General features: G+C 69.2%; 47 protein-coding genes, 1 tRNA gene, 1 other RNA gene and 2 pseudogenes (2 of these 51 only partly in view). 20 read left to right on the top strand and 31 right to left on the bottom strand.

Annotated elements, in window-relative coordinates; genetic code table 11:
- The 3 genes from FF100_RS13000 to FF100_RS13010 all read right to left on the bottom strand — a co-directional run.
- Positions 1-982, bottom strand: the 5' portion of a protein-coding gene (locus tag FF100_RS13000; protein ID WP_139036090.1) for an alpha/beta fold hydrolase. Its footprint begins 92 nt before the window's first position; 982 of the gene's 1,074 nt are visible here — the first part of the coding sequence; the start codon lies at positions 980-982; its stop codon lies off the left edge, out of view.
- Positions 983-1,114: 132 nt separating this feature from the next.
- Positions 1,115-3,163 carry a response regulator gene (locus tag FF100_RS13005; RefSeq protein ID WP_139036204.1) on the bottom strand — a complete coding sequence of 683 codons (2,049 nt, stop codon included), beginning with the start codon at positions 3,161-3,163 and terminating at the stop codon, positions 1,115-1,117.
- Positions 3,164-3,189: 26 nt separating this feature from the next.
- The gene (locus FF100_RS13010; RefSeq protein ID WP_246102056.1) at positions 3,190-9,003 is read right to left on the bottom strand and encodes a HAMP domain-containing protein; all 5,814 of its coding nucleotides are present in this window, start codon (positions 9,001-9,003) and stop codon (positions 3,190-3,192) included.
- A gap of 546 nt (positions 9,004-9,549) precedes the next feature.
- On the opposite strand from FF100_RS13010, the gene FF100_RS13015 reads away from it, so the two are divergent.
- Positions 9,550-9,840, top strand: a complete 291-nt coding sequence (locus tag FF100_RS13015; protein WP_139036091.1) for a DUF6894 family protein — start codon at positions 9,550-9,552, stop codon at positions 9,838-9,840.
- On the opposite strand, the gene FF100_RS13020 is transcribed toward FF100_RS13015, so the two are convergent.
- The 5 genes from FF100_RS13020 to FF100_RS13040 form a co-directional block, all read right to left on the bottom strand.
- Entirely contained in the window at positions 9,795-10,739 is a 945-nt protein-coding gene (locus FF100_RS13020; RefSeq protein WP_139036092.1) for an AraC-like ligand-binding domain-containing protein, read from the bottom strand. The genes FF100_RS13015 and FF100_RS13020 overlap by 46 nt on opposite strands.
- A 342-nt stretch (positions 10,740-11,081) precedes the next feature.
- Entirely contained in the window at positions 11,082-11,294 is a 213-nt protein-coding gene (locus FF100_RS13025) for a hypothetical protein (RefSeq protein ID WP_139036093.1), read from the bottom strand.
- On the bottom strand, positions 11,281-11,574 hold the full coding sequence (locus tag FF100_RS13030) for a hypothetical protein (RefSeq protein ID WP_139036094.1): 294 nt from the start codon (positions 11,572-11,574) through the stop codon (positions 11,281-11,283). Before FF100_RS13030 ends, FF100_RS13025 begins: the two co-directional genes overlap by 14 nt.
- Before the next feature lie 666 nt (positions 11,575-12,240).
- On the bottom strand, positions 12,241-12,840 hold the full coding sequence (locus FF100_RS13035) for a hypothetical protein (protein WP_139036095.1): 600 nt from the start codon (positions 12,838-12,840) through the stop codon (positions 12,241-12,243).
- Positions 12,841-12,858: 18 nt separating this feature from the next.
- Positions 12,859-14,034: a zinc-dependent alcohol dehydrogenase gene (locus FF100_RS13040; protein ID WP_139036096.1), complete on the bottom strand. Its 1,176-nt coding sequence runs from the start codon at positions 14,032-14,034 to the stop codon at positions 12,859-12,861.
- Between the two features lie 315 nt (positions 14,035-14,349).
- On the opposite strand from FF100_RS13040, the gene FF100_RS13045 reads away from it, so the two are divergent.
- The 5 genes from FF100_RS13045 (at position 14,350) to FF100_RS13065 (ending at position 19,439) form a co-directional block, all read left to right on the top strand.
- Entirely contained in the window at positions 14,350-14,547 is a 198-nt protein-coding gene (locus tag FF100_RS13045; protein WP_139036097.1) for a hypothetical protein, read from the top strand.
- A gap of 186 nt (positions 14,548-14,733) precedes the next feature.
- Entirely contained in the window at positions 14,734-15,831 is a 1,098-nt protein-coding gene (locus FF100_RS13050; RefSeq protein WP_139036098.1) for a two pore domain potassium channel family protein, read from the top strand.
- Positions 15,832-15,914: 83 nt separating this feature from the next.
- The gene (locus FF100_RS13055) at positions 15,915-16,682 is read left to right on the top strand and encodes a Crp/Fnr family transcriptional regulator (protein WP_246102057.1); all 768 of its coding nucleotides are present in this window, start codon (positions 15,915-15,917) and stop codon (positions 16,680-16,682) included.
- Between the two features lie 847 nt (positions 16,683-17,529).
- Complete coding sequence (locus FF100_RS13060) at positions 17,530-18,699, top strand: peptidoglycan-binding domain-containing protein (RefSeq protein ID WP_139036100.1); 1,170 nt, start codon at positions 17,530-17,532, stop codon at positions 18,697-18,699.
- Between the two features lie 167 nt (positions 18,700-18,866).
- Positions 18,867-19,439: a type 1 glutamine amidotransferase domain-containing protein gene (locus FF100_RS13065; RefSeq protein WP_139036101.1), complete on the top strand. Its 573-nt coding sequence runs from the start codon at positions 18,867-18,869 to the stop codon at positions 19,437-19,439.
- A gap of 26 nt (positions 19,440-19,465) precedes the next feature.
- On the opposite strand, the gene FF100_RS13070 is transcribed toward FF100_RS13065, so the two are convergent.
- The 4 genes and pseudogenes from FF100_RS13070 to FF100_RS37805 all read right to left on the bottom strand — a co-directional run.
- Positions 19,466-21,316: a PAS domain S-box protein gene (locus tag FF100_RS13070; protein WP_246102058.1), complete on the bottom strand. Its 1,851-nt coding sequence runs from the start codon at positions 21,314-21,316 to the stop codon at positions 19,466-19,468.
- A 1,038-nt stretch (positions 21,317-22,354) separates the two neighbouring features.
- Positions 22,355-23,524 carry a zinc-dependent alcohol dehydrogenase gene (locus FF100_RS13075; RefSeq protein ID WP_139036102.1) on the bottom strand — a complete coding sequence of 390 codons (1,170 nt, stop codon included), beginning with the start codon at positions 23,522-23,524 and terminating at the stop codon, positions 22,355-22,357.
- 114 nt (positions 23,525-23,638) lie between these two features.
- Entirely contained in the window at positions 23,639-24,082 is a 444-nt protein-coding gene (locus tag FF100_RS13080) for an SRPBCC family protein (RefSeq protein WP_139036103.1), read from the bottom strand.
- An 800-nt stretch (positions 24,083-24,882) separates the two neighbouring features.
- Positions 24,883-25,008 (bottom strand): annotated as a pseudogene (locus FF100_RS37805) (IS701 family transposase); the annotation flags it as partial.
- A gap of 188 nt (positions 25,009-25,196) precedes the next feature.
- Between FF100_RS37805 and FF100_RS13085 the strand changes: the two are divergent.
- A pseudogene (locus tag FF100_RS13085) lies at positions 25,197-25,867 on the top strand (IS5 family transposase).
- Between the two features lie 405 nt (positions 25,868-26,272).
- On the opposite strand, the gene FF100_RS13090 reads toward FF100_RS13085, so the two are convergent.
- Positions 26,273-26,347: transfer RNA gene (locus tag FF100_RS13090), tRNA-Gly, on the bottom strand.
- A gap of 74 nt (positions 26,348-26,421) precedes the next feature.
- Positions 26,422-29,757: a YhdP family protein gene (locus FF100_RS13095; protein ID WP_139036104.1), complete on the bottom strand. Its 3,336-nt coding sequence runs from the start codon at positions 29,755-29,757 to the stop codon at positions 26,422-26,424.
- A 355-nt stretch (positions 29,758-30,112) separates the two neighbouring features.
- Between FF100_RS13095 and FF100_RS13100 the strand changes: the two genes are divergently transcribed.
- Together FF100_RS13100 and FF100_RS13105 are read left to right on the top strand one after the other, a co-directional pair.
- Positions 30,113-30,577, top strand: a complete 465-nt coding sequence (locus FF100_RS13100) for a peroxiredoxin (RefSeq protein WP_139036105.1) — start codon at positions 30,113-30,115, stop codon at positions 30,575-30,577.
- A 290-nt stretch (positions 30,578-30,867) separates the two neighbouring features.
- Complete coding sequence (locus tag FF100_RS13105; RefSeq protein ID WP_171070141.1) at positions 30,868-32,130, top strand: peptidoglycan DD-metalloendopeptidase family protein; 1,263 nt, start codon at positions 30,868-30,870, stop codon at positions 32,128-32,130.
- 7 nt (positions 32,131-32,137) lie between these two features.
- Here the strand turns inward: FF100_RS13105 and FF100_RS13110 are convergent, their stop codons facing one another.
- From FF100_RS13110 to FF100_RS13125, 4 genes are all read right to left on the bottom strand, one after another.
- On the bottom strand, positions 32,138-32,362 hold the full coding sequence (locus FF100_RS13110; RefSeq protein WP_139036106.1) for a DUF2934 domain-containing protein: 225 nt from the start codon (positions 32,360-32,362) through the stop codon (positions 32,138-32,140).
- Positions 32,363-32,516: 154 nt separating this feature from the next.
- A complete protein-coding gene (locus FF100_RS13115; protein WP_139036107.1) occupies positions 32,517-34,145 on the bottom strand; it encodes a CTP synthase in 1,629 nt (542 codons plus the stop codon).
- A gap of 141 nt (positions 34,146-34,286) precedes the next feature.
- A complete protein-coding gene (gene secG, locus FF100_RS13120; protein WP_139036108.1) occupies positions 34,287-34,697 on the bottom strand; it encodes a preprotein translocase subunit SecG in 411 nt (136 codons plus the stop codon).
- A 326-nt stretch (positions 34,698-35,023) separates the two neighbouring features.
- A complete protein-coding gene (locus FF100_RS13125; RefSeq protein WP_139036109.1) occupies positions 35,024-36,364 on the bottom strand; it encodes a dihydroorotase in 1,341 nt (446 codons plus the stop codon).
- Between the two features lie 108 nt (positions 36,365-36,472).
- Here FF100_RS13125 and ygfZ point away from each other — a divergent pair, with 108 nt between their 5' ends.
- Entirely contained in the window at positions 36,473-37,288 is an 816-nt protein-coding gene (gene ygfZ, locus FF100_RS13130) for a CAF17-like 4Fe-4S cluster assembly/insertion protein YgfZ (RefSeq protein WP_139036110.1), read from the top strand.
- A 162-nt stretch (positions 37,289-37,450) separates the two neighbouring features.
- On the opposite strand, the gene FF100_RS13135 is transcribed toward ygfZ, so the two are convergent.
- From FF100_RS13135 to fumC, 5 genes are all read right to left on the bottom strand, one after another.
- Entirely contained in the window at positions 37,451-38,062 is a 612-nt protein-coding gene (locus FF100_RS13135; RefSeq protein ID WP_171070142.1) for a DUF2272 domain-containing protein, read from the bottom strand.
- An 11-nt stretch (positions 38,063-38,073) separates the two neighbouring features.
- Positions 38,074-38,802 (bottom strand): hypothetical protein, encoded by a 729-nt coding sequence (locus tag FF100_RS13140; RefSeq protein ID WP_139036112.1) that lies wholly within the window; start codon positions 38,800-38,802, stop codon positions 38,074-38,076.
- 426 nt (positions 38,803-39,228) lie between these two features.
- Positions 39,229-39,489 carry a ribbon-helix-helix domain-containing protein gene (locus FF100_RS13145; protein ID WP_139036113.1) on the bottom strand — a complete coding sequence of 87 codons (261 nt, stop codon included), beginning with the start codon at positions 39,487-39,489 and terminating at the stop codon, positions 39,229-39,231.
- Positions 39,486-39,677 carry a DUF4169 family protein gene (locus FF100_RS13150; RefSeq protein ID WP_139036114.1) on the bottom strand — a complete coding sequence of 64 codons (192 nt, stop codon included), beginning with the start codon at positions 39,675-39,677 and terminating at the stop codon, positions 39,486-39,488. Before FF100_RS13150 ends, FF100_RS13145 begins: the two co-directional genes overlap by 4 nt.
- A gap of 81 nt (positions 39,678-39,758) precedes the next feature.
- Positions 39,759-41,168 carry a class II fumarate hydratase gene (fumC, locus tag FF100_RS13155; RefSeq protein WP_139036115.1) on the bottom strand — a complete coding sequence of 470 codons (1,410 nt, stop codon included), beginning with the start codon at positions 41,166-41,168 and terminating at the stop codon, positions 39,759-39,761.
- A gap of 118 nt (positions 41,169-41,286) precedes the next feature.
- On the opposite strand from fumC, the gene FF100_RS13160 reads away from it, so the two are divergent.
- On the top strand, positions 41,287-42,678 hold the full coding sequence (locus tag FF100_RS13160; protein WP_139036116.1) for a cytochrome P450: 1,392 nt from the start codon (positions 41,287-41,289) through the stop codon (positions 42,676-42,678).
- A 232-nt stretch (positions 42,679-42,910) separates the two neighbouring features.
- Here FF100_RS13160 and FF100_RS13165 read toward each other — a convergent pair whose 3' ends face one another.
- Both FF100_RS13165 and ssrA read right to left on the bottom strand, forming a co-directional pair.
- Positions 42,911-43,555, bottom strand: a complete 645-nt coding sequence (locus FF100_RS13165; protein WP_139036117.1) for an SspB family protein — start codon at positions 43,553-43,555, stop codon at positions 42,911-42,913.
- Positions 43,556-43,599: 44 nt separating this feature from the next.
- Positions 43,600-43,965: a transfer-messenger RNA gene (ssrA, locus tag FF100_RS13170) on the bottom strand.
- Between the two features lie 42 nt (positions 43,966-44,007).
- Between ssrA and FF100_RS13175 the strand changes: the two genes are divergently transcribed.
- The 9 genes from FF100_RS13175 (at position 44,008) to FF100_RS13215 (ending at position 52,186) form a co-directional block, all read left to right on the top strand.
- Positions 44,008-44,742 (top strand): CPBP family intramembrane glutamic endopeptidase, encoded by a 735-nt coding sequence (locus tag FF100_RS13175; protein ID WP_139036118.1) that lies wholly within the window; start codon positions 44,008-44,010, stop codon positions 44,740-44,742.
- 155 nt (positions 44,743-44,897) lie between these two features.
- The gene (locus FF100_RS13180; RefSeq protein WP_139036119.1) at positions 44,898-45,692 is read left to right on the top strand and encodes a thymidylate synthase; all 795 of its coding nucleotides are present in this window, start codon (positions 44,898-44,900) and stop codon (positions 45,690-45,692) included.
- Between the two features lie 2 nt (positions 45,693-45,694).
- On the top strand, positions 45,695-46,195 hold the full coding sequence (locus tag FF100_RS13185; RefSeq protein ID WP_139036120.1) for a dihydrofolate reductase: 501 nt from the start codon (positions 45,695-45,697) through the stop codon (positions 46,193-46,195).
- A gap of 255 nt (positions 46,196-46,450) precedes the next feature.
- Positions 46,451-47,662, top strand: a complete 1,212-nt coding sequence (hflK, locus tag FF100_RS13190; protein ID WP_139036121.1) for an FtsH protease activity modulator HflK — start codon at positions 46,451-46,453, stop codon at positions 47,660-47,662.
- A complete protein-coding gene (gene hflC / locus FF100_RS13195; protein WP_139036122.1) occupies positions 47,659-48,594 on the top strand; it encodes a protease modulator HflC in 936 nt (311 codons plus the stop codon). Before hflK ends, hflC begins: the two co-directional genes overlap by 4 nt.
- 182 nt (positions 48,595-48,776) lie before the next feature.
- The gene (locus FF100_RS13200; protein WP_139036123.1) at positions 48,777-48,971 is read left to right on the top strand and encodes a DUF2065 domain-containing protein; all 195 of its coding nucleotides are present in this window, start codon (positions 48,777-48,779) and stop codon (positions 48,969-48,971) included.
- A 137-nt stretch (positions 48,972-49,108) separates the two neighbouring features.
- Positions 49,109-50,623, top strand: coding sequence for a Do family serine endopeptidase (locus tag FF100_RS13205; RefSeq protein ID WP_139036124.1), 1,515 nt, complete (start codon positions 49,109-49,111; stop codon positions 50,621-50,623).
- Between the two features lie 508 nt (positions 50,624-51,131).
- Entirely contained in the window at positions 51,132-51,596 is a 465-nt protein-coding gene (locus tag FF100_RS13210; RefSeq protein WP_139036207.1) for a nuclear transport factor 2 family protein, read from the top strand.
- Between the two features lie 2 nt (positions 51,597-51,598).
- Entirely contained in the window at positions 51,599-52,186 is a 588-nt protein-coding gene (locus FF100_RS13215) for a TetR/AcrR family transcriptional regulator (RefSeq protein ID WP_139036125.1), read from the top strand.
- Between the two features lie 262 nt (positions 52,187-52,448).
- On the opposite strand, the gene tolB is transcribed toward FF100_RS13215, so the two are convergent.
- The 6 genes from tolB to FF100_RS13245 form a co-directional block, all read right to left on the bottom strand.
- Positions 52,449-53,792 (bottom strand): Tol-Pal system beta propeller repeat protein TolB, encoded by a 1,344-nt coding sequence (gene tolB / locus FF100_RS13220; protein ID WP_139036126.1) that lies wholly within the window; start codon positions 53,790-53,792, stop codon positions 52,449-52,451.
- A gap of 45 nt (positions 53,793-53,837) precedes the next feature.
- Positions 53,838-55,415 (bottom strand): cell envelope integrity protein TolA, encoded by a 1,578-nt coding sequence (tolA, locus tag FF100_RS13225; RefSeq protein WP_205824880.1) that lies wholly within the window; start codon positions 55,413-55,415, stop codon positions 53,838-53,840.
- A gap of 25 nt (positions 55,416-55,440) precedes the next feature.
- Positions 55,441-55,884: an ExbD/TolR family protein gene (locus FF100_RS13230; protein WP_139036127.1), complete on the bottom strand. Its 444-nt coding sequence runs from the start codon at positions 55,882-55,884 to the stop codon at positions 55,441-55,443.
- Between the two features lie 27 nt (positions 55,885-55,911).
- Positions 55,912-56,628: a protein TolQ gene (gene tolQ / locus FF100_RS13235; RefSeq protein WP_139036128.1), complete on the bottom strand. Its 717-nt coding sequence runs from the start codon at positions 56,626-56,628 to the stop codon at positions 55,912-55,914.
- 186 nt (positions 56,629-56,814) lie between these two features.
- Positions 56,815-57,231, bottom strand: a complete 417-nt coding sequence (ybgC, locus tag FF100_RS13240) for a tol-pal system-associated acyl-CoA thioesterase (protein WP_139036129.1) — start codon at positions 57,229-57,231, stop codon at positions 56,815-56,817.
- Positions 57,232-57,385: 154 nt separating this feature from the next.
- Positions 57,386-57,543 carry the 3' portion of a metallophosphoesterase gene (locus tag FF100_RS13245; protein WP_139036130.1) on the bottom strand. It continues 784 nt past the right edge of the window, so only the last 158 of its 942 coding nucleotides appear in the window; its start codon lies off the right edge, out of view; its stop codon occupies positions 57,386-57,388.

Consider the following 57,543-nt stretch of genomic DNA (forward strand, 5'->3'; position numbering starts at 1 on the left):
CGGCGCTGGCCGGGATCAGGTACAGGCGCCCGTTCTTGAGACGCTTCATCTCGCGCTCCATGATCCCGGTCTCGGGCGGGTTGCGCTCGTCGTCGGCCGCGTTGATCGCCAGCACGGGCGCGTCGATCCTCTCGAGGCCCGGCGAGGGATTGTAGCCGCGCGACGAATCCCACTGGTAGATGTAGTCGTTGGCATCCGCGTTGAACGGCGCCGCCAGGCGGGCATCCACCAGCGTGTCGGCCAGCGCCCCGGTCGGCGCCTGCTTCTGCAGGGCCAGGGTGCCGCCGCTGGTCGAGAGGGCGAAGAAGACGTTGGCGACCCGCAACGAGGCCGGCTGGGTCGTGTACTCGCCATCGGCATAGGTCGGATCGCGCCGGATGGTCTCGATCAGGAGCCTGCGCGTCATCCAGTTGCGGCTCCCCATCTCGCTCGGCTGCGCCGCCATCGGGACGAGGGCATCCATGAACTCGGGATGCGTCACGCCCAGGACCCAGGCATGCATGCCTCCCATCGAGTTGCCGATGATCAGTCGGACATGCTTGAGGCCGAGGTGCTCCTTGAGCAGCCGGTACTGCGCCGCGGCCATGTCGTCGTAATTGTAGCGCGGGAACTTCGCCTTCAACCCGTCGGACGGCTTGGACGACTTGCCGTGGCCGATCGCGTCCGGAAGGACGATGTAGTACTTGCTCGCGTCGAGCGGCTGGCCGGGGCCGAACAGCTCGCCGGCGAATCCGGGCGTCAGCATGCTGGCGGCCGACCCGGTGGTGCCGTGCAGGACGACCACCGGCTCGCCCTTCGGGTCTCCGACCGTGGTGTAGTGCAGACGCAGTTCCGGCAGCACCTCGCCGGTGTGGAACCTGAAGTCCTTGACCGTCCAGTCGCCCTCACGGGGCGCCGGGTAATCTGCGGCGACCGCCGCCAGGGCGATCAACGACAGGGCCGCGGCCGCGGTCGCGGTCCGCAACAGGCTCAAGACTCGCATCTGGCTTCCTTCCACCGCACGGTCTCTTGTCGAACCGGCCGGGCCAGTATCGCGGCGGCGGCCTCACGGGGCAACAGCCCGGCGGGCGCCGGGATTGTGAGCGTCCCCGGTCGTGCCGGCCTCCGGCCGGCGTCACGCCGCCTGGATGCCGTGCAGCGACGTCCTCAGAAGCTCGACCAGCTCGTCGGTGCGGTAAGGCTTGAACAGCAGGTCGAAGTCGCTCGCATCCTGATGCTCCTGGAGGTAGCCGGAGGTCAGCAGGATCGGCATCTGCGGCCATTGCCGGCGGATGACGTGCCCGAGATCGATGCCGGTCATCGTGCCCGGCATGTTCACGTCGCTGAAGACGAGGGCGATGTCGCGCTCGCGCTCCAGGATGCGGAGCGCCTCGCTGCCGTCCTGCGCGCTGAGCACCGTGAATGCGAGCGCCTCGAGCGTCGCGACGAGGGTCGAGCGGACATCGGCGTCGTCCTCGACGACGAGAACGACCTTGCCCGCGCCGTTCACGGCCTCCGCCGCAGCGTCGGGCGCGCGCTGGTCGATACTCGCCGGCGTGATGCCGCGTCGGTCGGGGGCGGGCAGCGTGACGACGAAGCGCGTGCCCTGGCCCGGGCTGCTGTCGACCGCGATGGTCCCGCCGCTCTGCTGCACGAAGCCGTACACCATGCTGAGGCCGAGGCCCGTCCCCTTGCCGGCCTCCTTGGTGGTGAAGAACGGCTCGAACACCCGGGCGAGGATCGCAGGCGGCATGCCGGTCCCGGTATCGGCGACGGTGATGTCGACCCAGCGCGGGCTCCCGGTCCCCTCGGGAGCAGGGACGTCGCGAGCCTGGACGCGGATGCGGAGCGTGCCGCCCTCCGGCATGGCATCGCGCGCGTTGACCGCGAGGTTGATCAGGGCCGCCTCGAACTGGGCGTGATCGACGCAGATCTCCGGAAGCTCGCCGTCGAGCTCGGCCGCGATGGTGATCCGCTCGCCGAGCGTGCGCGCGAGCAGCTTGGTCAGGCCGGGGATGAAGTCGGCGAAGTCCAGGGCCCGGGGCTGCAGGGGCGAGCGCCGCGAGAAGGCGAGGAGCCGGCTGGTCAGTTCGGCGCAGCGATGCGCGCCCTCGATGGCGTTCTCGACCCGGCGCAGTGCCTTCTCGTTGTCCTGCAGCGATCCCCGCGCGAGATCGAGGTTGCCGATCACGATGCTCAGCATGTTGTTGAAGTCGTGGGCGATGCCGCCCGTCAGGCGGCCGACCGCCTCGAGCTTCGAGGCGTGCTGCAGGCTGAGTTCGAGCTCCTTGCGCTCGGTCACGTCGAACCACATCCCGAACAGCTCGGCTGCCCGGCCGTCCTCGCCGCGCTTGACGACGACCTGGTCGAGGATGTGCCGCTCCGTGCCGTCGGCGTTGCGCCAGCGATATTCGAGGGCGGCGGCGCCGGTCTCGGGCAGGTCGCGCAGGTCCCGGAGGACGCGCTCGCTATCCTCGGGATCGAGGCGGGATTCCCACAGCCCGGAAGTCGCGAAGGCGTCGCGCGAGAAGCCGGTGATGCGCTCGATGCTGTCGTTGGTGAAGGTGAGCCGCCTTTCCTCGCCCCCGACCGGGGAGGTGTAGAGCGCGATCGGCAGCCCCCGCAGGACGGCGGCCTGATGCTCCTCGCGCCGGCGCAAGGCCTGCTCGGCCTCCAGCTTCTCGCCGCGCACGCGCAGGTTCTCGAGCAGCAGCCGCTTCTCGGCCGCCGCCTTGCGCTTGATCTCCTCGGTCTTGCAGTACAGGTCGACGAAGACGTCGACCTTCGATTTCAGCACGAGGGGCTGGATCGGCTTGAAGACGTAGTCCACCGCGCCCGCGGAGTAGCCGCGGAAGATGTGCATGTCTTCCTTGTTGTGCGCGGTGAGGAACAGGATCGGGACCCGCGAGGTGCGCGGACGGCTGCGGATCAGGGCGGCGACCTCGTAGCCGTCCATGCGCGGCATCTGCACGTCGAGCAGGATGAGGGCGAACTCCTCCCGCAGGGTCCGGCGCAGGGCCTCCTCGGGCGAATCCGCCAGCACGAGATCGAGCGCCGGATCGGCGAGGATTTCGGACGCGGCGAGCAGGTTGCGCCGGTCGTCGTCGACGATCAGGATCTTGGCCCGGATCGGGAGCGGGTCCGGCGACGCGGTCGGCTTGCCGTCCTCGGCATCGTCGCCCATGGCGAGCGGGTCCTCCCAACGGCTCGTCACAGCGGCGTCTGCGCCGATGCCCGCGCGCCCTCCCCGATCACGGCCGCACCGTTCGGTCCGGCGCCACGCCGCTCCAGCTGGACCCGGAGCGCGGCGAGGAGCTGGTCGACGTCGACCGGCTTCGAGACGTAATCCGAGGCGCCGGCCTCGATGCACTTCTCGCGGTCGCCCTTCATCGCCTTCGCGGTGACGGCGATCAGCGGCAGGCGGCGGAAGGCCGGCATCGCCCGGATCGCCCGGATCGTCTCGTAGCCGTCCATCCCCGGCATCATGATGTCGATCAGCATCGCGTCGACGGTCGGGTTGGCGGTGAGGAGGGTGATGCCGTCCTGCCCGGTCTCGGCGAACAGGACCTGGAGCCCGTGCTCCTCCAGCGCGCTCGTCAGCGAGAAGATGTTGCGCAGGTCGTCGTCGACCAGGATGACCTGGCATCCGTGCAGGGTCGCGGTATCGGCGCCCGCGACGAGGACCGGGTCCTCCGGCCTCGCGCTGCCGATGGCCCGGTGCAGGAACAGGGCGGTCTCGTCGAGAAGCCGCTCGGACGAGCGCGTGTCCTTGAGGATGATCGTCGAGGCAGTGTTCCGCAGCTGCTGCTCCTCGGCCGGCGTCAGCTCCCGGCCGGTATAGACGATGATCGGCAGCTCCTCGCCGTCCTGCGAGGCGCGGATCTGCTCGATCAGCTCGGCGCCGCCGAGATCGGGCAGGCCGAGGTCGATGATCGCGCAGTCGAAGCGCCCGCCGGTCACCGCCTCCAGGGCGGCGGCGGCGGTGCCGACGGCGTAGATCTTGACGTCCTCCTCGCCGAGCAGCGCCGTGATGCTGGCGCGCTGGTTCTCGTCATCCTCGACCAGCAGCAGGGTGCGCACCGGCCGGGTGATGAACTCCTTCGACCGTTCGAGGGCGCGCATCAGGCCCTCCCGGTCGACCGGCTTCTCCAGGAAGCCGAAGGCGCCGGCGCGCAGGCCGCGCTTCTTCTCGTCGTTGACCGAGATCACGTGGATCGGGATGTGCCGGGTGCGGGGATCGTTCTTCAGGAGGTCGAGGAGCGCCCAGCCGTCCATGTCGGGCAGGCCGATATCGAGGGTGATGGCGTGCGGGGTGAAGCGGTGGGCGAGGCTCAGCGCGCCGGCGCCGTCCTGGGCGATGAGGCCCTTGAACCCGCGCTCGCGGGCGAGCTCCAGCAGCACCGAGGCGAACATCGCGTCGTCCTCGACGATGAGCACGATGTGATCGCCCGCATGGATCGCGTGGCGGTCGTCGGCCGAGGCCGACAGCGCCATCGCGGCGCTGGGCGGGCGCCCGATCGGCGCCGCGGCGCCGTTCGCCTCGGACAGGTCCGGCGTGCGGCCCGCGACCGCCGGCACCGGCGGCTCCACCGGCAGGAACAGCGTGAAGGTGCTGCCGCTGCCGAGGCGGCTCTCCACCACGATCTCGCCGCCGAGCAGGCGGGCGATCTCGCGGCTGATCGCCAGCCCGAGGCCCGTGCCGCCGTACTTGCGGCTGGTGGTCCCATCGGCCTGCTGGAACGCCTCGAAGATGATGCGCTGCTTGTCCTCGGCGATGCCGATCCCGGTGTCCGTCACGGACAGGGCCATCCACCGGCTCCCGGCGCGGAGCGGCGAGCCTTCGGCCGAGCCGATCGCCAGGGCGACGCTCCCCGTCTCGGTGAACTTGAACGCGTTGGAGAGGAGGTTGCGCAGCACCTGCTGCAGCCGCTTCGCATCCGTGCGGACGGAGCGCGGCAGGCCAGGCTGGACCTCGATCGCGAAGGCGAGGTGACGCTCCTCGGCGACCTGGCGGAAGGTCCGGTCGAGGTTGTCGACGAGGTCCTGGAGCGCGACGTCGCCGATCTCCAGCGACACCGTGCCGGATTCGATCTTCGACAGGTCGAGGATGTCGTTGATGAGCGACAGGAGGTCGGTGCCCGCCGCGTTGATGGTCTTGGCGAATTCCCGTTGCTTGTCGGTCAGGTTGCCGTCGCGGTTCTCCGACAGGAGCTTGGAGAGGATCAAGAGGCTGTTGAGCGGCGTGCGCAGCTCGTGGCTCATGTTGGCGAGGAACTGCGACTTGTAGCGCGAGGTCAGGCTCAGCTGCTCGGCCTTCTCCTCGAGCGCCGTCTTGGCGACCGAGACCTCGCGGTTCTTGCCCTCGACCTCGCGCTTCTGGATCTCGAGCAGCCGCGCCTTCTCCTCCAGTTCCTCGTTGGTCAGCTGCAGGCGCTCGCGCTGGCTCTTCAGCAGGTCCTCGGATTGCTGCAGCGACGCGGCCTGGAGCTCCAGGCGGTCGTTGGTCTTCTTCAGTTCCTCCTGCCGGCTCTGCAGCTCGCCGGTCAGCAGCTGCGACTGCTTGAGGAGGCCTTCCGTGCGCATGTTCGCCGCGATCGTGTTCAGCACGATGCCGATCGACTCGGTGAGCTGGTCGAGGAACGACTGGTGCGTCTCGCTGAACCGGTTGAACGAGGCGAGCTCGATGACCGCACGCACCTCCTGCTCGAACAGGACCGGCAGCACGATGATGTTGAGCGGCGCCGCCTCGCCGAGCGCCGAGCCGATGGTGACGTAGTCGCCCGGCACGTTGGTGAGCAGGATGCGCTTCTTCTCGTAGGCGCATTGCCCGACGAGGCCCTGGCGCAGGCGGTAGCGGTTCGAGAGGTTCTTGCGCTCGGTGAAGGCGTAGCTCGCCACGAGGTCGAGGATCGGCTCGCCGGCCTCGTCCTCGACCATGTAGAACACCCCGCGCTGGGCGTTCACCAAGGGCGCGATCTCGGACAGGATCAGGTTCGAGACGGTGGCGAGGTCGCGCTCGCCCTGCAGCATCCGGGTGAACTTGGCGAGGTTGGTCTTGAGCCAGTCCTGCTCGGCGTTCTTCAACGTCGTGTCCCGCAGGTTGCGGATCATCTCGTTGATCGTGTCCTTCAGCGCGGCGACCTCGCCGGAGGCCTCGACGGCGATCGAGCGGGCGAGATCGCCCTTGGTCACCGCGGTCGCGACCTCCGCGATGGCGCGGACCTGTGTCGTGAGGTTCGCCGCCAGCTGGTTCACGTTGTCGGTGAGGTCGCGCCACAGGCCGGCGGCACCCGGCACCCGGGCCTGGCCGCCGAGCTTGCCCTCGACGCCGACCTCGCGGGCGACGTTCGTCACCTGATCGGCGAAGGTCGCCAGCGTCTCGATCATCTCGTTGACGGTGGCGGCGAGGGCCGCGATCTCGCCCTTGGCGTCGACCGAGAGCTTGCGCTTGAGATCGCCCTGCGCCACCGCCGTCACGACGCTGGCGATGCCCCGCACCTGGCCGGTGAGGTTCGCCGCCATCATGTTGACGTTGTCGGTGAGGTCCTTCCAGGTCCCGCCGACGCCCTTCACCTGCGCCTGGCCGCCGAGCTTGCCTTCGGTGCCGACCTCGCGGGCGACGCGGGTCACTTCCGAGGCGAAGGAGTTCAGCTGGTCCACCATCGTGTTGATGGTCGATTTCAGCTCCAGGATCTCGCCGCGCACGTCGACGGTGATCTTCTTCGACAGATCGCCGTTGGCCACCGCCGTCGTCACCTCGGCGATGTTGCGCACCTGGCCGGTGAGGTTCTCGGCCATCATGTTGACGTTGTCGGTGAGGTCCTTCCAGGTCCCGCCGACGCCCTTCACCTGCGCCTGACCGCCGAGCTTGCCCTCGATGCCGACCTCGCGGGCGACGCGGGTCACCTCGCTGGCGAAGGAGTTCAGCTGGTCCACCATCGTGTTGATGGTCGATTTCAGCTCCAGGATCTCGCCCTCGACGGCAACCGTGATCTTCTTCGAGAGATCGCCGTTGGCGACCGCGGTCGTGACCTCGGCGATGTTGCGGACCTGACCGGTGAGGTTCGCCGCCATCATGTTGACGTTGTCGGTGAGACCCTTCCAGACGCCGCCGACGCCCTTCACCTGGGCCTGACCGCCGAGCTTGCCTTCGGTGCCGACCTCGCGGGCGACGCGGGTCACCTCCGAGGCGAAGGAGTTCAGCTGGTCCACCATCGTGTTGATGGTCGATTTCAGCTCCAGGATCTCGCCCTTGACGTCGACCGTGATCTTCTTCGACAGGTCGCCATTGGCGACCGCGGTCGTCACGTCGGCGATGTTGCGGACCTGACCGGTCAGGTTCGCCGCCATCAGGTTGACGTTGTTGGTGAGGTCGGCCCAGGTGCCGGCCACGCCCTCGACGCGGGCCTGCCCGCCGAGCTTGCCCTCCGAGCCGACCTCCTTGGCGACGCGGGTCACCTCGGAGGCGAAGGAGTTGAGCTGATCCACCATCGTGTTGATGGTGTTCTTCAGTTCCAGGATCTCGCCCTTGACGTCGACGGTGATCTTCTTCGACAGGTCGCCATTGGCGACCGCGGTCGTCACGTCGGCGATGTTGCGGACCTGACCGGTGAGGTTCTCCGCCATCAGGTTGACGTTGTCGGTCAGGTCGGCCCAGGTGCCGGCCACGCCCTTGACCTGCGCCTGGCCGCCGAGCTTGCCCTCGGATCCCACCTCGCGGGCGACCCGGGTCACCTCGCTGGCGAAGGAGTTGAGCTGATCCACCATCGTGTTGATGGTGTTCTTCAGTTCCAGGATCTCGCCCTTGACGTCGACGGTGATCTTCTTCGAGAGGTCGCCATTGGCGACCGCGGTCGTCACGTCGGCGATGTTGCGGACCTGACCGGTCAGGTTCGCCGCCATCAGGTTCACGTTGTTGGTGAGATCGGCCCAGGTGCCGCCGACGCCCTCGACCTGCGCCTGACCGCCGAGCTTGCCTTCGGTGCCGACCTCGCGGGCGACGCGGGTCACCTCGGAGGCGAAGGAGTTGAGCTGGTCCACCATCGTGTTGATGGTCAGCTTGAGGGCCAGGATCTCGCCCTTCACGTCGACGGTGATCTTCTTCGACAGGTCGCCGCGGGCGACGGCCGTCGTGACCTCGGCGATGTTGCGGACCTGGCCGGTCAGGTTCTCGGCCATCATGTTGACGTTGTCGGTCAGATCGGCCCAGACGCCGCCGACCCCCTTGACCTGCGCCTGCCCGCCGAGCTTGCCCTCCGTGCCGACCTCCTTGGCGACGCGGGTCACCTCGGAGGCGAAGGAGTTCAGCTGGTCCACCATCGTGTTGATGGTGTTCTTCAGTTCCAGGATCTCGCCCTTGACGTCGACGGTGATCTTCTTCGACAGATCGCCGCGGGCGACCGCCGTCGTGACCTCGGCGATGTTGCGGACCTGGCCGGTGAGGTTGGCCGCCATCAGGTTCACGTTGTCGGTGAGGTCCTTCCAGGTGCCGCCGACCCCCTTCACCTGGGCCTGCCCGCCGAGCTTGCCCTCCGAACCGACCTCGCGGGCGACGCGGGTCACCTCGCTCGCGAAGGAGTTCAGCTGGTCGACCATCGTGTTCACGACCCTTCCGATCCGCAGGAACTCGCCGCGGAGCGGGCGGCCCTCGATCTCGAGCTGCATGGTCTGGCCGAGATCGCCCTTGGCCACCGCGCCGATGACCCGCGCGACTTCGGTGGTCGGCTGGACGAGGTCGCCGATCATCGCGTTGACCGAATCGACGCACTCGACCCAGCCGCCCGTCGCCGCCGGCAGCTTGCCGCGCTCGCCGATCCGGCCGTCCTTGCCGACGGTGCGCGCCACGCGGTCGAGCTCGCGGGCGAGCCCCTGGTTCAGCTCGACGATGTCGTTGAACGCCTCGGCGATCTCGCCGTCGATGCCCGTCAGGTCGAGGGGCAGGCGAGCCGAGAAATCCCCCTTCCGGAAGGCGCGGAGGCTCTTGAGGAGAAGCTTCGGCTCGAGCTGCGAGGGCACTGGCGTCATACGGACATCCCTGCGGGGCAAAGGGCCTGCCGGCGCCGGTGGGCGACCCCGATCCGCGCACCCCGCCGACATCCGACGAGGCCTGGCACTGATCGTGGCCCTCCGACGGGCGGCGACCCGTGCTGGTAAAGGTACGCTTCGTCCTACGCAAGCTCACCTGAGGGTAATACGTGGTAATGGCGCGTCGCCAATCTCTCGCCCGAAGGCCAGCCTCCGATCTCCCCCTCATTTTATCAGTCACCCAGCATGCAATCAGGGGTATAGTGAGATCTGTTTCTTTGAATGCGCACTGACGCTGGGTCGTTTGAGCTATTTAACAAAAATTATATAACTTTTTCTCTCAGAACCATGACATCTCGGCGACATGATTTGCGCAAAGAACGTCACCGAGCGAGCAATGGTTGCAAAAATACAGGATGTGCCAGAGCGCGATCCCCTCGTCTCAGCGCAGCATTGCATACATGGCCGACGATTTGTGCCATTTGAGCCGATGCGATCACTGCCGAGCGCTCTATAGCGAGCCGACTCCAGCTCGGCACAGGGACGATGCCTCGATATTTCTTCCATATAGACGAAAAACGTCACCACATCGACACGGAGGGAATCGATCTCTCGTGTTTCGAGGCGGCCAAGCGGGAGGCGATGTCGATCGCCGGCAAGTCGATCATCGACAATGCGGCGACCGACATCTGGCCCGACGGAACCTGGAGCTTGACGGTGGCCGACGAAGCAGCACAAGAACTGTTCATCATTCGGCTCTCGACACAGTGCCGGACCGGCGCAGGCTCCGGTCAGGTCGCCTTCGACCGGCGGCAGTCACAGGGCAGCAGACCATAGGCGGCTTTGAACCGGCGGCCGAAATGCGTCATGTCCGAGAACCCCCAGCCATAGGCGATCTCGCTCACCGTGCGATGCGCCTGCCCGGGATCTTCCAGGGCCCGGCGGCAGCGCGCGAGGCGCCGTGTCTGGATGAGCTGCGTGAGCGAGGTGCCCTCGTCGGCCAGCACGGCGTTGGCGTACCGCACGCTCACGCCGGCGCCGGCGGCGATCGTGCCGGGACGGAGCGCGGGGTCGGCCAGGCGCGCTTCGACCTCGCTGTGCAGCCGCATGCGAACGAGCGACCGAGGCGACGAATGGCGGCGGGTCAACTCGTCCGCCGCCCTCCCGAACGAGAGGGCGATCAGATCGAGCAGATGCGCCTCGACCAGACCTTCGGCCGAGCCCGCGACGTCGACATGCGAGGGCAGCATGGCCATGTAGGCAGAGGCCAGACGGCCCTCGGCCGTCGCCAGCTTGTGGGCGAGCAGGTCCCGGGGCTGCCCGAGACGGCTTTCCAGAGGCGCGCGCGGGACCTTGACGACGAGGACTTCCGAACCGTCCGAAAATTGCCCTTTGTAGGGAAGGCTCGGATCGATCAGCGCGATGTCGCCAGGCTCCAGCACGACCTGCCGGCCATTCTGCTCGAGGGAGAGCCGCTGCCGCATCTGCCGGCACAGGAAAATCTCGTCCGGACTCGTGCGAGACAGGTGACGCGTCGCATGATTGACCATCATCCCCGAGTTCTGGAAGCAGACGAGGTGGAGCGAGCCGATCGAGCCGGCGCGCAGCTCCGCCCTGAACGAGCCCCGGCAATCCGGCCTGGAATCGTGCTCGACGACGTCGCGACAGGCGATCTCGTGCCAGTAGTCGAACCGGTCGCGCTGGTGCACGTCGTCCGTCGTGAAAACCGTCTCCATCGTCGCTTTCCTGGGGCCCTGTCAGCCGACCGGCGATCCGCGCCCATCGCGCCGCCCCTGCTCTCCACGGCGATGCGCGCCGATCGAGTGAGGCGAAGATGGGCGGGTTCGTCAAGTCCGGACGGCTGGGAGGGCCTTCGGCGCCGGCCCATCACCCTCGCGGGCGGCTCACCGCCCACCGGCGCGGATCAGGGGCGCCGGGCGCCCGTCCGGCCGCGAAGCCCTGGGGCCGCCGGGACGCGACGCCTGCCGGCTCCACGGTGCGGTGCGCGGCTCAGAGGGGTCCGCGGTGACCGACCAGCATGCTCCGACGGCGTCGATGCGGGCCCGTCGGACCATGCCCTAAGGCTGCTCGTCGTCCACGATCCGGGACAGGCATTCCAGGGCGCGCCGTCGTCCATCGTCGGTTCGAATCGCGAACCAGAGCCGCATGCAATCCAGGGCTTCCGATATTTCGCGGACAGAGTTGTCTTTCGGCGACACGTCGCCAACCGAAAACCCGATTTTATCTAAAATCGGGTCAAAATCTCCTGATCCGACGTCACCCTTGCTCATGCCCGTTTCGACTTTCTGCAACGGAACCGTCATTGCACGTGCGCGATGAGGTCAGGCAATCCATGAGCCACGTCTCCGCCTCTTTCATACTCCCGAAGAGGTTGCCGTGATTTATAATTCTCTCGTGAAAAGCGATCTCAAGAAACCACTTCCCTGTATTATCTTCATGCAGATCGCCTAGCAAGACCAGAACAGCGACAAGATTGCCTCCGAAGAAAACAAGGCAGCCCTGCTCACTCCCACGCACAGCCATACTGACATTAAAGAATCTCAGATCCATATGATTATTCTTGATGCGACGCGGGAGATCGAGGAGATGCAGTGCGCCCCCCGACCCGTCCCCGCATCGCTTCGGGGGCTCACCCCATCAGAACGAAATCCGCGATGATCATGACGAAGACGATGTTCGAGGCACCTGGACGCCTCATGTAGGCCGCTCGACCAGGCGTGGATCGGCCCAAGCAGCACGATCTCTCGGCTTTGCGGACAGATCGGACATCTCGCGGCTCATCAGAGCGCGCCGACGATGCCAAGGCTTGGTCAGCCGGCTATGCTTACAGGGATCATCCAGCCATGGGAACCGGCCTCGCGCCCGCCAGCGTCGCCATGGCAGCGTCCCCATGGCAGCGTCCCCGGGCCGTCCGAGCGATCTTTGGTCGCCCGATCCCTTCGGTCGCGCGATCCCAAGGGGCGGACATCCGCTCGCTCGACGGATCCCGGACGATGATCGTGGCGGCGAGCGCAGGGGCCGCTGCACACGATCATGCCGCCGCGCTCCGAGGGGCCGCCGGGCGGCGGGTGTCCGACGCCTCTCCCGCAGCAGCCTCGTGCGGACGGGAGAGGCGCGGTACCGACCGGCGCGCCGGCGCGGCGCGAGTCGATCCCGTCCCCGCGGGGACGGGATCCGCACGACGGACGCACGCTCGCCCGCCCGATCAGGTGTGGCTCACGCCACGGACGGACGCGCGGAGACCGCCGCGAGGGCGGGGGCGTGCCGCAGGTCGGGGGGCGTCTTGAAGTCCCGCGCCGCGCCGCGGGACGCCGCGACGCCGCGCGGAAACCCGCTGCGGTCCCGGTAGGATCTCCTCCGCCCCACGCCGCGGCTGTGCCGCATCGTGGTAGCCTGGGCGTCGATCAGGTCGATGGCCGTGATGCCGAGCAGCAGCGCCAGGGCGACGACGACGTTGTCGCGCTTCGGGTTGTCCGGCCGCAAAGCCGTCAGCACGGTCGCGATGTCGAGGCCGTCGCCGGCGACCCGGCTCCACAGCCCGAGCTTCTTGTCGACCGACAGCGAGAGGATGCCGCTGGCGATCTCGCGGGCGCCATAGACCCGCACCAGGGCCTCCTTGCCCTCCATGCCGAGGGTCCGCGTGATGCGCTGAGGTGCCAGGAGTTCGGTCAGGCCGAGGCCGAGGCTGAACCAGCCGAGCCCCTTGGCGAGGCTGTCCGGGATGCCGCGCGAGCTCGGCCCGGAATGGAGGACCTTCGGATCGCCCTCGGACCGAGCGATGTTCGAGAGGCCCGTGATACTGGAGAGGTTCGGCATGATCTTTCCCTCGACGTGTCAGGGTTTGAGGACGACCTTGATGCAGCTGTCCTGCTTGTCCCGGAAGATCCGGTACATCTCGGGCCCCTGGTCGAGCGGGACCTCGTGCGTGATGACGAAGGAGGGGTCGATCTGCTCCTCCTCGATTCGCCGGAGGAGATCGGCGGTCCAGCGCTGGACGTGGGTCTGCCCCATGCGGAAGGTGAGGCCCTTGTTCATCGCCGCGCCCATCGGGATCTTGTCGGCCAGGCCCCCGTAGACGCCCGGGATCGAGATCAGGCCCCCGGGCCGGCACACGTAGATCATCTCGCGCAGCACGTGCGGCCGGTCGCTCTCGGCCAGCAGGATCTGCTTGGCCCGGTCGTAGACCGTGTCCGGCATGGCCATGGTGACGTGGCTCTCCATGCCGATGCAGTCGATGCACTTCTCGGGGCCCTCGCCGCCGGTCAGCTCGTTCAGCCGCTCGACGACGTTCTCCTCCTTGAAGTTGATGGTGATGGCGCCGCCCGCCTCGGCCATCTCCAGCCGCTCGGGCAGGTGGTCGATGGCGACGACCTGCTCGGCGCCGAGGAGAATGGCCGAGCGGATCGTCATCTGGCCGACCGGCCCGCAACCCCAGATCGCCACCGTGTCGGTGGGCTGGATGTCCGCCTGGACGGCCGCCTGCCAGCCGGTCGGGAAGATGTCGGAGAGGAACAGCAGCGTCTCGTCGGGAATGCCCTCGGGCACCTTCTGGACGGTCGTGTCGGCGAAGGGCACGCGCAGGTACTCGGCCTGGCCGCCCGGATAGCCCCCGGTGAGATGCGAGTAGCCGAACAGGCCGGCGGTGGTGTGGCCGAAGACCTTGTCGGCGAGGTGCTTCTTGCGGTTGCTTCTCTGGCAGACGGAGAAGTATCCGCGCCTGCACTGGTCGCACTCGCCGCAGACGATGGTGAAGGGCACCACGACCCGGTCGCCCTTCTTCAGCTTGCCGTTGAGCCCGCGCCCGGTCTCGACGACCTCGCCCATGGTCTCGTGACCCATGATGTCGCCCGGGAGCATGGCGGGGATGAAGTTGTGGAACAGGTGCAGGTCGGAGCCGCAGATCGCGCAACTCGTGACCTTGATGATGGCGTCGCGGCCGTCCTCGATCTCCGGATCGGTGACCGTATCGCAGCGGATGTCTTCCTTCCCATGCCAAACCAGGGCTCGCATCGCCTTCGTCTCCCATCGGTTGAGGTGCGAGAGCCGGCCTCGAAGCGGGACAGCCCGATCGGCCTGACGCTCTCGCGGGGATGGTGGTCGGGACTGCGATGAGCCGAACCGGGATGCGAGAGGCCGCGTTCCCGCGGATGAATCCCTAGGAGACCTCCGGTCCGGGGCGGTGTCCCGGATCGGGAGAGGGCGTCCCGCGCCGGCGGGCCGGATCCGTATCGCACCTACGGAGCGCTCCGATCGTCCGGCAGGACCGGCAGCGCCAGGTTCCCGGCCTTGGGGCGGGCGGGCCGCCCGCCGATCCGGAGGCATGCCGTGACCGAACTTCTGCCAGAGACCGACCGGGACGCCTGCGCGCGCGACGCCATGACGGCGATCGAGGTGGCGCTCGACCGGCTGTCCCCCGAGGCGAGGAGCGCCTTCTGGACCGCCATCGACAGGCTCTACCGGTTGCCGGTCGAGGCGGGCGGGCCGCCCGCCGGGGCGGCGCCCCGGCATCGTTCGCCGCCATAGCGTCGTTTGCCGACGGGGCGACCGGTTCGGCGACGCCGACGATGCCAGAAGAACCCGTCCGCTGCGCTGCCGGCCTGGGCCCGCGGGGAAGTCCTAAGGGTTGATCGCAGGAACGGGGCCAGACGCGGCCGGTTCGCGACGGGAGCGGCGCCGCACGGCGCACGGCGCTTCGCGGCAGGCCGATTCATGGTGTCATTTCTCGAACGCGCCTCGGGCGCCCTCGTGATGGGGGTCGTCCTCCTCGACGTCTTTCTCACCGTGCTCTACGCCCGCATCGGCACGGGGCTGATCGCCGAGCGCGCCGCGCATCTCACCTGGATCGTCTTTCGCCGGGCGGCCGAGGCGGCCGGCGCGCGGCGCGGGGTGGTGCTGTCCTTCTGCGGTCCGGCGATCCTCGTGCTCTACGTCGTGCTCTGGGCCGGCGGCCTGACGCTCGGCGCCGGGCTCATCATCCATCCCGGTCTCGGGTCAGGAGTGCAGGCGGGCAGCGGCCCGACGCCGACGGACCTCCTCACCGCCCTCTATGCCGGGGGCAGCAGCATGGCGATCGTCGGTGCCAGCGACTTCCGGCCGACGACCGATGCCTACCGGGCCGTCTACCTGGCGAACTCGCTCCTCGGCCTGTCGGTGACCTCGCTGGTCCTGACCTACGTCATGCAGGTCTACGGCGCCCTGCGGCAGCGCAACGCGCTCGGGCTTCAGCTCCACCTCGTCTCCGGGGAGACCTCGGAGGCCGGCGAGCTGCTGGCGCGGCTCGGACCGCGCGGGCAGTTCAGCGCCGGCTACAGCCATCTCGTCTCGCTGGGCGAGGCCATGGCGGCGATGAAGGAGACCCATCACTTCTACCCGGTGCTGTTCTACTTCCGGTTCCGGCAGCCCTATTATTCGGTCTCGGCGCAGGCGCATCTCGTGCTCGACACGGCGTCGCTGATCCGCAGCACGCTCGCGGGCGAGGACACGGCCTGGCTGAAGGAGGCGGCCGCGGTCGAGGCGCTCTGGCGCGTGGCCCTGATGCTGGTCGTCACCCTCGAAACGGCGTTCCTGCCGGGCGATCCGCCGGCCGCGACACCTGTCGACCCTCGCGAGCGGCAGCGGTGGCGCGCCCAGTGGGAGCGGGCCGCGTCCCGGCTCGCCGCGGCCGGCATCGCGGCCGCGCACGAGGAGGCGGCCGCGCAGGCCTATCTCGACCTGCGCGCGCAATGGTGGCCACACATCGCGCGGCTGGCTCCCGCGATGGCCTATCGGAGCGAGGACATCGAGGCACGCGGATCGGAGAAGCCCTAAGGGACCGGCCGGATGGATTCGGCCCGCGAGGCGGGATGAATAGGCCCGATCCAGGAGGAAGACCGATGGGGAGAGCCGCCACGATGATGACGGATCCTGCCGCGACCGGTATCGCGCACGTCCCGCGGCTTGCCGCGCCGGGATGGGACGGGGCGGATTGTGCGCTCGCCCGCAGGCTCGGTGGCTTTGCCCCGCTCGACGCCCAGGACCGGGCGGCGCTCGCCGGCCTGATCGGCTATGTCCGGCCGGTCGGGCGGCACACGGTCCTCGTGGAGCAGGATAGCGTGGCCGATCACGCGGTCATCGTCTTCGCCGGGTTCGCGAGCCGCGGCAAGCACCGTGCATCCGGGCGCCGCCAGATCGTGGCCTATCTCGTCCCCGGCGACCTGTGCGACCGCGGCGTCCTCCACGACCACCCGCTCGGCCACGCGATCGAGACCCTCACGCCCTGCCTCGTCGCCCGGGTCCCGCGCGCGGCCTATCTCGACCTGCTCGGCCGGCATCCCCGCATCGCCCTCGCGCTGCAGCGGGCGCGGCTCGCCGAAGAGGCGACGGTGCACGAGTGGGTGGCCAATATCGGCATGCGCTCGGGCACCGAGCGCATGGCGCATCTCCTGTGCGAGCTGATGGAACGCCTGGGAACGGTCGGCCAAGTCACGGACGGCCAGTACGCCCTGCCGCTGACCCAGACCGATCTGGCCGACACGCTCGGCCTGTCGAGCGTGCACGTGAACCGCGTGCTGCAAGCCCTGCGGCGCGACCGGCTGATCTCGCTGTGCGGGCACCGCCTGCGGGTCCTCGCGCCGCGGCGGTTGCGCGAGCTCGCGGAGTTCGGCGCCGGATCCCCGTGAGCCGCCGCGAGGATCGTCCCGACGGGGAGGATCCTGCGTCGTCGCACGACATTGCCGCACCCTCAGCGGGGCAAGGTCATCCCATCGGGCACCGCCACGGGACACGCCACGGACGGATCCGCGCTCCGGCGAGCCGGCGGCGCCTGACACGCCCCGCCCCTTTCCCGCACGGCCGCAACGCCGCGACAGGAGATCCGGATCCGCGCAAGAACTCGCGACGCGTCTCAGGTCCGGATCCCGGATCCCCGTCCGCATCGATGCAGCCGTCCAGGAAAAAGGCGTGACGTGCGATGACACGACAGGCCGGCGGCAGCGCCTGTCCGGGTGAACCGCCCGAATTCAAGTCATCGGAGGGAGAGGCGCTCGGAGATCGCGCCCCATCATCGGTGAACCGACGGCGCAGGCGGTGATACCGCAGCGCCTTCGAACGAACTCGTTCGACGGCGCGAGGCAAGCCCGAACGGGCGTCGGCGCTGATGCGAAGGCGCGAGGGTACGAGGCACCGAACGGCGAGCCGGCCGGCGCCCGACGCGACGGCTCCCGCTCCGCTCGCCGCGATCCGACGCGGGCGACGTCCCCGCCGCGCCGCCGATGCATCGGGCCGGCATGGACGAGCGGACGGTCGCGCACGGCTGGATAAGGTCAAATCCAAATCCACTCAACTATCTCTGGCATAACCAGGGTGGCACACACCCGATATTGGATGCAACTGCCAAGTACAGATTGTCCGGCATCGGCGCGCTTCGGACATATCCTGAGGGATCCCCCGTAGGAACGGGGGCAAGCCGCTCGGGTTCGGATCCATGCAGCATAGGCCTGGGAATTGCCGCATGCGCAGGAGGTATTCATGGCGTTGAGACAAGTCTTTCTCGCGGGCACTGTTCTTGCCGCGCTGGCGGGTGGGTCCGCGCACGCTCAGCAATCGGCGGTCAGCAACCAGCGCACGGCGCAGGACCAGTCGGAAGGACAGGGCACGCAGATCTTCGTGAGCTCGGCCGGGGTGCGCCAGATCCAGCAGGCGCTGACCCAGAAGGGCTACAGCACGGGCAACGTGGACGGCCGCTGGAACGCCCAGACCACGGCGGCGGCGCGCAGCTTCCAGCAGGCGCAGAACATGGAGCCGACCGGCACGCTCACCGTCCCGCTCGTCTACGGCCTCGGCCTCGACCAGGACATCATCCTGGGCAATACGGGCGCGCAGGGCGGCGGCCAGTCCGGCGACCAGGGCACCAAGCAAGCCGACAACCAGCGCGTCGTCATCGAGCGCGCCGACAGCCGCGGCACCCCGCTCCATGTCAGCCCGGCCGGAATCCGGCAGATCCAGCAGGCCCTGAACCAGCAGGGCTGGAACACCGGACAGGTGGACGGCCGCTGGGGCCCGGCGACCGTGCAGGCCGCGCGCAGCTACCAGCAGGTGCATGGCCTCGAGCCGACGGGACGGCTCGAGGTCGGCCTCATCGCCGCGCTCGGCCTGACCGATCCGATCTTCTCGGCCGGGCACGGCACCGGCCCGCAGGCCGCCAACGCGGCACGACCGCAACCGAGCCAGGCGGCCGGCACGGGGGGCGACAAGCAAGTCGACAACCAGCGCATCGCCATGGAGCGCGCCGACAGCCCCGGCGAGCCCCTGTGGATGAATTCGGACGGCGTGCGCCAGATCCAGCAGGTGCTGAACCAGCGCGGCTACGCCGCCGGCCATCTCGACGGCAACTGGAACACCGACACGGCGCTCGCCGCGACCCACTTCCAGCAGGCGCAGGGCCTCGAGCCGACCGGTACGCTGACCACGAACCTGCTCGCCACGATCGGGATGCCGCGCTGGCAGCGGGGCGAGTTCATGGGCGGCATGGCGACGACCGCGAACGCGGCGGGCAATCCCAACCCGCAGACGACCGGCACCGTCTCGTCGGCGCGCGGGACGGGCGCGTCCGGCCAGGGCAGCGCGGGTGGCTCCGCGAGCGCTCCTTCTCCCGCCGGACAGGGCGGCGAAGGACAGCGCGCGGCGGGCTCGCGATAGCCTCAGCCTCGCCGCGGCGGCGCCCGCATCCCTGCCGCCGCCATAGCCCGTCCGGCCATCAGGCCGGGCGGGCGCTTTCGGGGTCCGGGAGACCGTGCCGCCTCGCGCACTCGATCACCTCCTCGGATCTGCCCCGCATCGCCACCCTGGCTGAAGGAAGCAACCCGATGGCTCACGGACCACTGAACGGACTGCGCGTGGCGATCCTCGTCACCGACGGTTTCGAGCAGGTCGAGCTGACCGAGCCCCGCAAGGCCCTCGACGAGGCCGGGGCCGAGACGCGTCTCGTCTCGCCCAAGACCGACCGGGTCAAAGGCTGGAACTTCACCGATTGGGGCGACACGCTGCCCGTCGACGTTCCACTGGATCACGCGAAGCCGGACGATTTCGACGCCATCCTGCTGCCGGGCGGGGTCATCAACCCCGACACGTTGCGGATGGACGGGAGCGCCATCGCGTTCGCCCAATCCTTCCTCGATGCCGGCAAGCCAGTGGCGACGATCTGCCATGGTCCGTGGACCTTGATCGAGACCGGCAGGCTGAGCGGCAGGCGGATGGCGTCGTGGCCGTCGCTGCAGACGGACCTCGAGGCGCAAGGCGTCGAGTGGCTGGACCAGGAGGTCGTCGTGGACGGCAACCTGGTGTCGAGCCGGATGCCGGACGACATCCCGGCCTTCAACCGCGAGCTGGTCGCGCTGCTCGGCCGGTCCCGGGGGCCGGCGGCGCGGCCCGCCTCGTGAGCCCCCATCCCGAGAGCCGCGGCGGCTCACGCCCGCCGGTCGCCGGCCGCCTCGGGGGCCGTGGCCGCCTGGCCCTCCACCAGGCGCTCGGCTGCGCGGCCTGACTCGCCGGCCTGATCGGCAGGGCGCACGCCGGCCGCGGTGGCGATCAGGACCGCCTCGGGCAGGGTGCGGGCGCCGAGCGCTTCCATGACCTTCGCGCGGTGGATCTCCACCGTGCGCGGGCTCAGGCCCAGCGTGCGGGCGATGGTCTTGTTGGTGCCGCCCGCGAGCAGGCCCTCCAGCACGGCGCGCTCGCGGGCCGTGAGCGTCGTGACCCGATGATGCGACGCGTCGCGCTCGCGGGTCCGCTCCGCGACGTCCCGGATCTCGACCAGCGCCGACCGGACCGCGAAGACCAGATCATCCGGGAGCCAGGGATCCTCGAGGAAATCGACGGCACCCGCCTTCATCGCGCGGACCCCGAAGCCGGTGTCGCCGCCGCTCGCACCGACCGCCACCACGGGCAGGTGCGCCCGGTCCGTCTTCAGCGCGCTCGCCACCCCGAAGCCGCCGGCCTCCCCCAGGTCGAGCACGACGCAGCCCGCTATCAGGGAGCCGGCGATCTTGAGGAAGGCCTGGCCGCTCGCGAAGGCCTGGACCTCGTAGCCGCCGGCCTGCAGGGCCGCCACGGCGCGATGCCGGGCGTCATCCCCGGCCGCGACCACGTAGGCGCGCAGCTCGGTATCGGTGGTGACGTCCTGCGCGATCCCGCCCACGGAGCGGACCAGCCCGTCGCGCCCGGGGATCGGGAAGAAGGTATCGCGGATGCGGCGCACCCGGTGGTCCGAGGCGCGCAGGATCCGGTAGCCGAGCATCAGCGTCTCGCCGCGGCCGACCCGCTCCAGCGCCTGTGCCGCCCCGTCGCGGTCCTCCGGATGGACGCTGGCGAGCCAGCCCGCGAGGTCCGGCATGTCCTCGACCGGCATGCCCCAGACCTGCGCGAAGGAGGGACTGAGATAATCGAGCTGCCCGCTTTCCAGGTCGGCGAGCCAGAGCACGTTGGACGAATGCTCGGCGTAGCGCCGGAAGCGCTCCTCGCTCTCGCGCAAGGCCGCCTCGGCACGCGTCTCGCGGTCGACGTCCTGCATGACGATGATGGCGAGCGGGATGCTCCTGTCGCGCTCACGCACCGGAATGGCGCTCACCCGCATCCAGGTCTCGGCGCCCTCGCGGGACCGGTGCAGGACGCTCATGCCCCGCACGACCTCCCCCCGCACCGCCCGCGCGAACGGGTAGTCGGACGGGCTTACGATCCGGCCCTCCGCATCGAAGCCGGTCCACCGGGGCTGCCCGTCCGGATCCACCGCCGGGACCAGGCCGCGCGGCAGGAACCGCCGGCAGAGCGGATTGGCGAGCAGGGCCCGCCCGTCGGCCCCGAACAGCCCGGCCGCGAAGGGGAGATGCTCGATCAGCGTGCCGAAGCGCGCCCGTTGCGCCTCGATCTCCTGCACGGCGGCCCGCAGGCGCTCCTCCGTGCGGACCCGCGCGGTCGTTTCATGCACGTGGCAGAGCACCCCCTGCACGCTGCCGTGCTGATCCCGGACCGGCGAGTAGGCGAAGGTCCAGACGCTGTCCTCCCGCGATCCGTCGCGGTTCACCGTCACGACGTAGTCTTCCAGGTCGCTCGCCTCGCCCCGGAGCGCGCGTTCCGTGACCGGCCCGATCTGGTCCCACGCCTCGCGCCAGACCTCGGGGAACGGGCGCCCGAGCGCCTCGGGCTTGATGCCGAGGATGGGCCGATAGGCATCGTTGTAGAAGCTGATGAGGTCGGGTCCCCAGGCGAGGTATGTCGGAAAAGCCGAGTTGAGCATGCCGCTCAGGGTGTATTTCAGCACGTCCGGCCACGCATCGATCGGGCCGAGGGGAGAGGAAACCCAGTCATATTCTCGAACGCGGATGGCGACTTGACCGCCACCGGCGAGGAACGTTCATTTGTCCACGGCGACCTCCTTCGGGGCCCAATCCGAAGGGACGCCGCATGAAATGGCAACTACCTATGTTGTAAAAATACGCCATATACAATTGTCATACATACAATTGCCCCCGTCCCGCCATGTATTATAAAGCCATTTTTGGTAGTATTTTACGAAATATAGATTCATCAGGGCAATTCGAGCTAGCGAGTGCCGCTGACCATCCTGATATCTTGGCCCCTGGCGACTTTCATCCTTGCCGAGGCAGCAAAATGCGATCCTTGAATCGCGTGATGACATGACAATAAAACCACTCCCGCTGTCACGGTCGAACGTGGGCAGTGGCGACTGACCGAGAGAAAGGCGAAAATCTGCGCGCCTCCCGTGGCCGTCGCATGACTTTGCCGAACTGGATCGGCTCCTGTCGCGAAGAGGATGAGGTGCGGCGGCGGCCCTCGGATACCCTCGCGCCTTGGCATCGACACGGCGGTGCCAAGGCGCGAGGGTATCAGCGCCGGTGCCCGTTCGGGCTTGCCTTGCGCCGTCGAACGGATCCGTTCGACGGCGCAAGGCATGACTCGCCGCTCGACTCGCGCCGGAATCCCAGCCTGGATCGAGGGACGGCAGGCCGCCGCGGCTTCCTGTGCACACTCCCCATGCCGGATCGCAATGCTTGCGACGCGGACCACGCGGCAAGTCTCGATCGAGGGTCACGCTGCGCCTGCGTGGATCACCGCTGCTATCGCCGCCTGCGCGGCGTCCAGCCGGCAGGCCAGAGCGAGAGCCGCCCTTTGCGATGGATCGCCGGGCGCCGCCGCGTTCAGGGCCGTGCGCGGCGCGAGAGGCGGATCCCGGGCTTCGGGATCCGCGCCTCCGATCCGCGTCCGCATCGCGACCGGCCGCCCGCGCCGCGAGACAACCGCACCGGACGCGGTCCCTGGCTTCAGGCGTGCGACGGCATCAGGGAATGAACACCGACCGGACGCAGCCATCCGTCTTGTGCTTGAACATGGCGTATCCCCGCGGTGCATCTTCGAGCGAGAAGCGGTGCGTCGCCAGGAACGAGGGGTTCAGCTCGCCCTTCTGGGCATGGTCGAGCAGGCGCTCCATGTAGGCCTGGCCGTGCTGCTGCGCGGTGCGCACGGTCATGCCCTTGTTCATGATCGCCCCGATCGGAAACTTGTCCATCACGCCGTAGACGCCGAGGATCGACAGCGTTCCCCCCTTCCGGCAGGCCAGGATCGCCTCGCGCAACGCCTGGCCGCGATCCGTCTGCATGAAGGTGAGCTGCTTGGCGCGGTCATAGGCATATTGCAGGCCGGTGCCGTGCGCCTCCATGCCGACCGCATCGATGCAGGAATCGGGGCCCCGGCCGCCGGTCATCTCCCGCAGCACCTCCAGCACGCTGTCGACCTCGGCGTAGTTGATGGTCTCGGAGCCGACATGCTCGCGGGCCATCCGCAGCCGTTCGGGCATGCGATCGATCGCGATCACCCGCTCGGCCCCCATCAGGAACGCGCTCTTCTGCGCCATCAGGCCGACGCCGCCGCAGCCCCAGACCGCCACCACGTCGCCGCGCCGGATGTTGCAGAAATCCGCCCCCATATAGCCGGTGGGGGCCGCATCCGAGAGAAACAGCACCTGCTCGTCCGGCAGCCCTTCCGGCGCCTTGAAGCAGTCGTTGTCGGCGAAGGGCACGCGGACATACTGGGCGTGGGCCCCGGCGTAACCACCGAAAGCGTGCGTGTAGCCGTAGATGCCGGCAGTCGGGTAGCCGAAGACGGGCTCCTGCAGCTCCGGCTTGGGATGGGTGTTGTCGCACAACGAACTCAGCTTGTTCTTGCAGTACCAACACTGTCCGCAGGTGATGAAGGACGGAACGACGACGCGATCGCCCTTCTTGACCTTCCTGACTTCGGGCCCGACCTCCTCGACGACGCCCATGAACTCGTGGCCGATGACGTCGCCAGCCTTCATGGTCGGGATGTAGCCGTCGATGAAGTGCAGGTCCGAGCCGCAGGTGGTCGACATGGTGACCCGCAGGATGCAGTCATGCGGGTTGACGATCTCGGGATCCTTGACCGTCTCGACCCGCAGGTCGTTGACGCCGTTCCAGATGAGCGCGCGCATGGGAGCCTCCTCGGCGGATTTCGCAAAAATTGGTGCCGGTCCTGGGACAGCAATCGGCGACGAACTACGACCGTCAGCGGACCTGCATCGGCCGGCCGACGCAGGTCTGCGGCGTCAGCGGGGATCGGCCCGCGCCGCGGGCTGGCGCTCGGTGGTGGGAATCTCGCCGGTCTGGACCAGGGCCTTGAAGTAGTGCAGCGACTTGCCGGCCAGCGCCGCCGGCAGCGCTCCGCCCAGCATCCGCGCCGCGGCCCGGCCGAGCATGCCGCCGGGCGGATCGAGGCGGGCGCGCAGGGTGACCACGATGCCACGATCGCCGGCCGCCGGGTGGAAATGCACCGACGCGTCCCGGACCAGCGCGCCCTCGCCCTGCGCCTCCCAGCGCAGGATCTCGCCGGGCCGATCCTCGACCAGCCGCATCTCCCAGGATCCGAGATCGTGGCCGGCCGTCCAGCGCGTCTGCCCGTCGCCCGTGGACTCGATGGCGGCGAAGGGCGCCATGACCCGGCGCAGGGTCTCCGGCTCGCGCCAGCGCCGGTAGAGCTCGTCCGCGGACACCGCCTCGATCGTGATCGAGCGCGCGATGTCCGGCTCGTCCGCCGCATCCGATCGTCGTCGGTTCGTCCCCGTCCCGATCCGGCCGGCCAGGCCCGTCTGAACGCCGATCAGGCCGACCACCGCGACACCGGCGGCGGCGGCAAGGGCAAGCCCGACTATGCCGGGGCTGGAACGCCCCCCGACAGCGTCATCCCCACCGGGTCGCTGGCCGGCCCGGGCCCCACCGCGCCGCATGGCTCGAGCGCCGTCCGGAGCATCGCTGCGATCCTCCGGAGGGAGGCCCTCGTGTCGATCGGTCATGGCACACCTCAGACGCGTCGAAGGAGCCGAGAGCCCGGCGCCGCGTGCGTTCAGCCGATGAATGATCGTGGCTCAACGCCCGCAATACTGGCGATCTTTTATTCTCAGGCGTCGTGACCCGAAGAAGCGACAACGAGTTCCGGCTTGGCGAGATCAGAGCTCATCGTCCCGGTCCGAGCAATAACATGCATCAGTTCTTGTCGGCGGCCCTCGAAGCGATGAACGCCGCAGGCATGATCCTGCGCCGTGTGACGGCGTCCGATGGCAACGAGGACCGGGCGCGGTCCCGCCACGCGGGGACCCCTCCTCTCCTGCATCGTGAGCCTGAGACGGCCCGCCGCGCCAACCCGGCTCCAGCTCGTGACCCGGCCACGCGGCAAGGCGATGGCCGTGAACGGTCGCCACCCGTCTGATCTCCCGTGGAAACCCGGGCACGGGCGAGCTTGGCCTTTCGCTCGGTTTTTGAGGGCGGGCCGTTGGCTCGCTGGCGCCCCCCTTGTCAGAACAGCAAAGGTCGGCGTCACAAGGCTGACGTGCCGGCGCCGGCCATGCCAAGAGCGGGTCTCGTTGTAATCCACGCCCAGCTCGGTCTTTTTGGTCTCGAGCGCCTGCTCGATCGCCCAGCGCCGCTCCTAGCACTACAGTTGCAACCCACTCTTGAGCAGGCGCCGGACAACCTTGGCTCCTGTAAGCGACAGCTGTCGACATGGGGCAAAATTGCGGGCCACAACTGTATTGCTAAAGTCTAAACCTGATCAAGGTATAGTGGCGATGAGTGAGATTTGATTCCAAAGCGCCCCAGATGGAGGAGGCTATGGCAGAGCTGTTCTGGCTGTCGGACGAGCAGTGGCAGGCGATCGCGCCGTTCATGCCCACCAACCAGCCCGGTGCTCATCGCAAGGACGACCGCACCATCCTGTCGGGCATCCTGCACGTCATCAGGTTCCGGACCAGCATGCTGGCGGCTCTCGCCAAAGCCGGATGGTCGGGCGAGGCCGCCGCCCTCGACGCGACCGACGTCAAAGCCCAGCGCGCCGCCCACGGTGCAAAAGGGGGGACCGCCACCAGGCGATCGGCCCCTCGCGGGCGGGCGCGACCACCGAGATCCATGTCCTCACCGACGTGATAGGCCGCCCAGGCGTCATCCACCTCACCCCCGGCAACGCCAGCGACGTGAAGATCGCGCCTGCCGTGCTGGACAAGGCACCCGGCCCGATGCGCCGGCTAATCGCCGACAAGGGCTACGATGCCGACTGGCTGCGCCAGGACCTGCACGAGCAGGACATCAGCGTGGTCATCCCTGGCACCCGTGCCCGCAAACGCAAGATCCGCCTCGATAAGCGGCGCTATTGCGACCGCGGGCGGGTCGAGGCGGTGTTCTGCCGCCTCAAGGACTTCCGCCGCATCGCCACACGCTACGACAAGCTGGCACACGACTTCGCCTCGGCTCTCGCCCTGGCTGCCGTCATCGCGTTCTGTTGCTGATCGAGTCCTGACCCTAGGCGTCCGATTTACCGTGGCGCCTTGAACTCGCGCTTGACGCGGTCCAGGGCCAGGCTGCGGCCAGGTCGTGGAGCGCACGGTTCTGCCACGCATCACCCCGCCAGCACCATCTTGCGCATCAGACGCGCCACAGTTATCGAGCGACCACAATTCCTTTCCGGGCCAGCTGACGCCATACTCCGGTCAAGCTCGGGGGCATGCTCTTGCGCACGCCGTAGACGCGGAACAGGGCGTTGCTTACCGCAGCCGCTCGCACGGTCAAGGCACCGCATGCCGCGATCCGGAAAGGCTTCTTGGCCTTCACCGACCCAGGACCTCCGCAACAGCTCAACGCCGCAGGATACCAGGGTAGCTGCTACGTCACGACCTAATTGGGTAACGCTATGGTGGAGCGGGCGATCGGGATCGAACCGACGACATTCAGCTTGGGAAGCTGACGTTCTACCACTGAACTACGCCCGCGACGAGGTTTGTCATACGGGCTCGCCCCGGCCCTGTCCACCCCGAAATGCCGCGGTCTCCGGGGCGGTGGTGGGTCACCGGTCCATGCGCCCGGCGGGGGGGGCGTTGGGGTCGCCGCCGCCGGCGCCGAAGAGCTTGCGCAGGAAGCCCGGGGCGATCGCCGAGAGGGGATTCACGCTGATGTTCGGCGCGCTCATCGCGCCGGCAACCCGGAAGTTGATGCCGAACAAGCCCTCGTTGTGGCCGCCGCCCAGCAGCGGGCCGAAGATCGGCACCTGCGACACCACGTTGTTGAGGCCGTAGAGCGGCACGAAGGTGCCGGAGACGTCGGTGCGGTCCTTGCCGGTGTCGATCCAGCCGCCGAGCGTGAAGCCCATCGCCGGGCCGGAGATCGCGGCCTCCGCGAAAGCGATGCGGGTGCCGGTGCGCTGGAAGGCGGCGCGCAGGCGGTCGAAGCCGACGTCGTTGGCGTCGCTGCGCCGGTCGTCGGCCTCGCCCTGGGCCATGATCCGGCCGAGCGCCGGCTCGTTGCGCAACGCAAAGGAGCGGACCTGCAGCAGGCCCGATTGCGGCCCGTCATTCATCGTCATCTGCAGCGACAGGGACCCGCCCTGCATGCGCTTGTAGATGTCGAGGAAGCGGAGCGCCGCGCCGGCGTCGGTGGTCTCGGCGTTGAGCACCGGCGGGGTGCTGCGGTCGCCCTTCGCCACCTCCAGGCTCACCCCGGCCGAACGCAAGCGGCCCTGGATCCGGGCCTGGCGGATGTCGTCGCCGCGCAACGACAGCTTCAGGCTGGCATTGGTCAGCGCCTCGTCGTTGAACCCGGTCAGGATCGCGAAGCTGAGATCGGCTTCGACCTCGCGGCCCGCGCCGTCCTTGCCGCCCTTGCGCGGCGGCGCCGTCATCGCGCGCAGGAACGGCCGCGCATCGGCGACGCCGCCCTTGGCGCTGAGCCGGTAGCCGTTGGTGCCCATGCGCTCGACCTGGGCGCGGATGTCGTCGCCGGGCGAGAGCTTCAGGCTGGTGAGGTCGGCCCGCTCGAAGCCGCCCTCGGCGTTGAGCGTGGCGCTGCCGCGCAGCTGCACCGGGCCGGAGTCGAGGGCGATGTCGCGCAGATCGCTGCCCTGGCCGGTCTCCGTGAGGGACAGCGTAAGCCGGCCCGCCCGGCCGGCGGGTTTGGTCCAGCCCGGCAGCAGCCCGTCGATGCTGGCCCGGGCGAGGTCGGCCTCGATCCGGATCGGGGCCTTGCCCGGGCGGCCGACCGGCACGATGAAGCGGGCATTGACGGGACCGGCGAGCTGGGGCGCCGTCGGCAGACCTTTGCGGGCGCGGGCCGCGTCGTCGAGGGCCATGGTCACCACCGCCTCACCGGGCGCGCCGGCCTTCGGCTGGTGCAGGTCGACGGTGAGCGGGGCGCTGGCGAGGCGGCCGTCGCCCTTGAGGCTGAAGCCGTTGCGGTCGTAGGCGACGGCGAAGCGGCCGTTCTCGAGCTTCTCCTTGCCGACGAGGCGGTCGGCGGCGATGTCGGTGAGGCTGCCGGTCAGGGTCACCGGCAGGTCGCCGATGTCGGGAACCGCCTCGAGGGAGAGGGGGAAGTCGATCCGCAGATCGGCCTGGCCGCGCAGGGTCGCGGGGTCGAGCTCGGTGCCGGAGAGCGAGCGGAACAGCTTGGTCTGGAGCAGGGAGGCGAGCGCGTCGGCGCCGCCGGTGAGGCGAAGGCCGATCTGGGCCGAGACGTCGTGCGGCACCGCGTCCTTGATGACGAAGGAGCCGTCCTGAAGGGTCAGCGCCCGGCCGTCCGGCATCCGGATCTCCGCGGTGGCGCCGCGGATGGTGGTGTTGCGCCCGGTGACGAGCCCGGACACCCGGGCCCGGGAGAGCGGCGGCGCGTCGGAGGAGATGGTGAGCCCGCCCTCGCTCACCGCGAAGGCGATCCGCACCGCCTGGTCGGGCATCGGCTCGCCGCGGGTGGCGGCGGCGAACTCGGCCATGCTCATGTCGACCACGATGTCGAGGCTGTCGAGCCGCCCGGTGCGCAGGTTGTCGACGAGGTAGGCGCGGATCGGCGGCGCGACGTTCTCCGGCCACAGCCGCAGGGCGGCGCGCCCGTCGGTGCGCTCGGCGGTGATGCGCAGGGTCAGGCCGCCCTCGTCGGCCTTCGTGCCCAGCGTGCCGCTGATCGTGCCGCGGACCGTGTCGCCGGTCAGCGTGAGCGCGTCGATCCGCATGCCGCCGTCGCGGCCCGAGAGGCGGGCCTCGACCTTGGCGACCTTGACCGGGGCATCGGCGAGCGTGGCCCCCCGCAGGACCGCGTCGGCGCCCGACAGGGTCGCGGTCCAGCCCGCGCCGGTGCCGTCCGGCGCCGCCACCCACTCGCCGGCGAGCCGCACCCGGTTGCCGGCGCCGCGGTAATCGAGGGAGTCGACCCGCAAGGCCCGGCGGGCCTCGTCCCAGGCGGCGTCGACCGTCACCGCCTCGATCGTCACCGGGTTGAAATCCTTCTCCTCGATGAGGAGGTTGCCCTCGCTGGTGGTGAGCCGGAGGGTCATCCCGTCGAGGCGGGCGCCGTGCATCGCCACCTGGGCCCGGCCGGACAGCTTCAGGTCGGTGGTCAGCGGCAGGCGCGACTGGCCGGAGAGCAGCAGCAGATCGGGGGCCGGCAGGTCGTCGAGGGTGAGCACGCCGTGGCGGCCGCCGTCGGGCGCCTGCTCGACGTCGCCGCCGAAGCGCCAGGGCCCGTGCGGACCGACGATGCGCATCTCGAACAGCCGGGCCGACCGGGTCGCGTCGCGGTTGAACAAGCCGTCGACCCGCGGGAACACCACCCGCTCCGCGCCGGATTCGTCGAGCAGCGTCAGGCGGGCATTGGTCAGGCGGGCCCGGTCGAGGCTGCCGATCACGCCGGACGGGTCGAGGACCAGGCTCAGGATCGACGCAACGGTGGCCGAGACCGGCGAGACGGTGCCGCGGGCCGCCGCCACCGCCGGCGGCGTGTGGGGCTTGACCTCGGCGGGGTCGTTGGAGGCCGCGAAGGCGATCGAGCCGTCATGGTGCAGCAGCGCGCGCAGCTGCAGGTCGCGGAACTCGACCGAACGGGCCTGGACCGACAGGCTGAACAGCGACCACAGATCGATGGCGACGACCGCGAGCGGCGCCCGCACCACGAGGTCGCCCTCCGGGTTGCGGATGTCGAGGCCGGTGGTGCGCAGGGCCAGCGCCCCGTCGCGGTCGATCTCGATGGCGCTGTCGTGCAGAGACACGCTCCAGCCCGGGCCGAGGCGCTCGGCGATGCCCGCCGCGACCCGGGGCTCGAGCCAGGCGAAGCTCACCGGCCCGCTCGACAGGCGCAGGTAGGCGAGGCCGAGGCCGACGCAGAGGAGCACGACGGCCGCGAGCTTGAGCCACAGCACGCCGCGCAAGCAGGTCCGCAGCAGCGACCGGGGGGCGGCCTTGATCCGCGCCGCGCAAGGCCCCGGCCCATCCGGAGCACGGCCCGGCGGGGCGGCGGCCTGCGCGCGGTCGATGATGGGCTCATCGATGCCTGGATCCAGGCCTGGTGTCGCTCGGTCCGTCGTCACGCGCGCGTCGCCACTCCGGGCGCCCCGCTCGGCGCCGTGTCGGGGCCCGTGCCCCGGGCCATGATTGCCCGATCCGGTGACCGGAGGGTAACGTCCTGCCGCTAATCCGTCGGGTGCGTCGAGGCCCCCGCATCCCGGGGTGCCCTCCCCCAGAGGCACACCATCAATCGGCCGAAAGGAAGGCACGATGGCGCTGAACCCGGGCGACCCCGCCCCCGATTTCTCCCTGCCGGCGACCGGCGGCGAGACGATGAGCCTCGCCGGCCTCAAGGGCCGCAAGGCCGTGCTGTACTTCTACCCCAAGGACGACACCAGCGGCTGCACGCTGGAGGCTCAGGCCTTCAACGGCCTGCGGCAGGCCTTCGCCGCGGCCGACACCGCGGTGATCGGCGTCTCGCCCGACCCGATGAAGAGCCACGACAAGTTCCGGGCGAAGTACGGCCTGGAATTCCCGCTCGCCTCGGACGAGGCCAAGGCGATGCTCGAGGCCTACGGCGTCTGGGTCGAGAAGAGCATGTACGGGCGCACGTACATGGGCGTCGAGCGGACGACCTTCCTGATCGACCGCGATGGCACGATCGCGAAGGTCTGGCAGAAGGTGAAGGTGCCGGGCCACGCCGACGCGGTGCTGGCGGCGGCGCAGGCGCTGTGAGGCGCGCAGGGTAAGCCTGGTCGATCCGCCCGGCGGATCCGCAAGCCTCGGCCTCGTTTCCGGGCAGCGCGAGCGAAACCCGGAATCCCGACGCGCAGGTGGCGCAAGACGAGAGCGGCCATGCTCCGCGTCGCGCGACCTGCGGTTTTGGATCTCGCGCTCCGCCGCCGCGGTCCCGGGACGATTCCGGGGATGGGACCTTCCGCCGCGAGACGTCGATCCGCGGCCGCGCTTGAAGCATCCTTAACCTTAACCCGCGACGGTCCGCTTCAGGTTACCGGACCGTTCCGATGCTCGCTTCCCGCCTCTCGTCCCTCGTTCCCTCCCTCGCGCTGCCCGCGCGCCGCTCCGGCGATCCGGACCGGGTCTGGGTGGTGCGGCGACGGACCCTGGTGCTCGCCGGCCTCGCCTTCGCGGCGCTCTGCCTGTGGGCCAGCGCGGCGACCTGGTTCATCGTCTTCCGCGACGAGGCCCTCGCCCGGTTCATGGAGCGCCAGGGCGCGATGCAATACGCCTACGAGGAGCGCATCAGCGCCCTGCGGGCCCGGCTCGACCGGGTGGCGACGCAGAAGCTCCTGGAGCAGGACGGGGTCGAGACGCGGCTCGCCGACATCGCCGGCCGGCAGGTCGCCCTGGAGAGCCGGCAGGCGATGCTCGCGGGCCTCGCCGAGCAGGCCGGCTTCGCGGTGGGCGAGGACGGGCTGGCGCTCGCCGGGGGCTGGCCGTCGTCCCGCGAGGCCCGGACCGCGCCGGCCGCGCCGCCGCCGCCGGTCCCCGCGGCCCCGACGCCCGAATCCCTCGGCCTGCGCACGGAGGCCGACGGTCCCGTGCCGCAATCCCCTGCCCCCTCCCCCGGGCTGTCGACCCGGATGGCGATGCTGGAACACGCCCTCGACGGCTTCGAGGCGCGTCAGAGCGTGGTGGTCGGCCGCCTCGCCGCAAGCGGCCGCAGCGAGGCGGCGCGCCTGCGCGGCGTGATGGCCGAGACCGGCCTCGACCCGCGCCGCTTCGCCGGCGCCCGCACCGGCGGCATCGGCGGGCCGCTGGTGCCGGCGGGCTCGGGCCCGTTCGAGAATGCGGTGCTCCAGGCGCAGCGCGATCTCGGCGAGCGCGATTCCTTGCGGCGGATCGTCGGCGCGCTGCCGCTGCGGCGGCCGATGGCGGTCGATGGCGGGCTGTCGAGCACCTTCGGCTACCGGGCCGACCCGTTCACCCGCGGGCTCGCGCTCCATACCGGCATCGACCTGCGGGGCGAGTACGGCGCCCCGGCGCGGGCGACCGCCGCCGGCACGGTGACACAGGCCGATTACGCCGGCGGCTACGGCAACATGGTCGAGGTCGATCACGGCCACGGCCTCGTCACCCGCTACGCCCACCTGTCGGCGATCGCGGTGGTGCCGGGCCAGGCGGTGGCGGCGGGCCAGGTGGTCGGCCGGGTGGGATCCACCGGGCGCTCCACCGGCACCCATCTGCATTACGAGACCCGCATCGACGGCGAGCCGGTCGATCCGCAGCGCTTCCTGCGGGCGGGGGCCCGGCTGGCGGCGCGTTGAGAGGGGTCTAACGCCCGATGAGTTCGGCGGCGGTCTTGGCGTCCGGTGCCGCGGGCGACTCGGCGGGATGTCCGGACGGGTCGGCGGCACCGTCGCGCCGGCCGTCCTGCTCGGCGCGCAGCTCGCGCTCGGCCAGCAGCCAGAACTGGATCTCGAAGCCGTCCGGGCGGTGGTTGCGCTCCCAGATGTCGTAGGCGCGGGCCCGGATCGCCGCCAGGGGAATCTCACGCATCACCGATACCTCTCCACGCCGCCACCCCGTTCGCCGGGCAGCCGGCTCGATGAGGCTGCTATACCGTGGGTCGGTATCACTGTCGCGACGGAACGGCAGCGCGCGCCGCCGTTCCGCACCGATCCGCTAACCTATGATAGTCCGGACCCGCCGCTCAGACCAGCCGGCTCTGCTCGATCGCCGCGGCGACGAAGCTCTGGAACAGCGGGTGCGGCTCGAACGGCCGCGACTTCAGCTCCGGGTGGAACTGGACGCCGATGAACCAGGGGTGGCCAACCACCTCGACGGTCTCCGGCAGCAGCCCGTCCGGCGACAGGCCGGCGAAGCGCATGCCGTTGGCCTCCAGCCGCTCGCGATAGGCCATGTTGACCTCGTAGCGGTGGCGGTGGCGCTCGGCGATGCGGGTGCCGCCGTAGATCTTCGCGATCTGCGAGTCGGGCGCCAGCGCCGCCTTGTAGGAGCCGAGCCGCATCGTGCCGCCGAGATCGCCTTCGGCCACCCGGCGCTCGAGCTCGTTGCCGCGCATCCACTCGGTCAGCAGACCGACCACCGGCTCCGGCGTCGGGCCGAACTCGGTCGAGTTGGCGTCGGGGATGCCGGCCAGCGAGCGGGCCGCCTCCACCACCGCCATCTGCATGCCGAAGCAGATGCCGAAATACGGGATCTTGCGCTCGCGGGCATAGCGGGCGGCGCGGATCTTCCCTTCCGCCCCGCGCTGGCCGAAGCCGCCCGGCACCAGGATGCCGTTGAGGCCTTCCAGGAAGGGGGCCGGGTCCTCGCGCTCGAACACCTCGGACTCGATCCACTCCAGGTTGACCTTGACCCGGTTGGCGATGCCGCCGTGGCTCAGCGCCTCGATCAGCGACTTGTAGGCGTCCTTGAGGCCGGTGTACTTGCCGACGATGGCGATCGAGACCTCGCCCTCCGGGCTCTTGATCCGGCCGACGATGTCGCGCCAGCGGTCGAGCTTCGGCTCGGGGCCGGTCTCGAGGCCGAAATGCGCCAGCACCTCGCGGTCCAGGCCCTCCTCCTTGTAGGAGAGCGGCACCTCGTAGATCGTGCCGACGTCGCGCGCCTCGATCACCGCCGATTCGCGCACGTTGCAGAACTGCGCCAGCTTGCGGCGCTCCTCGCGCGGGATCGGCCGATCGCAGCGGCAGAGCAGGATGTCGGGCTGGATGCCGATCGAGCGCAGCTCCGCCACCGAGTGCTGGGTCGGCTTGGTCTTCAGCTCGCCGGCCGACGGGATGTAGGGCAGCAGCGTCAGGTGGACGTAGGCGCAGGTGCCCCGCGGCAGTTCCTGGCCGAGCTGGCGGATCGCCTCGAAGAACGGCAGGCCCTCGATGTCGCCGACGGTGCCGCCGATCTCGACCAGCACGAAATCGTAGGCGTCGTTGCCGTCGAGGACGAATTCCTTGATGGCGTTGGTGACGTGCGGGATCACCTGGATGGTGGCGCCGAGATAGTCGCCCCGGCGCTCCTTGGTGATGATGTCGAGGTAGATCCGGCCGGTGGTGATGTTGTCGGCCCGCGTCGCCGGCACGCCGGTGAAGCGCTCGTAATGGCCGAGATCGAGATCGGTCTCGGCGCCATCGTCCGTGACGAAGACCTCGCCGTGCTGCGTCGGGCTCATCGTGCCCGGATCGACGTTGAGGTAGGGGTCCAGCTTGCGCAGGCGGACCTTGTAGCCGCGGGCCTGGAGCAGGGCCGCGAGGGCGGCGGAAGCGAGACCCTTGCCGAGCGAGGAGACCACGCCGCCGGTGATGAAAACATACCGCGTCATGGGACTTGCTCCATACACAGGCATGGCCGGGTTGCCAAACGCCGCCAGCTCAACGGGGTCATGTCCGGGCGGCGGGGCCGGCCGGATTCACAGGATTCTTCGCGAGGGGCGGCGCGGGCGCGCCGCCGGATCGGTGCAGGATCAGCGCGACTGGGGCGCCGCGGGCGCGGCCGGAGCGGCGGGGGCCGCCGGGGTCTGCGCGGGGGTCTGGGTCGCGGGGGCGTCGCCCTGCTGCTGGCGCAGCTGGTCGAGGACGTTGCCGGCCGGGGCGGTCTGGCCCGCCGGGGCCTTGGTGCCGGCGCCGTCGAAGATCGAGCGCGGGCCCGCACCCCGGTGCGACATGATCGCCAGGATCATGCTGGTGGTGAAGAACAGGGCCGCCAGGATCGCGGTGGCGCGGGTGAGCGCGTTGGCCTGGCCGCGGCCGGTCATGAAGCCCTGCGTGCCGCCTCCGCCGCCGAGGCCGAGGCCGCCCTCGGAGCGCTGCAGCAGCACCACGCCGATCAGGGCGAGGACGATGATCAGGTGGACGACGATCAGGACGGTCTGCATCGGGCTTCCGGGCCGGCCGCGAGGGCCGCCAACATGGCAATGGCCGGCACGCGGACGCGTCCGGACCTCCAATTCCGGGCGCTCCTATACGAGATATGCGCCGGAGCCAAGGGCGGTGGGCGGAATGGGGGAGACGAAGACACCGTCAGTCGCCGCGGGGCCGGAGAGGGGACGCCGGCTCCCGGTATGACTGGACCGTCGTGACGGCAGCCACCTGGATCGGCGTCGCGCTGCCCCTCTCGGCGGGACTTCGTCCCGCTGCGCTCACGCCGTTCGCCCCCCTCCCCCGCAGCGGGGGGAGGGTTCACGCGCGCAGCCGTTCTGCTTCACCCCCTTGCCGGGAAGCCTTCCTCGAACCGCACCGCCTCGCCCTGCGACGGCTCGGTGAGCGTGCCCTCCCACATCACCGCCTGCCCGCGCACCACCGTTCCGACCGGCCAGCCGGTGACCTGGCGCCCGTCATGGGGCGTCCAGCCGCATTTCGAGGCGATCCAGGCATTGGTGATGGTCTCGCGGCGCTTGAGATCGACCACGGTCACGTCGGCGTCGTAGCCGACCGCCAGCCGCCCCTTGCGGGCGATGCCGAAGATGCGCTTCGGGCCGGCGCTGGTGAGGTCGACGAAGCGCTGCAGCGACAGCCGGCCCGCCGCGACGTGGTCGAGCATCACCGGCACCAGGGTCTGTACGCCGGTCATGCCGGAGGGCGAGTCCGGATAGGTTTTCTGCTTCTCCTCCAGCGTGTGCGGCGCGTGGTCGGAGCCGAGAACGTCGGCGACGCCCTGCGACAGGCCCCACCACAGCCCGTCGCGGTGGTCGGCGCCCCGCACCGGCGGGTTCATCTGAACGAGGGTGCCGAGACGGGCATAGGCCTCGTCGCCGTCGAGCGTCAGGTGATGCGGCGTCAGCTCGCAGGTCGCGACGTCCTTGTGCTCCGCGAGGTAGCGCATCTCCTCCTTGGTCGAGATGTGCAGGATGTGGATGCGAGCGCCGGTCTCGCGGGCGATGCGGACCAGGCGCTCCGTCGCCTTCAGCGCGGCCTCCGGCGAGCGCCAGACCGGATGCGACGACGGATCGCCCGGCACCCGCAGGCCCTTGCGGTCGCGCAGCATCGCCTCGTCCTCGGCGTGGAAGGCCGAGCGGCGGCGGGTGCGCTTCAGGATCTCGGCGATGCCGGCATCGTCCTCGACGAGGAGCGAGCCGGTCGAGGAGCCGATGAACACCTTGATGCCGGCCGCCCCTGGCAGGCGCTCCAGCTCGGCGACGTCCTTGGCGTTCTCGTGCGTGCCGCCGACCCAGAAGGCGAAGTCGCAATGCATGCGGTGGTGGGCGCGCTTCAGCTTGTCGTCGAGGGCGTTCGGATCGGTCGTCTGCGGCACGGTGTTCGGCATCTCGAACACCGTGGTGACGCCGCCCATGACCGCGGCGCGGGATCCGGTCTCCAGATCCTCCTTGTGGTCGAGGCCCGGCTCGCGGAAATGCACCTGGCTGTCGATCACGCCGGGCAGGAGGTGGAGGCCGCGGCAATCGAGGGTGCGGCCGGCGGACGACTGCGACAGGTCGCCGATCGCGGCGACGCGCCCGGCCGTCACGCCGATATCGGCCAGACCCGCGCCGTCGTGGTTGACCACGGTGCCGCCGCGCAGGAGGAGGTCGAAGCTCTGGCTCATCGTCGGGGTTCCCCTCGTCCGCAATCCGCGTTCGCGCAGGCCCCGATTGAGGGCCGGGCGCAGGCGGCTTATGTCAGCCTTGCCCGCGGTTCAAGCAAAGGACCCCCGATGCCGCTTGCCCTCCTGCCGGACCGCGCCGTCGTGGCGGTCACCGGCGCCGACGCGTCGAGCTTCCTCCAGGGTCTCCTGACCTGCAACGTCGAGACGCTGCCGGAGGGGGAAGCCCGCCTCGGCGCGCTCCTGACCCCGCAGGGCAAGATCCTGTTCGATTTCCTGGTCAGCCGCGCGCCCGACGGCTACCACCTCGACACCGCCCGCGAGACGGCGCCCAACCTCCTCAAGCGCCTGACGCTCTACAAGCTGCGAGCCCAGGTATCGGTCTCGGTCCTGCCGCTCGCGGTCGCGGCGGGCTGGGGCGGCGAGGCCCCCTCCTCCGCCCTACGCGACGGCCGCCTCGCCGGCCTCGGCTGGCGCCTCCACGCCCCCGAGCCCCCGGAGGCGGACGCGGACGCGGCGACATACGCCGCCCATCGCATCGCCCTCGGCGTGCCCGAGGGCGGGACCGACTTCCCGTTCGGCGACGCCTTCCCGCACGAGGCGCTGATGGACCAGCTCGGCGGGGTCGATTTCAAGAAGGGCTGCTATGTCGGCCAGGAGGTGGTGTCGCGGATGCAGCACCGCGGCACCGCCCGCACCCGCATCGTGCCGCTGGCCTATCCCGATGGTGCGGCGGCGCCGGCCGGCGAGCCGGTGACCGCCGGCGAGCGCAGCCTCGGCCAGACCGGAGGCGGCGCGGGCTCGCGGGGGCTGGCAATGGTCCGCATCGACCGCCTCAGCGAGGCGCTGGCCGCGGGGGAGCCGGTACGGGCCGGCGGGCGGGCGGTGGAGGTCGCGGTACCCGATCGGCTTTGGCCGAAAAGTTAGATCGGCTTCCAGCGAACCGAACATTGTCCCGTCCAAGGCCCATGGCGGCGAGCCCGGGTGATCAAGGCAGGAGACGATCACGCGCGGGAGCGGTGCAACGCACAGGTCCCGCAAGCGCCCCTGCGCCAGGCAGCTTACCCAACCGATGCCTGTTACTGTGGGTCAAATTGTGTTTTTGATCACTCCGAGCCAGACCTGCCGGGGATCGACGATCCTTCCCTTCGATGTCAAATATGTCGTTTGCGTCACCGAATCAGAGACATTCCCACCGATCACGTCGATCTCATCGGATCTCTTGGCAACGACGATATCGGCATGACTGCAAAACCAGCGACCGGTCTTGAGGTCGCCGAATGCGGCAGCAGCATCCTTCGGTGGTGGCGGGCATTGGGGACCGCGCCTAGCGGCCCAGATCACGTCGCCAACCTCGATCGCGACCTGGCTCGGAAGATGCAGGCTCAACTTGGTGAATTTCTTCGGGGATCGCACGATGTCCCGGCAGTAATCCCAGTGTCCGGCAGCATAAGGAAATTCGCCGTCGGCTCCGGCCCGCTTGAAGTTAAAAGATATAAAAGCTGCAGACCACGGATATGGTGAGTTGCCGTTTCGAGCCGGCTGGTTGACAGCTCTCCAATATTCGTTGACATAGCCAACGTAAGGTTCGACACCCTCTTTTCCGACAATTTTTTTCTTCACATGCAATGCGCTTGTTGAAAATCCCCAGCGGGCCCATTCCTGGTGAACCGTCGAAACGAGAACATCGTTGAAAGCCATGACAACCTCCATCAAATAAATGCACCCGCGGAACGACTCCATTTTTTACCGGAAAATTCATTTTTGTTTCTGATCAGTTCTTTCCTTAGAACTTTGATGCGCTCCGGGTACGCGATCGAACCAAGTGCGAGCAATGCGCCTTGGGGATTGGGGCTGGCAAGGGCAGCCTGCATCGCCGGGTATTTCGCCCGCCCCTGATGCCTGATGTCGCAGATGATCATGCACAAGTCAGCTCCCTTACCATCGAGATTCAGCTTGCCATCCGCGTCGTTCATCAGACGCCGGAATACCGCTACGGTATGAAAAACCTGCAAACTCTGGACATCTTCATGGTGCGTCGTCCAATGTACAAATTTTGCCGCAGCAATGACCTCGGTGTCCTCGATGTTCTGCGTCGATGGATTGAGATAGTCCATCAGGGGTTTGGTTGTCTTCGCATCCTCAAGAGCGACTTCCTTGCCGACGCCGATCTTGCTGATACGCCCAGATCTGACGGCAAGATTGGGGAAGTAGTCCTGCGCCTCAGGGCGAAGAAGGAGGTCCCGAAAAAAATGCACGAAATCGCCATCCGGCACGTGGGCGCCAAACTGCGCGAACCCCCAGGTGAACCGGGCTCGGTCGTAGGTGTTCAACGTCAGGAAGTTGCCACCCTCGCAAGCGGCCGTGGGCGCAATGAAATCCGCCCAAAAGCCGAACATGTCGCGAGCGGCAACCTGATCATAGACAAGCTTCGGCAGCAACTTCGATGGGACATTAAATAGTCATTCGAAATCTTCACCAGTTTTTTTATCCTCGTACGATGTTTTATATCCTACGAAGAATTTTGCGTCCCCGTCAGCAGATGCCTCAAAGGCACGCCCATTGTGCATTATATTAAAATGAATAGCCATACTGATCCCCTCGCCATACTGCCGAGAGCTGCTTCGCAGGCTCATTAATTCTGTGACCTGCTCCCAAATCTACAGATTTTTGCGCCCCTTGCAATATATAGATACAGTCGATCGCTCAAAAAGCATTGCCTGCTTGTATTTACTCATCTTTAATCCTTGAAAATGGAAATCAAGGCACGCGCGACAGCTGTCGACGCAAATATTAAATATTTATTTTGGAATACAAAGTAATACACCAGCTATAGGCAGGCAGTTTTATAAGTTTTTTACTGTATTTTATTTATCGGCAACAGGCCACACCGCCCGCAGCACGAATACCCGGATCGCCGACGACAAATTCTGTCCGCCCCGCTCGGCATCGATCAACCCGACCAGCGCCTGGACCGAGAGCCCACGCGCGCCGGCAAGATGGCGCAAGGCGTCCCAGAACGCCGCCTCGAGGGAGACGCTGGTGCGGTGGCCGGCGATGACGAGGGAGCGCTTGAGCACTCCGCCCTCGGGCAAAGGGCCCGGCGGCGGGGTGTCCTCCAGGCTCATGCCTCGCTGTCGGGATTCTTCAGCCGGTGGCCCTCGTGCCGGGCGGCCTCCAGGCTCTTGCGGGCCTCCTCCCGGGTCTTCGTCGCCTTCGGGCGGCCGAAGACGACCCGGTTCTCGGTCGCCTGGGCCTCCTTGGCGGCCCGCTCGCGCGCCTTGCGGACCTGCTTCAGGTTGATGATCTCGGCCATGACCCGATCCTCCGCGCCCCCGCCACGGTACAAACGCCCCACGCCGCCGGAAGCTGCGCGGGGCATCGCGTCAGAGTGGGATTATTCGGCGCTCGGCGCCAGCATGTCCTCCGGGCGGACCACCGCGTCGAACTGCTCCTCGGTGACGTAGCCGAGGCGCAGGGCCTCCTGCTTCAGCGTGGTGCCGTTCTTGTGCGCGGTCTTGGCGATCTCGGCGGCCTTGTCGTAGCCGATGGTCGGGGCGAGCGCGGTGACGAGCATCAGCGAGCGGCTCATCAGGTCGGCGATGCGGTCGCGGTTCGGCTTGATGCCGACGACGCAATTGTCGGCGAAGCTCACCGCGGCGTCCGCGAGGAGCCGCACCGATTGCAGCACCGCGTTGGCGATCACCGGCTTGTAGACGTTGAGCTCCAGGTGACCCTGGCTGCCGGCCATCGATACGGTGGTGCCGTTGCCGATCACCTGGCAGCACACCATCGTCATCGCCTCGGCCTGGGTCGGGTTGACCTTGCCGGGCATGATCGAGGAGCCGGGCTCGTTCTCGGGCAGCGAGATCTCGCCGAGGCCGGAGCGCGGGCCCGAGCCCATCAGCCGGATGTCGTTGGCGATCTTGAACAGGCCGCTCGCGAGGGCGTTGAGCGCCCCTTGCGTGAACACCAGGGCGTCGTGGGTCGCCAGGGCCTCGAACTTGTTGTCGGCCGAGGTGAAGGGCAGCCCGGTCAGCTCGGCGACCTTGGCGGCGAACTTCTCCGCGAAGTCCGGATGCGAGTTGAGGCCGGTGCCGACCGCCGTGCCGCCCTGGGCCAGCGCCAGCACGCCCGGCAGCGTCGCGCCGACGCGGGCCCCGCCGAGGGCGACCTGCGCGACGTAGCCGGAGAATTCCTGACCGAGCGTGACCGGGGTCGCGTCCTGCAGGTGGGTGCGGCCGATCTTGACGATCTCGCCGAACTCCTTCGCCTTCGCATCGAGGGCGGCGTGGAGGTGCTGCAGCGCCGGCATCAGCCGGTCGTTGATCTCGCGGGCCACCGCAATGTGCATCGCGGTCGGGAAGACGTCGTTCGACGACTGGCCGCGATTGACGTGGTCGTTCGGGTGGACCGGCGACTTGCCGCCGCGCTGGCCGCCGAGACGCTCGTTGGCGAGGCTGCCGATGACCTCGTTGGCGTTCATGTTCGACTGGGTGCCCGAGCCGGTCTGCCAGACCACCAGGGGGAATTCCCCGTCGTGCCGGCCCTCGACCACCTCGGCGGCCGACGCCGCGATCGCCTCGGCGACCTTCGGATCCAGCACGCCGAGGTCGCGGTTCACCAGGGCCGCGGCCTGCTTGACGAGACCGAGCGCGTGGACGAGGGGCGCCGGCATCCGCTCGGTGCCGATGCGGAAATTCTGGATCGAGCGTTGGGTCTGGGCGCCCCAGTAGCGGTCCGCCGGGACTTCGATCGGCCCGAACGTGTCGGATTCCGTGCGGGTGGCTTTCTCGGTCGGCGACATCTTGGCCTCTTTGGCGGTGCGAAACGGCGCCTACTTAAGCCAAGAGCGGCGATTGTGCGATGCCCTCGCGGGCTTCGAAGCGAACGCGCCGAACCGCCCGTTTCCTCAAGGAGCCCGGATGCTTGCGCCTGCGGCGGCCCCGGCCGCCCCCTTCCGTCCCACTGTGCCCCGCCCGCGGACCGAGCCGATGGGGCTGTTCGCCTTCCTGCGCGCCGCCCGCGCCAACCCGCTGACCACCTGGTACGCGGAGCATTTCGAGCAGCCGATCGTCACCGGCGAGGGCGCGCTCGGCCGCGTCACGGTGGTGAGCGAGCCGGCGGCGATCCGCCACGTGCTGGTCGACAACGCCGCCAACTACCGCAAGGACGACCTCCAGCGCCGGGTGCTCGCGCCGGGCCTCGGCAACGGCCTCCTCACCGCCGAGGGCGACGAGTGGCGCCTCCAGCGCCGCACGCTCGCGCCGATCTTCTCGCCCCGCCACGTCGCGCGCTTCGAGGCGCCGATGTCGGAGGCCGCCAGCCGCCTCGCCCGCCGGCTCAAGCGCCGCGACGGCCAGAGCGTCGATGCCGCCCTCGAGATGACCCGCGTCACCCTCGACGTGCTCGAGCGGACCATCTTCACACACGGCCTCGCCCGCGAACCCGACGCGCTCGGCCGCGCCATCACCCGCTACTTCGAGGCGCTCGGGCCGATCGACCCCCTCGACGTGTTCGGCATGCCCGACTGGCTGCCGCGGATCGGCCGGATCAAGGCGCGGCCGGCGCTCCGCTTCTTCGCCGAGGTGGTGGACGAGCTGATCGAGCGCCGCCGCGCCCTGGTCACCGCCGGCGGAGAGGCCCCGCACGATCTCCTCACCCTGCTCCTCAAGGCCCAGGATCCCGAGACCGGCCGCGGCCTGTCGGATCTCGAGGTGCGGGCCAACATCGTCACCTTCATCGGCGCCGGCCACGAGACCACCGCCAACGCCCTGACCTGGACGCTCTACTGCCTGTCGCAGGACGAGGCGGCGCGGAAGACCGTCGAGGCGGAGGTCGACGCGGCCTTCGCCGCGACCCCGGCGCCGGGTCTCGACGCCTTGCCGCAGACCAAGGCGGCCCTGGAGGAGGCGATGCGCCTGTTCCCGCCGGTGCCGTTCATGAGCCGGCAGGCGCTCGCCGAGGACCGGATCGGCCGGATCAAGATCCCGCGCGGCTCCCTGGTGACGGTCGCCCCTTACGTGCTGCACCGCCATCGCCGGCTCTGGGACGAGCCCGACGCTTTCCTGCCCGAGCGCTTCCTGCCGGAGAACCGCGCCCGGATCGACCGCTACGCCTACCTGCCCTTCGGCGCCGGGCCGCGGGTCTGCATCGGCGCGAGCTTCTCGCTGATGGAGGCGACCCTGGTGCTGGCCCACGTGCTCCACGCGGTGCGCCTCGACCGGGCGCCGGAGGCCGGGCCGGTGGTGCCGCTGCACCGGGTGACGCTGCGGCCGCAGGACGGGTTGCGGATGCGGGTGACGGCGCGAGGCTGAGGAGGGGGTTGCCCGCCGCGAGCAAGATCCGCCACGTCATCCCGGGACTCGCCGCACGCGGGAACCCGGGATCCATCACCGCCAAGGTTCAAGAAGAAAGCGGAACACGGTCCGCCTGATCCCGAACCGTCAGCCGTGATGGATCCCGGGTTGCGCTCCGCCGGCCCGCGATGACAGGGACGATGTCGGAAACCTGCGTCGATACGCGGTCGAACGCCTCGGCGCTGCGCGCTCAGCTCTTCTTGCGGAACGCGTCCAGGCTGACCACCGAGGCGCCTTCCTGCGGGGCATCGGTGCGCTCGGCGGCCTCGTCGGGCTTCGCCTCGGCGCCAGCCTCGTCCTTGGCGGGATCCTTGGCCTGCGGCTTCGTCTCGGCCTTCGCCGCCGGCACGATCTTCGGCAGGTTGCTTCCGATCGCCGGCACCTTGGGCAGGGCCTCGCTCGGTTCGGAGCCGGCGCCGCGGATCGCCCGCAGGGGAGTCGTGCCGGCCGGGGCCGCATCCTCGGTGGTGGCAGTGCCGTCGTTCAGCTCGAACTTGAGGCCGAACTGCACCGAGGGGTCGAAGAAGCCGGTCACCGCCTCGAACGGCACCAGCAGCCGCTCCGGCACGCCGGAGAACGACAGGCCGACCTCGAAGGTGTGCTCGGTGACGCCGAGGTCCCAGAACTGGTGCTGCAGGACGATCGTCATGTCCTGCGGGTATTTCTCCCGCAGGCGCTGCGAGATCCGCACGCCGGGATAGTCGGTCCGGAACGAGACGTAGAAATGGTGCTCGCCGGCCAGGCCGTCGCGCGCCGCATCGCCCAGGACCTTGCGCACGACGTTGCGCAGGGCATCCTGCACCAGGAGATCGTAGCGAATCAGATCGTCTGCCATCAACCGTTGCCTGGCGCCGCATCGCTCGCGGGATAGGGAATTCGAGTGGAGGCTTCTGTTGCCAGGTGCCTCCGAACCCCGCCTATGCGGTGCTACCCGCTAGGACTTCGTTTGGTCTTGGGGACCGCTTACGCGGCCACCGCCACCGGAGCAAAGTTGTCGTTGGCAACTATTGCATTGGCCCGATTACGGCGGAACCATGCCGAGCGAAAGCTCAACCTTTACGCCCTCGTCGATCCTATTTCGCCCCCGCCGAAGCCCGAACCGAACGGGCCGTTCCGGGCTTGGGTGGAGGCGCCGGGTACCGCCCCCGGGTCCGATAGGTTTATTCCGAAGAACGTTTATCGCCATAGCCGGCCTCGCGACCGGCAAGGGCGAATATAGAGGGTCCCGTGCCGCTTTTGAAGCCCGCCCCGCACCATTCTGTGTCCGTTTCGCGAACCGTTGCGCCGATGCCCTCCCCCGAGGGCGGAAATCCCCCATCGCGGCCCCGTCGGTGGCTCGGCGTCGCGCTGGCGATCCTGCGGGCGCTGCTGCTTCAAGTGGCCGCGTTCGGGCTGGTCTTCGGCGCGGTCGCGGCCGCGAGCCGACTGCCGGCCCTGCCGTCGGACCGGCTGCCGTTCCCGTCCCTGAGCGGCCGCGAGCGGGCGGCCTTGGCCCTGACCGTGCTGCCGCACGTCGCCCTGGCGCTCCTCGTCCTCGTCGCGCGGCTGCGGTCGGGCAAGCCGCTCGGCTTCGTCCGCCCCGCCCTCTCGCGCCGGGCCGTCGTGCTGCTCCTCGCCTGGCCGCCGCTCCAGGTCGCGGGCACCGCCGGGCTCCTGCTGCTCTCCGGCCAGACGCCCGCCCGAGCCTGGCGCCTGTCGCCGTTCCTCGCCGGCGGGGTGCTGTGGACCTGGATGCTGTGGCTGGTGGTCCTGGCGCCCCTTGCCGAGGAGATGCTGTTTCGCGGCGACCTGTTCGCGCGCTTACGCCGTCTCCTGCCCCCGGCCGCCACGGTCGTGGTCAGCGCGGCACTCTTCGCCCTCTGCCACGCCGAGAACGGGCTGTTGCAACCGCTCTCGGTCTTGCCGCTGGGGGTGGCGCTCGGCGCGATGCGGCTGTGGACCGGCAGCCTGTGGCCCTGCATCCTGCTCCACGCCGCGAGCAACGGCGCCGTGGTGCTGGCGCGGGTGTGGAGTACCGGCTGATTCGGTCGCGCCGGCGCTCTCCCTCGCGCCGGGGACGCGCTATCGTGCAAGGCCGACCGGGAAGGAACCCTTTTTCCACCTGGGCATCGATAGAACAAGGCCGAATGGGCGCCGCGCGGCGCCCGCGAGCCGTCATCACGCGGAGGATGTCCGCCATGCGCCCCTACCACGCCCTCCTCCAGCGCATCCTCGACGACGGCGTCGAGAAGCACGACCGCACCGGCACCGGCACCCTCTCGGTGTTCGGCCACCAGATGCGGTTCGACCTCGCCGAGGGCTTCCCCCTGGTGACGACGAAGCGGCTGCACCTGAAGTCGATCATCCACGAGCTGTTGTGGTTCCTCGCCGGCGATACCAACGTCGCCTATCTGCAGGCGAACGGCGTGACGATCTGGGACGAGTGGGCCGACGAGCACGGCGATCTCGGGCCGGTCTACGGCCGGCAGTGGCGGAGCTGGGCCAAGCCCGACGGCGGCGGCGTCGACCAGATCGCCTGGGTGCTCGACGAGATCCGCCGCAACCCGGATTCCCGCCGCCTCGTCGTCTCGGCCTGGAACCCGGCCGACCTCGACCGCATGGCGCTCGCGCCCTGCCACTGCCTGTTCCAGTTCTACGTCGCGGACGGGCGGCTCTCGCTCCAGCTCTACCAGCGCTCGGCCGACGTGTTTCTCGGCGTGCCGTTCAACATCGCCTCCTACGCGCTCCTCACCCACATGATGGCGCAGGTGCTCGACCTCGTCCCCGGCGACTTCGTCCACACGCTCGGCGACGCGCACCTCTATTCCAACCACATCAACCAGGCCCGCGAGCAGTTGTCCCGCGACATCCGCCCGAGCCCACGCCTGCGCCTCGATCCTTCGGTGCGCTCGCTGTTCGAGTTCCGCTACGACGACATCGCCATCGAGGGCTACGACCCGCATCCGGCGATCCGGGCGCCGGTGGCGGTCTGAGGATGACCCGACCGAGCGTCACCCTGATCGTCGCCGTGGCACAGAACGGCGTCATCGGCCGCGACAACGCGCTGATCTGGCGCCTGCGCAGCGACCTGCGGCGCTTCCGCGCCCTCACCATGGGCAAGCCGGTGGTGATGGGGCGCAAGACCTGGGACTCGATCGGCCGGCCGCTGCCGGGGCGGCGGGTGATCGTCATGACCCGCGATCCCGCCTGGACGGCGCCCGGTACCGAGCGGGCGGCCGGCTGGGACGACGCGCTGCGGCTCGCCGGCGACGCCGGGGAGGTGATGGTGGCGGGCGGCGCCGAGATCTATGCTCTGGCGCTGCCGCATGCCGACCGGATCCACCTCACCGAGGTCGCGGCCTCGCCCGAGGGCGACGCCCGCTTTCCCGCGATCCCGCCCGATTTCCGCGAGATCGCGTCCGAACCCCATCCGGCCGGCCCCGAGGACGAGCACGGCTTCCGGTTCGTGACGCTGGCGCGTCCCGGCATCTCCTGACGCTGGCGCGTCCTGGCGCCTCGTGACCCTGGCGCGATACGTCTGAGACGAGCAAACCATCTCAGGAATCCGGGTGCGGCGATCGAACTCCCGCGCCGGAGGCGAAACCTTGAGAATTGGATCCGGGCCGGAGGTTGCTTTCGCGTGGGGCTCAGCCGATATCGCTGAGTGAACGAGTGCCAGTGCAATGCGAGTGCCGCGCGGGACGCGAGAGACAGCGCGGGGCGTGCCGGCCGGGAAAGGACGTGGGCGAGCATGCCTTGGAGCAATCAGAGCGGCGGCAGCGGCGGTGGCGGCAACGGGGGCGGTCCCTGGGGTAACCGCGGCGGCAATGGCGGCGGTGGCGGCCCCTGGGGCGGCGGCTCCGGCGGCGGTGGCGGTGGTCCCTGGGGCGGCGGCGGTTCGGGGGGTGGCAACCAGCCGCCGGACCTCGAGGATCTCCTGCGCCGCAGCCAGGACCGGCTGCGCAACCTGATGCCCGGCGGCGGCTCGGTCGGCGCCAAGGGCGCGGCCCTGGCGATCCTGGTCGTGCTGGTGCTGTGGCTGATGACCGGCTGGTACACGGTCCTGCCGAGCCAGGTCGGCATCAACACGGTGTTCGGCCGCTATACCGGCCAGTCCGGCGAGGGCCTGCGCTACAACTTCCCCTACCCGATCGGCGCGGTGGTGAAGCCGAATGTCGGCGAGTCGCGCAGCATCCAGGTCGGCTACCGCTCGGGCGCCGGCGCCCAGCGCTCCCGCGACGTGCCGGAGGAGAGCCTGATGCTCACCGGCGACGACAACATCGTCGACATCGATTTCGACGTGCAATGGCGCGTGAACCCGGCCAAGGCCGAGGATTTCGTGTTCAACCTCCAGAACCCCGAGGGCACCATCAAGTCGGTGGCCGAGAGCGCGATGCGCGAGGTGGTGGGCCGTCGCCAGATCCAGGCGATCCTGACCACCGAGCAGTCGAGCGTGGCGCAGGAGGTGCAGCAGATCATCCAGAAGGCGCTCGATTCCTACGGCGCCGGCGTGCTGATCAACGTGGTGCAGCTCCAGGGCGTGAGCCCGCCGTCGGAGGTGCGCCAAGCCTTCGTCGACGTGAACGCGGCCCAGCAGGACGCCGCCCGCTCGCGCAACGAGGCCGAGACCTACGCGAGCCGCGTGGTCCCCGAGGCCCGCGGCCGGTCCTCGCAGATCCTGCAGCAGGCCGACGCCTTCAAGTCCCAGGCCACCGCCGAGGCGACCGGCCAGGCCCAGCGCTTCCGCGAGGTCTACGAATCCTACAAGGTCGCGCCCGCGGTCTCGCGCGAGCGCATGTTCCTCGACACGATGGAGAAGGTGCTGGGCGGCGTGAACAAGGTGATCATCGACCAGGGCAGCACCACCGGCGCGGCCGCGGCCGGCGTGGTGCCGGTCCTGCCGCTGCAGGAATTCGCCAACACCGCCCGTCCGGGCAATGCGGTCCAGGGGAGCGCGCGATGAACAGCAACGCGCTCCGCACCGGCCTCGTCGTCCTCGGCGTCCTCGTCCTGGTGGTGATCTACGCCTCGGCCTTCACCGTCGGCCAGACCCAGCAGGCCCTGGTTCTGCAATTCGGCCGGGTGCGTACCGTGCTGAACCAGGCCGGCACCGACAAGCCCGGCCTCTACTTCAAGGTGCCGTTCCTCGAGAGCGTCGTGCTGTTCGAGAAGCGGCTCCTCGACCTCGACCTGCCGGTGCAGACGGTCCTCTCGGCCGATCGCCAGAACCTCGAGGTCGACGCCTTCGCCCGCTACAAGATCAGCGACCCGCTGCGCTTCTACCAGGCGGTGAACAACATTCAGGTCGCCAACCAGCGCCTGTCGAGCTTCACCAACGCGGCGATGCGTAACGTGCTCGCCAGCGCCTCGCGGGACGCCATCGTGCGCACCCAGCGCGAGGGCCTGATGAACCGCATCCAGGAAGAGGTGAACCGGCAGGCGAAGAATCTCGGCATCGAGATCATCGACCTGCGCCTGACCCGCGTCGACCTGCCGGCGGCGAACTCGCAGGCGGTCTACCAGCGGATGCGGACCGAGCGCGAGCGCGAGGCGGCGGACCTGCGCGCCAACGGCAACCAGGTGGCGGCGACCATCAAGGCCAAGGCCGACCGCGACGTGACGGTGCTGCTCGCCGAGGCGAACCAGAAGGCCGACCAGCTCCGCGGCCAGGGCGAGGCGGACCGCAACCGCATCCTCGCCGACGCCTTCGGGCAGGACCCGGACTTCTTCGCCTTCTACCGGTCGATGCAGGCCTACGAGAAGGGCCTGAGCGGGTCCGACACCCGGCTGGTGATCAGCCCCGGCTCCGAGTTCTTCCGCTACTTCAACGACCCGCAGGGCCGGGCCCGCCCGGCGGCGACGGCCGGCTCGGCCGCCCCGGCGACCGGCCAGTAGCCCCATCGGGACCCTGCGACGCAGGGTCCCGCCCGACGAACGTGACGAGACCCGAGCGCCCCGCCCCGGCGGGGCGCCTTGTTGTGACGGCGGACATGACGATCCGGCCGGTGCCGCGGAGACGATAAGATGCGACCGCAGGGGGAAACAGGGATGGCGGCGATGACCGCCCGCTCGCGGCCGTGAAGGATCTCGTCGTCGCCCTCGGCCTCGCCCTGGCCATCGAGGGCCTGCTCTGCGCCGCCTTCCCGGCAGCGATGCGCCGGGCGATGCAGGAGGCGGCGCAGAGCCCGATGGAGCGGATGCGCCTCGTCGGCCTCGCCTCCGCGGCGGCCGGCGTCGTCGTCGTCGGCGTCGTGCGCCTGCTCCTCGGCTGACCGGTCGGGACTTGAACCGTTCCGCCGCGGGACGATCTTAAGGAACGCTCCCGGCCGCGACCGGGGCCGCCCGGGTGCTACGGCCCCCCGGGCCGACACGACCGTTCACGACGACCCTGCCCTACGAGGTTCATACGATGGCCGCTTCCTCGCGCCGTAACCCCGCCTTCGCGAGACGGCGCCTGCCCGCCCTCGCCGGAGCCCTCTTCGCCCTCTCCGTCGGCACTGCGGCCTTGCCGGGCGTCGCCCTCGCCAAGGGCCCCGAATCGCTGGCCGACCTCGCCGATCAGGTGACGGATGCGGTGGTGAACATCTCGGCCTCCACCACCGTGGAAGCCCGTGGGCGCACCTTGCCGCAACTGCCCCAGGGCACCCCGTTCGAGGACCTGTTCGAGGAATTCTTCAATCGACGCGGCCAGGGTGGCGGCGGCGGGGGCGAGAGCCAGCCGCGGGCGCCGCGTCGCTCGAACTCGCTCGGCTCCGGCTTCATCATCGATTCGTCCGGCATCGTGGTCACCAACAACCATGTCATCGGCGACGCCAACGACATCCAGGTGATCCTGCACGACGGCCGCAAGCTGAAGGCCGAGATCGTCGGCAAGGATTCGAAGATCGACCTCGCGGTGCTGCGGGTGAAGCCCGATCCGGACCGGCCGCTGAAGTCGGTGCCGCTCGGCGATTCCGAAAAGATGCGCCCGGGCGACTGGGTGATCGCGATCGGCAACCCGTTCGGCCTCGGCGGCTCGGTCTCGGCCGGCATCGTCTCGGCCCGGGGCCGCAACATCGAGTCCGGCCCCTACGACAACTATATCCAGACCGACGCGGCCATCAACAAGGGCAATTCGGGCGGTCCGCTGTTCAACATGAATGGCGAGGTGATCGGCATCAACACCGCGATCCTGTCGCCGACCGGCGGCTCGGTCGGCATCGGCTTCGCCGTCCCCACCGCCACCGCCGGCCCGGTGATCGACCAGCTGCGCCAGTTCGGCGAGGTGCGCCGCGGCTGGCTCGGCGTGCGGATCCAGAACGTCGACGACACCACCGCCGAGGCGCTCGGCCTCAAGGGCGGCGGCCGCGGCGCGCTGATCGCCGGCGTCGACGACAAGGGCCCGGCCAAGACCGCCGGCCTCGAGGTCGGCGACGTCATCACCAAGTTCAACGGCGTCGACGTCAAGAGCTCGAGCGACCTGCCCCGCATCGTCGCCTCGACTCCGGTCGGCAAGGTCGTCGACGTCACCACCATTCGCAAGGGCCAGGAGCAGACGAAGCAGGTCACCCTCGGCCGTCTCGAGGACAGCGACAAGCCGCAGCAGCAGGCCGCCCTCAACCGGCCGCAGCCGGAGGCCGACGTCACCCGTCAGGCGCTGGGCCTCAACCTCTCGGGCCTGTCCGACGAGGGGCGCAAGCGCTTCGGAGTGAAGGACGGCGTCAAGGGCGTGCTGGTCACCCGGGTCGACCCGAACTCCAACGCCGCCGACAAGCGCATCCAGGCCGGCGACGTGATCGTCGAGGTCGGCCAGGAGGCGGTGTCGTCGCCGGCCGACGTCACCCGCCGCATCGACCAGATCAAGAAGGACGGTCGCAAGTCGGCCCTGCTCCTCGTCTCCAACAAGGAGGGTGAGGTGCGGTTCGTGGCGCTGAGCCTGGAGTAACCGATCATGCGCGGCGGGTCTTCGGACCCGCCGCGCGTTACCTCACCCGTGTCGTGCCGATCGATTTGACGCGCTTCACGTCGTTCCGGGGCTGCGGAGCGGAGTCCATGGCTCAGGACCGCTAGAGCATTTTCCGATGACCTGGATATTGGTTCTTCGTTAATTATACTTCCTCGTCCAAAAAACGTGAGCACGACCCGACAATACCGCCGCGGGTCGATGGAGCAGTGCTCTTCGAACAACACACGATCAGCTAGACCATCTGACTGTCCGGTCAGGGTGGAAAGTGGCTGTCGAGATCGATGCTCGCCGTCGCTGAAAGCCGCGAGCGATCCCGGCAAGCACGGCGGTCACCACTCCACTTCGGCATTGGCGCCGGCGAGCATCGGTCGACAGGAAGCCGGGATCCCGGATCACCAGCCCCGAGAGACGTGCTCCCCGGGAGGGATTGACCGACCACCGGCCATCTTGTACCGATCGGTACAAGATGGTTCCTGAAGGTGATCCGATGTCCAGGCCTCCGCTGCCCCCGTTCACCAAAGAGTCCGCGATCGAGAAGGTCCGCCTCGCCGAAGACGGCTGGAACACGCGCGATGCTGCCAAGGTTGCACTGGCATACACGCTCGACACGCGCTGGCGGAACCGTGTCGAGTTCGCGACCAATCGTGACGAAGCCCAAGCCTTCCTCAGTCGCAAGTGGAACAAGGAACTTGAGTACAGACTGATCAAGGAATTGTGGGCCTTCACCGGCAACCGGATCGCGGTGCGCTATGCCTACGAGTACCACGACGATAGCGGGCACTGGTTTCGCGCCTACGGCAATGAGAACTGGGAATTCGCCGAGGACGGACTGATGAAGCACCGCCATGCCAGCATCAACGAGATGCCGATCACCGAAGCGGAGCGCCAATTCCGTTGGCCCCTTGGCCGCCGACCCGACGACCATCCCTCGCTCAACGACCTCGGCCTTTGAGCGTGAGGCGCGTCCTGACAGAGCGTGCCGACGCTGTGTCGGCCCTGGCGGAAGTATTCCGCGAGCACGGGTACGAGGGTGCGAGCCTGTCGCTGCTGTCGAAGGCGACCGGGCTCGGCAAGGGCAGCCTCTACAACTTCTTCCCTGGCGGGAAGGAGGAGATGATGGAGGCGGTTCTGGCCGACATCGACTCCTGGTTTGCAACGACGATCTTTGCGCCGCTGGAACAGGCACAGGATCCGGCGGCGGCGGTCACGTCCATGATCGAGGACGTGACGGCATACTTCCGGTCCGGCAGAAGGGTATGCCTCGTCGGATGTATCGGCCTCAACTCATCCGGAGCGACTTTTGCGATCCGGATAAGGAGCTATTTCGCGCGCTGGATATCGGCACTGGTCCAGTGCCTTGAAACCGCGGGAGTTCCCACGTCGCCGGCCGAGCAGATCGCTGAGGAGGTGGTGTCGGGGATACAGGGCGCGATCGTGTTGGCGAGAGCCCTGGGAGACGACGCTGCCTTTCTCAGGATCATCCACCGCCAGCATTCGACCTTGCTCGACGCGATCGCCCGGATGCCGCCCCAGTCCGCTTAGCCGTGTGAATGGCCGCTGAGGCTCGCAGGCGGACGCCCGTACGGTCAAGCCGGTCCTGTTGCGACCTTGGCGGCTCGGGACGAGGGTGAGCGCGATCCGCGTTGTTCTTCGCTGTCAGCAGATCGTGGATCCTGGGTTCTCGGCTGTGCCGAGGCCCAGGATGACGTCGAGAATGCCGAAGCATCGCCCCGCCCTCGACCTTTTCCCGCGGTCGAGGGTGGGATGCTCTGAATAAAGAGAGGCGGGTCGAACCCGGCCCCCCTTACTTCTGCTGAGCGTCGATCAGCGGCGACCAGGTCGGATCCGAGGCGTAGGACGGGGTCGGAACCGGCTGCTCGACCTTGCCGGTGATGTCGACCATGTAGAGCTTGCCGCCGGCTTGGCCGCCGGGATCGCGGAAGAACATCACGTACTGGCCGTTGGGCGCCCAGGTCGGGCCCTCGTTGTGGAAACCCTCCGTCAGCACCCGCTCGCCGGAGCCATCGGGCTTCATGACGCAGATCGCGAACGAGCCCTTCCGCTGGCGGGTGAAGGCGATGTAGTCGCCCCGCGGCGACCAGGCCGGCTGCGAGGCCGAGCCGTCGCCGAAGGTCAGGCGGCGCGGGTTCGAGCCGTCGGCGCCCATGATGTAGACCTGCTGCTGGCCGCCGCGGTCGGATTCGAACACGATCTCGCGCCCGTCCGGCGAGAAGGACGGCGAGGTGTCGATGGCGTTGGCGTTGGTGATCCGGGTCTGGGCCTTGGAGGCGAGATCCATCACGTAGATGCTGGCATTGCCGCCGTCCTGGTCGCTCATCACCAGGCGCCGCCCGTCCGGCGAGAAGCGCGGGCTGGTGCTCATCTCGGCGTTGGTCGGGATCACCTGGCGGGCGCCGGTGGACAGGTTGATCACCTGCACCCGCGGCTGCTGGCCGGTGAGCTGCGACATGTAGGTGATGTCCTGGGTCGAGGGCGAGTAGCGCGGCGCCACCACCGAGGCCTCGCCGCTCGTCAGGTAGCGCACGTTGGCGCCGTCCTGGTCCATGATGGCGAGGCGCTTGCGCCGGTGCTCCTTGGAGCCCGATTCGTCGACGAAGGCGACGCGGGTGTCGAAGAAGCCGCCGATGCCGGTGATCTTGGTGTAGACCGCGTCCGAGATCAGGTGGCCCATCCGCCGCGCATTGGCGCCGTCGCCGGCATATTGCTGGCCGATCATCTGCTGGCCCGACAGCACGTCCCAGAGCCGGAACTCGGCCTTGAGCTTGCCCGAGCCGTCACGCGTGACCCGGCCGGTGACCAGACCCTGCACGCCGGTGTCCTTCCAGGCGGCGAAGTTGGGAGCGGCGTCGAAGTTCGGGCTCTCGGGGAAGCGGGCCTTCTCGACCGGCGTGAAATAGCCCGAGCGCTTCAGGTTGCTGGTGACGATGCCCGACAGGGTCGGGCCGAGGCTCGGATCGCCCGAGAAATCGGCGATGGCGATCGGCATCGGCTGGAAGGCGCCGCCGGGACCGATGCGCAGGTTGAGCTGCGCCTGCGCCGGGCCGGCAAAGCCCGAGACGAAGCCAGCTGCGAGGCACAGCCACAGGAGCGCAGCGAGCGCGGGACGCAATCGCGAGGGGGAGTGCATGGGGGGTCGTCCATCGTGGGGTGAGGCAGGCGGCCGGGGGCTGTCTTAAGCCCGCGGCAGCTCGAACTCCGCGTTGATGATCCGCCAGTCGTTGTAGAACGGGGCGAACTGGGACGGGATGCGGAAGGGCGCGCAGCGCCGTACCGCCCGCACCGCGGCCTCGGCGATCGAGCGATCGACGGCGCTGCCGCCGGCGCGCAGGATGCGCGGATCGGTGGTGAGCGAACCGTCGGGGTTCAGGCGGATGTCGAGCTGCGGCAGCACGATGCCCTGGGCGGCACCGGGGGGGGCCGAGTAGCAGCGCTCGATCTGCTGCTGCAGGAGCCCGACCAGGGCGTCGCGCTGGCTCGGGTTGAGGCGCTGCGACGTGCCGCTGACGGCGCCGAGCGCCGCGGTGCGCTGCACCTCGCGGCCGGTCGCGCCGGTCGATTGCGACGGCCCATGCGCCGCCAGCACGTCGCGGATCGATCCCGAATTGAACTTGGCGGCGAGCTCGGCCTGGTGCCGGGCCTTGGCCTCGGCCGCTGCCTTGGCCTTCGCCTCCGCGACGGCACGCGCCTTGGCGGCGGCCTCCGCCTTCGCCTTGGCTTCCGCGGCAGCGTGAGCCTTGGCTTCGGCCTCCGCCCTGGCTTGCGCCTGTGCCTGCGCTTTCGCCTCGGCCTCGGCTTGAGCCTTCGCTTCGGCCTCGGCCTTCCGGGCCTCGGCTTCCGCCTTGGCCTCGGCGCGAGCCTTGGCCTCCGCCTTGGCCTTGGCTTCGGCGACCGCCTTGGCCTTCGCCTCCGCTTCCGCCTGGGCTTTGGCCTTTGCCTCGGCTTCGGCCTCCGCCTTGGCCTCGGCACGCGCCTTCTCGGCCTCGGCGCGAGCCTTGGCCTCCGCCCGAGCCTTGGCGGCCGCCTTCTCCGCGGCGGCCTTCTCGGCAGCCGCCTTGGCCTCGGCCAGCTCCTCGCGCCGGATCGCCTCGGCCTCCGCCTTCTCGGCGGCGGCTTTCTCGGCCGTGGCCTTCGCCGCAGCGACGGCCGCCTTCTCGGCCGCGGCCTTGGCGGCCGCCTTCGCCGCCTCCTTGGCTGCTTCGCGGGCGGCTTCCTTGGCCGCTTCCTTGGCCGCTTCCTTGGCCGCTTCCTTGGCCTCGCGCTCGGCTTCCGCCTTGGCCTCGGCGCGCGCCTCCGCGTCCGCCTTGGCCTTCGCGGCGGCAGCCGCCGCAGCGGCAGCCTTCTCGGCATCGGCCTTGGTGGTATCGGGACGGGCCGGCGGCATCGGCGCGGGCTCGGGCTGCTCGAGGGCCGGGCGCAGGGGCGGCGTCGGCATCTCCTCGGCGTTGGCGACCTTGATGTCGGGCGGGCGCGTCGGCGGCGTCGGCACGTTGGCCTTGGCCTCGCCGGGATCGTTCTCCTGCTGCTTGTCGGCGACCCGGTCGGCGCGCGGGCTCTTGGCCGGGGCCTCGCCGTCGCGCTGGCCCTTGGTCAGCTCCGAGAACTGGTTCTCGGTGATGACCTCGACCGGGACGCCCTCCTCGGACTGCGGCAGCACGTGCGAAGCGGCGGCGAACAACGCCAGCCCGATCAGCACCACGTGCGCGCCGGCCGAGACCCAGACGCCGGGCTCGGACCTGTCGAAGGGAAACAGCACGGAGAACCCCGCCCTACTGACTCTAACGCTGGTCGGGCTCGGTCACGAGGGCGACCTTCTTGAAGCCGCCGCTCGTCACGATCGCCATCACCTGGGCGACGCGGCCGTAATCGACCCGCTTGTCGCCGCGCACGAAGACCCGCTCCTCGAACCCGTCCTTCGCCGTGGCCGAGATCTTGGCGACGATCGCGTCGTCGGAGAGCTCGTCCTCGCCGAGGAAGACCTGGCCGGTCTGGCGGATCGACAGGGTGACCGGCTTCGAATCCTGGTTGAGGGGCGCGGCCTTGGTCTGCGGCAGGTCGAGGGGCACGCCGACCGTCATCATCGGCGCCGCGACCATGAAGATGATCAGGAGCACCAGCACGACGTCGATGAACGGCGTCATGTTGATCTCGTTGATCGCGCCGCCCCGCCGGCCGCGCCGACGGCGCCCGCCGCCCTGTGCCGCTCCGGAGGCCATGCCCATCGCTCAGTCCTTCCCAATGGCTCGAGGTCAGGCGGCGAGCGCCATGCGCTCGTCGATCTGGCGCGACAGGATGGCCGAGAACTCGTCGGCGAAGCCCTCGAGGCGGCCCTGCGCCTTCGCGACCGAGGCCTGGAGCTTGTTGTAGGCGAGCACCGCGGGAATCGCCGCGAACAGCCCGATGGCGGTGGCGAACAAAGCCTCGGCGATGCCCGGCGCCACGACCGCGAGCGAGGTGTTCTTCGAGGCGGCGATCGACGTGAAGGCGGTCATGATGCCGAACACCGTGCCGAACAGGCCGATATAGGGGCCGGCCGAGCCGATCGAGGCCAGGAACAGCAGGCGCGATTCGAGCCGCTCGACCTCGCGCTGGATGGTCACGTCGAGCACCTTGTCGATGCGCTGGCCGAGGCTGCGGATCGAGCGCCCGGATCCCTCGTAGGAGCGGCGCCACTCGCGCATCGCGGCGACGAACAGGGCGGCGAGCCCGGTCGCCGGCTTGTCGTTGTAGGCGCGGTACAGCTCCTCCAGCGGCCGGCCGGACCAGAACTCCTCCTCGAAGGCATCCATCTCCGTCTTGGCGCGCCGGAACAGCAGCGTCTTGTCGATGATGATCGACCAGCACCAGATCGAGGAGCCGAGCAGCCCCAGCATCACCACCTTGACGACGAAGTGGGCCTGCCAGAACAGGCCGAACATCGTGATCTCGGCCACGGGCATCGCCTGGGCGGCATCGGCGGGATTCATGCAATCGTCCTCGCGTCCCGGGCCGCTGAACGGCCCTCGGGCACTCCAACCGGGATCGGGGCTTTTCGTATCGTGGTTCGATCGCGCCCGAATCTGTCGAAAGTATGGGCCGAGGCTCCGGACCGGAGCGTTCGGCCGTCACGAGTTAAGCCCCCGGCAGGGTTAAGGAATGGTGAGCATCCTTGCTCAACGTCGGGAGAGCGTGCGGCGCAGCGCCTCCGGCAGGCGCACCGCGCGCCCCTCGCGCACGCAGGCCACCACCACCTCGGCCCGCACCAGGGTCTCGTCGCCGCGGCGCACCTCCTGGTCGAGATGCATCGAGGCGCCGCGCAGCTCGCGGGTCGCGGTCAGGACGGTGAGGGCGTCGTCCATGCGGGCGGGCTTGAGATAGTCGAGGCTCATCCGCCGCACCACGAAGACCAGGCCATCGGCCTCCCGGTGCAGCTCGGACTGGTCGCCGGCGAGCCCGCGCAGCAACTCGGTCCGGCCGCGCTCCATGAAGCGCAGGTAGCTCGCGTGGTAGACGAAACCGGAGAAATCCGTGTCCTCGTAGTAGACGCGCACGGGCAGGGCGTGGGCGTCCGGGGGCAGGGTCTCAGTCAACGCGGGGTCCTCGTCGGGGCACCTCCCCTCCCCCTTGTGGGGAGGGGTCGGGGGTGGGGGTGGCGCCGGGCAGAACCCGACGCCCAACTCTGCCCCACCCCCAGCCCCTCCCGACAGGAGGCAGGGGAAAGCTCTTGCATTCACAATACGCCACTCACGCCGCCGCCTCCGCCCCCAGGTCCACCACCACGATCTCCGGCGGCACCCCGAGGCGGATCGGTGCGACGCTGAGCCCGAGCCCCCCGGAGATCACGAGGTCGCTCGCCTCGCGGACATGGCCGTAGACGTAGCGGCCGGGATAGCGCGAAGGCA

Origin of the sequence: Methylobacterium terricola (assembly GCF_006151805.1) — a bacterium.
In the GTDB taxonomy this organism is placed as follows: domain Bacteria; phylum Pseudomonadota; class Alphaproteobacteria; order Rhizobiales; family Beijerinckiaceae; genus Methylobacterium; species Methylobacterium terricola.

Excerpts from the sequence above, each read along its gene's own strand:
- FF100_RS13160 (WP_139036116.1), top strand. The coding sequence starts at position 41,287 with ATGCTTGCGCCTGCGGCGGCCCCGGCCGCCCCCTTCCGTCCCACTGTG.
- hflC (WP_139036122.1), top strand. The coding sequence starts at position 47,659 with ATGAACAGCAACGCGCTCCGCACCGGCCTCGTCGTCCTCGGCGTCCTC.
- fumC (WP_139036115.1), bottom strand. The coding sequence starts at position 41,168 with ATGTCGCCGACCGAGAAAGCCACCCGCACGGAATCCGACACGTTCGGG.
- FF100_RS13055 (WP_246102057.1), top strand. The coding sequence starts at position 15,915 with ATGATGACGGATCCTGCCGCGACCGGTATCGCGCACGTCCCGCGGCTT.
- FF100_RS13020 (WP_139036092.1), bottom strand. The coding sequence starts at position 10,739 with ATGGAGACGGTTTTCACGACGGACGACGTGCACCAGCGCGACCGGTTC.
- FF100_RS13065 (WP_139036101.1), top strand. The coding sequence starts at position 18,867 with ATGGCTCACGGACCACTGAACGGACTGCGCGTGGCGATCCTCGTCACC.
- ygfZ (WP_139036110.1), top strand. The coding sequence starts at position 36,473 with ATGCCGCTTGCCCTCCTGCCGGACCGCGCCGTCGTGGCGGTCACCGGC.
- FF100_RS13025 (WP_139036093.1), bottom strand. The coding sequence starts at position 11,294 with ATGAGCAAGGGTGACGTCGGATCAGGAGATTTTGACCCGATTTTAGAT.
- FF100_RS13005 (WP_139036204.1), bottom strand. The coding sequence starts at position 3,163 with ATGGGCGACGATGCCGAGGACGGCAAGCCGACCGCGTCGCCGGACCCG.
- FF100_RS13230 (WP_139036127.1), bottom strand. The coding sequence starts at position 55,884 with ATGGGCATGGCCTCCGGAGCGGCACAGGGCGGCGGGCGCCGTCGGCGC.
- FF100_RS13210 (WP_139036207.1), top strand. The coding sequence starts at position 51,132 with ATGTCCAGGCCTCCGCTGCCCCCGTTCACCAAAGAGTCCGCGATCGAG.
- FF100_RS13100 (WP_139036105.1), top strand. The coding sequence starts at position 30,113 with ATGGCGCTGAACCCGGGCGACCCCGCCCCCGATTTCTCCCTGCCGGCG.
- FF100_RS13060 (WP_139036100.1), top strand. The coding sequence starts at position 17,530 with ATGGCGTTGAGACAAGTCTTTCTCGCGGGCACTGTTCTTGCCGCGCTG.
- FF100_RS13035 (WP_139036095.1), bottom strand. The coding sequence starts at position 12,840 with ATGCCGAACCTCTCCAGTATCACGGGCCTCTCGAACATCGCTCGGTCC.
- FF100_RS13165 (WP_139036117.1), bottom strand. The coding sequence starts at position 43,555 with ATGGCAGACGATCTGATTCGCTACGATCTCCTGGTGCAGGATGCCCTG.
- secG (WP_139036108.1), bottom strand. The coding sequence starts at position 34,697 with ATGCAGACCGTCCTGATCGTCGTCCACCTGATCATCGTCCTCGCCCTG.
- FF100_RS13180 (WP_139036119.1), top strand. The coding sequence starts at position 44,898 with ATGCGCCCCTACCACGCCCTCCTCCAGCGCATCCTCGACGACGGCGTC.
- FF100_RS13105 (WP_171070141.1), top strand. The coding sequence starts at position 30,868 with ATGCTCGCTTCCCGCCTCTCGTCCCTCGTTCCCTCCCTCGCGCTGCCC.
- FF100_RS13110 (WP_139036106.1), bottom strand. The coding sequence starts at position 32,362 with ATGCGTGAGATTCCCCTGGCGGCGATCCGGGCCCGCGCCTACGACATC.
- FF100_RS13115 (WP_139036107.1), bottom strand. The coding sequence starts at position 34,145 with ATGACGCGGTATGTTTTCATCACCGGCGGCGTGGTCTCCTCGCTCGGC.
- FF100_RS13145 (WP_139036113.1), bottom strand. The coding sequence starts at position 39,489 with ATGAGCCTGGAGGACACCCCGCCGCCGGGCCCTTTGCCCGAGGGCGGA.
- FF100_RS13075 (WP_139036102.1), bottom strand. The coding sequence starts at position 23,524 with ATGCGCGCGCTCATCTGGAACGGCGTCAACGACCTGCGGGTCGAGACG.
- FF100_RS13030 (WP_139036094.1), bottom strand. The coding sequence starts at position 11,574 with ATGGATCTGAGATTCTTTAATGTCAGTATGGCTGTGCGTGGGAGTGAG.
- FF100_RS13010 (WP_246102056.1), bottom strand. The coding sequence starts at position 9,003 with ATGACGCCAGTGCCCTCGCAGCTCGAGCCGAAGCTTCTCCTCAAGAGC.
- FF100_RS13150 (WP_139036114.1), bottom strand. The coding sequence starts at position 39,677 with ATGGCCGAGATCATCAACCTGAAGCAGGTCCGCAAGGCGCGCGAGCGG.
- FF100_RS13050 (WP_139036098.1), top strand. The coding sequence starts at position 14,734 with ATGGTGTCATTTCTCGAACGCGCCTCGGGCGCCCTCGTGATGGGGGTC.
- hflK (WP_139036121.1), top strand. The coding sequence starts at position 46,451 with ATGCCTTGGAGCAATCAGAGCGGCGGCAGCGGCGGTGGCGGCAACGGG.
- FF100_RS13175 (WP_139036118.1), top strand. The coding sequence starts at position 44,008 with ATGCCCTCCCCCGAGGGCGGAAATCCCCCATCGCGGCCCCGTCGGTGG.
- FF100_RS13015 (WP_139036091.1), top strand. The coding sequence starts at position 9,550 with ATGCCTCGATATTTCTTCCATATAGACGAAAAACGTCACCACATCGAC.
- FF100_RS13205 (WP_139036124.1), top strand. The coding sequence starts at position 49,109 with ATGGCCGCTTCCTCGCGCCGTAACCCCGCCTTCGCGAGACGGCGCCTG.
- tolB (WP_139036126.1), bottom strand. The coding sequence starts at position 53,792 with ATGCACTCCCCCTCGCGATTGCGTCCCGCGCTCGCTGCGCTCCTGTGG.
- FF100_RS13040 (WP_139036096.1), bottom strand. The coding sequence starts at position 14,034 with ATGCGAGCCCTGGTTTGGCATGGGAAGGAAGACATCCGCTGCGATACG.
- tolQ (WP_139036128.1), bottom strand. The coding sequence starts at position 56,628 with ATGAATCCCGCCGATGCCGCCCAGGCGATGCCCGTGGCCGAGATCACG.
- FF100_RS13135 (WP_171070142.1), bottom strand. The coding sequence starts at position 38,062 with ATGGCTTTCAACGATGTTCTCGTTTCGACGGTTCACCAGGAATGGGCC.
- FF100_RS13185 (WP_139036120.1), top strand. The coding sequence starts at position 45,695 with ATGACCCGACCGAGCGTCACCCTGATCGTCGCCGTGGCACAGAACGGC.
- FF100_RS13125 (WP_139036109.1), bottom strand. The coding sequence starts at position 36,364 with ATGAGCCAGAGCTTCGACCTCCTCCTGCGCGGCGGCACCGTGGTCAAC.